This window comes from Pseudomonas sp. URMO17WK12:I7, from assembly GCF_003269045.1.
GTDB classification, from domain to species: domain Bacteria; phylum Pseudomonadota; class Gammaproteobacteria; order Pseudomonadales; family Pseudomonadaceae; genus Aquipseudomonas; species Aquipseudomonas putida_J.
In genome coordinates, this window is the sequence record NZ_QLTL01000004.1 from 56,710 (window position 1) to 114,254 (window position 57,545).

The 57,545-nt window shown below is 65.2% G+C and carries 46 protein-coding genes and 3 pseudogenes (2 of these 49 only partly in view); 20 read left to right on the forward strand and 29 right to left on the reverse strand.

Annotated features, from left to right (window positions below; translation table 11 throughout):
• A protein-coding gene (locus tag H040_RS06195) for a PAS domain-containing sensor histidine kinase (protein ID WP_027920370.1) crosses the window boundary here: on the forward strand, window positions 1-56 show its 3' portion. Its footprint begins 1,564 nt before the window's first position; 56 of the gene's 1,620 nt are visible here — the last part of the coding sequence; the start codon falls outside the window, past its left edge; it ends in the stop codon at window positions 54-56.
• A gap of 72 nt (window positions 57-128) precedes the next feature.
• Window positions 129-2,189 carry a hybrid sensor histidine kinase/response regulator gene (locus H040_RS06200; protein ID WP_027920371.1) on the forward strand — a complete coding sequence of 687 codons (2,061 nt, stop codon included), beginning with the start codon at window positions 129-131 and terminating at the stop codon, window positions 2,187-2,189.
• 10 nt (window positions 2,190-2,199) lie between these two features.
• Here the strand turns inward: H040_RS06200 and H040_RS06205 are convergent, their stop codons facing one another.
• The 6 genes from H040_RS06205 to H040_RS06230 form a co-directional block, all read right to left on the reverse strand.
• The gene (locus H040_RS06205) at window positions 2,200-2,946 is read right to left on the reverse strand and encodes an SDR family oxidoreductase (protein WP_027920372.1); all 747 of its coding nucleotides are present in this window, start codon (window positions 2,944-2,946) and stop codon (window positions 2,200-2,202) included.
• Between the two features lie 342 nt (window positions 2,947-3,288).
• Entirely contained in the window at window positions 3,289-4,824 is a 1,536-nt protein-coding gene (locus H040_RS06210; protein ID WP_027920373.1) for a DHA2 family efflux MFS transporter permease subunit, read from the reverse strand.
• The gene (locus H040_RS06215) at window positions 4,821-6,014 is read right to left on the reverse strand and encodes an HlyD family secretion protein (protein ID WP_027920374.1); all 1,194 of its coding nucleotides are present in this window, start codon (window positions 6,012-6,014) and stop codon (window positions 4,821-4,823) included. The genes H040_RS06210 and H040_RS06215 overlap by 4 nt, the downstream gene beginning before the upstream one ends.
• A gap of 30 nt (window positions 6,015-6,044) precedes the next feature.
• Window positions 6,045-6,518 carry a MarR family winged helix-turn-helix transcriptional regulator gene (locus H040_RS06220; protein WP_027920375.1) on the reverse strand — a complete coding sequence of 158 codons (474 nt, stop codon included), beginning with the start codon at window positions 6,516-6,518 and terminating at the stop codon, window positions 6,045-6,047.
• A 112-nt stretch (window positions 6,519-6,630) separates the two neighbouring features.
• Window positions 6,631-7,260: a response regulator transcription factor gene (locus H040_RS06225; protein ID WP_027920376.1), complete on the reverse strand. Its 630-nt coding sequence runs from the start codon at window positions 7,258-7,260 to the stop codon at window positions 6,631-6,633.
• 12 nt (window positions 7,261-7,272) lie between these two features.
• Window positions 7,273-8,679, reverse strand: a complete 1,407-nt coding sequence (locus H040_RS06230) for a sensor histidine kinase (RefSeq protein ID WP_027920377.1) — start codon at window positions 8,677-8,679, stop codon at window positions 7,273-7,275.
• 194 nt (window positions 8,680-8,873) lie between these two features.
• Here H040_RS06230 and H040_RS06235 point away from each other — a divergent pair, with 194 nt between their 5' ends.
• The 3 genes from H040_RS06235 to H040_RS06245 all read left to right on the forward strand — a co-directional run bounded on the left by H040_RS06235 (window position 8,874) and on the right by H040_RS06245 (window position 13,453).
• Entirely contained in the window at window positions 8,874-10,496 is a 1,623-nt protein-coding gene (locus H040_RS06235; protein ID WP_027920378.1) for an acyl-CoA synthetase, read from the forward strand.
• A gap of 18 nt (window positions 10,497-10,514) precedes the next feature.
• Window positions 10,515-12,284, forward strand: a complete 1,770-nt coding sequence (locus H040_RS06240) for an acyl-CoA dehydrogenase C-terminal domain-containing protein (RefSeq protein ID WP_027920379.1) — start codon at window positions 10,515-10,517, stop codon at window positions 12,282-12,284.
• Window positions 12,285-12,445: 161 nt separating this feature from the next.
• Window positions 12,446-13,453: a FecR family protein gene (locus H040_RS06245; protein ID WP_027920380.1), complete on the forward strand. Its 1,008-nt coding sequence runs from the start codon at window positions 12,446-12,448 to the stop codon at window positions 13,451-13,453.
• A 4-nt stretch (window positions 13,454-13,457) separates the two neighbouring features.
• Here the strand turns inward: H040_RS06245 and H040_RS06250 are convergent, their stop codons facing one another.
• Window positions 13,458-14,777 carry a Na+/H+ antiporter family protein gene (locus tag H040_RS06250; protein WP_027920381.1) on the reverse strand — a complete coding sequence of 440 codons (1,320 nt, stop codon included), beginning with the start codon at window positions 14,775-14,777 and terminating at the stop codon, window positions 13,458-13,460.
• Window positions 14,778-15,304: 527 nt separating this feature from the next.
• Here H040_RS06250 and H040_RS28050 point away from each other — a divergent pair.
• Window positions 15,305-16,372, forward strand: a pseudogene (locus H040_RS28050) (PDC sensor domain-containing protein); the annotation flags it as partial.
• Window positions 16,373-16,474: 102 nt separating this feature from the next.
• On the forward strand, window positions 16,475-17,230 hold the full coding sequence (locus H040_RS28055; protein WP_371260267.1) for a methyl-accepting chemotaxis protein: 756 nt from the start codon (window positions 16,475-16,477) through the stop codon (window positions 17,228-17,230).
• Here the strand turns inward: H040_RS28055 and H040_RS06260 are convergent.
• A complete protein-coding gene (locus H040_RS06260) occupies window positions 17,215-19,152 on the reverse strand; it encodes a S8 family serine peptidase (protein ID WP_027920383.1) in 1,938 nt (645 codons plus the stop codon). The two genes, H040_RS28055 and H040_RS06260, sit on opposite strands and share 16 nt — an antisense overlap.
• Window positions 19,153-19,321: 169 nt before the next feature.
• Here H040_RS06260 and H040_RS06265 point away from each other — a divergent pair, with 169 nt between their 5' ends.
• Both H040_RS06265 and H040_RS06270 read left to right on the forward strand, forming a co-directional pair.
• The gene (locus H040_RS06265) at window positions 19,322-20,338 is read left to right on the forward strand and encodes an ABC transporter substrate-binding protein (RefSeq protein ID WP_027920384.1); all 1,017 of its coding nucleotides are present in this window, start codon (window positions 19,322-19,324) and stop codon (window positions 20,336-20,338) included.
• The gene (locus H040_RS06270; protein ID WP_027920385.1) at window positions 20,335-21,183 is read left to right on the forward strand and encodes an ABC transporter permease; all 849 of its coding nucleotides are present in this window, start codon (window positions 20,335-20,337) and stop codon (window positions 21,181-21,183) included. Before H040_RS06265 ends, H040_RS06270 begins: the two co-directional genes overlap by 4 nt.
• A 58-nt stretch (window positions 21,184-21,241) precedes the next feature.
• Here H040_RS06270 and H040_RS06275 read toward each other — a convergent pair whose 3' ends face one another.
• Window positions 21,242-22,729: an aldehyde dehydrogenase family protein gene (locus H040_RS06275; RefSeq protein ID WP_027920386.1), complete on the reverse strand. Its 1,488-nt coding sequence runs from the start codon at window positions 22,727-22,729 to the stop codon at window positions 21,242-21,244.
• Between the two features lie 584 nt (window positions 22,730-23,313).
• Here H040_RS06275 and msuE point away from each other — a divergent pair.
• The 3 genes from msuE to sfnR are packed head-to-tail and all read left to right on the forward strand — an operon-like array spanning window position 23,314 to window position 26,178.
• The gene (gene msuE / locus H040_RS06280; RefSeq protein ID WP_027920387.1) at window positions 23,314-23,874 is read left to right on the forward strand and encodes an FMN reductase; all 561 of its coding nucleotides are present in this window, start codon (window positions 23,314-23,316) and stop codon (window positions 23,872-23,874) included.
• A 9-nt stretch (window positions 23,875-23,883) separates the two neighbouring features.
• On the forward strand, window positions 23,884-25,068 hold the full coding sequence (locus H040_RS06285) for an acyl-CoA dehydrogenase family protein (RefSeq protein ID WP_050437253.1): 1,185 nt from the start codon (window positions 23,884-23,886) through the stop codon (window positions 25,066-25,068).
• 9 nt (window positions 25,069-25,077) lie between these two features.
• Window positions 25,078-26,178, forward strand: a complete 1,101-nt coding sequence (gene sfnR / locus H040_RS06290; RefSeq protein ID WP_027920389.1) for a sigma54-dependent transcriptional activator SfnR — start codon at window positions 25,078-25,080, stop codon at window positions 26,176-26,178.
• A gap of 82 nt (window positions 26,179-26,260) precedes the next feature.
• Here the strand turns inward: sfnR and H040_RS06295 are convergent, their stop codons facing one another.
• The 13 genes from H040_RS06295 to H040_RS06360 all read right to left on the reverse strand — a co-directional run bounded on the left by H040_RS06295 (window position 26,261) and on the right by H040_RS06360 (window position 43,710).
• The gene (locus tag H040_RS06295; RefSeq protein WP_050437254.1) at window positions 26,261-27,643 is read right to left on the reverse strand and encodes an MFS transporter; all 1,383 of its coding nucleotides are present in this window, start codon (window positions 27,641-27,643) and stop codon (window positions 26,261-26,263) included.
• The gene (locus H040_RS06300) at window positions 27,640-28,851 is read right to left on the reverse strand and encodes an acyl-CoA dehydrogenase family protein (protein WP_027920391.1); all 1,212 of its coding nucleotides are present in this window, start codon (window positions 28,849-28,851) and stop codon (window positions 27,640-27,642) included. The genes H040_RS06295 and H040_RS06300 overlap by 4 nt, the downstream gene beginning before the upstream one ends.
• Before the next feature lie 166 nt (window positions 28,852-29,017).
• Entirely contained in the window at window positions 29,018-30,730 is a 1,713-nt protein-coding gene (locus tag H040_RS06310) for a dipeptide ABC transporter ATP-binding protein (RefSeq protein ID WP_027920392.1), read from the reverse strand.
• The gene (locus tag H040_RS06315) at window positions 30,727-31,590 is read right to left on the reverse strand and encodes an ABC transporter permease (RefSeq protein ID WP_027920393.1); all 864 of its coding nucleotides are present in this window, start codon (window positions 31,588-31,590) and stop codon (window positions 30,727-30,729) included. The genes H040_RS06310 and H040_RS06315 overlap by 4 nt, the downstream gene beginning before the upstream one ends.
• Entirely contained in the window at window positions 31,587-32,573 is a 987-nt protein-coding gene (locus H040_RS06320) for an ABC transporter permease (RefSeq protein ID WP_033696574.1), read from the reverse strand. Before H040_RS06320 ends, H040_RS06315 begins: the two co-directional genes overlap by 4 nt.
• Window positions 32,570-34,162, reverse strand: a complete 1,593-nt coding sequence (locus H040_RS06325) for an ABC transporter substrate-binding protein (protein WP_371260268.1) — start codon at window positions 34,160-34,162, stop codon at window positions 32,570-32,572. Before H040_RS06325 ends, H040_RS06320 begins: the two co-directional genes overlap by 4 nt.
• A 549-nt stretch (window positions 34,163-34,711) precedes the next feature.
• On the reverse strand, window positions 34,712-36,361 hold the full coding sequence (locus H040_RS06330; protein ID WP_027920396.1) for a dipeptide ABC transporter ATP-binding protein: 1,650 nt from the start codon (window positions 36,359-36,361) through the stop codon (window positions 34,712-34,714).
• Window positions 36,358-37,206, reverse strand: coding sequence for an ABC transporter permease (locus tag H040_RS06335; RefSeq protein ID WP_050437256.1), 849 nt, complete (start codon window positions 37,204-37,206; stop codon window positions 36,358-36,360). The genes H040_RS06330 and H040_RS06335 overlap by 4 nt, the downstream gene beginning before the upstream one ends.
• Window positions 37,207-37,329: 123 nt before the next feature.
• Window positions 37,330-38,385 carry an NADP(H)-dependent aldo-keto reductase gene (locus tag H040_RS06340; protein WP_027920398.1) on the reverse strand — a complete coding sequence of 352 codons (1,056 nt, stop codon included), beginning with the start codon at window positions 38,383-38,385 and terminating at the stop codon, window positions 37,330-37,332.
• A 94-nt stretch (window positions 38,386-38,479) separates the two neighbouring features.
• Window positions 38,480-39,802, reverse strand: coding sequence for an LLM class flavin-dependent oxidoreductase (locus H040_RS06345; protein ID WP_027920399.1), 1,323 nt, complete (start codon window positions 39,800-39,802; stop codon window positions 38,480-38,482).
• A 15-nt stretch (window positions 39,803-39,817) separates the two neighbouring features.
• Window positions 39,818-41,062 carry an acyl-CoA dehydrogenase family protein gene (locus H040_RS06350; RefSeq protein ID WP_027920400.1) on the reverse strand — a complete coding sequence of 415 codons (1,245 nt, stop codon included), beginning with the start codon at window positions 41,060-41,062 and terminating at the stop codon, window positions 39,818-39,820.
• Between the two features lie 21 nt (window positions 41,063-41,083).
• Window positions 41,084-42,016, reverse strand: a complete 933-nt coding sequence (locus H040_RS06355) for an ABC transporter permease (protein ID WP_027920401.1) — start codon at window positions 42,014-42,016, stop codon at window positions 41,084-41,086.
• Window positions 42,013-43,710: an ABC transporter substrate-binding protein gene (locus H040_RS06360; RefSeq protein ID WP_335740027.1), complete on the reverse strand. Its 1,698-nt coding sequence runs from the start codon at window positions 43,708-43,710 to the stop codon at window positions 42,013-42,015. The genes H040_RS06355 and H040_RS06360 overlap by 4 nt, the downstream gene beginning before the upstream one ends.
• A 499-nt stretch (window positions 43,711-44,209) precedes the next feature.
• On the opposite strand from H040_RS06360, the gene H040_RS06365 reads away from it, so the two are divergent.
• On the forward strand, window positions 44,210-46,297 hold the full coding sequence (locus H040_RS06365; RefSeq protein ID WP_033696549.1) for a TonB-dependent receptor family protein: 2,088 nt from the start codon (window positions 44,210-44,212) through the stop codon (window positions 46,295-46,297).
• An 88-nt stretch (window positions 46,298-46,385) separates the two neighbouring features.
• Here the strand turns inward: H040_RS06365 and H040_RS06370 are convergent, their stop codons facing one another.
• Entirely contained in the window at window positions 46,386-47,009 is a 624-nt protein-coding gene (locus tag H040_RS06370; RefSeq protein ID WP_027920404.1) for a glutathione S-transferase family protein, read from the reverse strand.
• A 108-nt stretch (window positions 47,010-47,117) separates the two neighbouring features.
• Here H040_RS06370 and H040_RS06375 point away from each other — a divergent pair, with 108 nt between their 5' ends.
• From H040_RS06375 to H040_RS06385, 3 genes and pseudogenes are all read left to right on the forward strand, one after another.
• Entirely contained in the window at window positions 47,118-47,657 is a 540-nt protein-coding gene (locus H040_RS06375) for a GNAT family N-acetyltransferase (RefSeq protein WP_027920405.1), read from the forward strand.
• Window positions 47,658-47,811: 154 nt separating this feature from the next.
• Window positions 47,812-48,081, forward strand: a pseudogene (locus H040_RS06380) (FAD-dependent oxidoreductase); the annotation flags it as partial.
• Window positions 48,082-48,115: 34 nt separating this feature from the next.
• Window positions 48,116-48,427 (forward strand): pyrroline-5-carboxylate reductase dimerization domain-containing protein, encoded by a 312-nt coding sequence (locus H040_RS06385; protein ID WP_371260269.1) that lies wholly within the window; start codon window positions 48,116-48,118, stop codon window positions 48,425-48,427.
• Window positions 48,428-48,772: 345 nt separating this feature from the next.
• Here the strand turns inward: H040_RS06385 and H040_RS06395 are convergent, their stop codons facing one another.
• Window positions 48,773-49,651, reverse strand: a complete 879-nt coding sequence (locus tag H040_RS06395; protein WP_027920406.1) for a DMT family transporter — start codon at window positions 49,649-49,651, stop codon at window positions 48,773-48,775.
• A gap of 225 nt (window positions 49,652-49,876) precedes the next feature.
• Between H040_RS06395 and H040_RS06400 the strand changes: the two genes are divergently transcribed.
• Window positions 49,877-50,701, forward strand: a complete 825-nt coding sequence (locus H040_RS06400) for an aldo/keto reductase (protein WP_027920407.1) — start codon at window positions 49,877-49,879, stop codon at window positions 50,699-50,701.
• A gap of 147 nt (window positions 50,702-50,848) precedes the next feature.
• Here the strand turns inward: H040_RS06400 and H040_RS06405 are convergent, their stop codons facing one another.
• The 3 genes and pseudogenes from H040_RS06405 to H040_RS27650 all read right to left on the reverse strand — a co-directional run.
• Entirely contained in the window at window positions 50,849-52,939 is a 2,091-nt protein-coding gene (locus H040_RS06405; RefSeq protein WP_027920408.1) for a sensor domain-containing protein, read from the reverse strand.
• 140 nt (window positions 52,940-53,079) lie between these two features.
• The gene (locus H040_RS06410) at window positions 53,080-53,574 is read right to left on the reverse strand and encodes a GNAT family N-acetyltransferase (RefSeq protein ID WP_027920409.1); all 495 of its coding nucleotides are present in this window, start codon (window positions 53,572-53,574) and stop codon (window positions 53,080-53,082) included.
• A 52-nt stretch (window positions 53,575-53,626) separates the two neighbouring features.
• Window positions 53,627-53,743 (reverse strand): annotated as a pseudogene (locus H040_RS27650) (RidA family protein); the annotation flags it as partial.
• A 202-nt stretch (window positions 53,744-53,945) separates the two neighbouring features.
• Between H040_RS27650 and H040_RS06420 the strand changes: the two are divergent.
• Entirely contained in the window at window positions 53,946-54,272 is a 327-nt protein-coding gene (locus tag H040_RS06420; protein WP_027920410.1) for a hypothetical protein, read from the forward strand.
• Between the two features lie 41 nt (window positions 54,273-54,313).
• On the opposite strand, the gene H040_RS06425 is transcribed toward H040_RS06420, so the two are convergent.
• Together H040_RS06425 and H040_RS06430 are read right to left on the reverse strand one after the other, a co-directional pair.
• Window positions 54,314-54,526 carry a PLDc N-terminal domain-containing protein gene (locus tag H040_RS06425; RefSeq protein WP_027920411.1) on the reverse strand — a complete coding sequence of 71 codons (213 nt, stop codon included), beginning with the start codon at window positions 54,524-54,526 and terminating at the stop codon, window positions 54,314-54,316.
• 66 nt (window positions 54,527-54,592) lie between these two features.
• A complete protein-coding gene (locus H040_RS06430; RefSeq protein WP_027920412.1) occupies window positions 54,593-55,915 on the reverse strand; it encodes a serine hydrolase domain-containing protein in 1,323 nt (440 codons plus the stop codon).
• 117 nt (window positions 55,916-56,032) lie between these two features.
• Between H040_RS06430 and H040_RS06435 the strand changes: the two genes are divergently transcribed.
• Together H040_RS06435 and H040_RS06440 are read left to right on the forward strand one after the other, a co-directional pair.
• The gene (locus H040_RS06435; protein WP_027920413.1) at window positions 56,033-56,932 is read left to right on the forward strand and encodes a LysR substrate-binding domain-containing protein; all 900 of its coding nucleotides are present in this window, start codon (window positions 56,033-56,035) and stop codon (window positions 56,930-56,932) included.
• Window positions 56,933-57,256: 324 nt separating this feature from the next.
• Window positions 57,257-57,545, forward strand: partial view of a GlxA family transcriptional regulator gene (locus H040_RS06440; protein ID WP_027920414.1) — the 5' end (the start) only. Its footprint extends 719 nt past the window's final position; 289 of the gene's 1,008 nt are visible here — the first part of the coding sequence; the start codon lies at window positions 57,257-57,259; the stop codon falls past the right edge of the window.

Here is a 57,545-nt window from a genome sequence, read left to right on the forward strand (position 1 = left end):
TCGAGCTGGCAGCCCTCAACCAGCAAGTGGTACAGCTGCTGGAAAATCGGCGCTAAGAGCTGTAGGCCGCTATGCGGCTGCGTTGCGGACAGGTAAAGTCTGGCCATTCATTTCTGTCGGACGTCGCCATGCCCCGCCGCGACCTGCTCGCACTGCGCCAGGAAATCGAAACCCTGCGCCAACGTAACGCACAGCTGGAGTCCAAGCTGCTGCAACACGCAGACCAGGACCAGAACATCTATCGCTTTCTGTTCGACACCATGGACGAAGGCTTCTGCATCATCGAATTCTTCGACGGCCCCCACGGCCCGCTCAGCGACTACATCCACGTGCTGGCCAACGCGGCCTACGCCAAGCATGCAGGAATCCCAAATGTGGTCGGGCAGAAGCTGCGAGAAATGGTGCCCAACGAAGCCGACGACTGGGTGGCCCGCTACGGCGAGGTGTTGCGTACCGGCGAGCCAATGCATTTCGAACAGGAGCTGGTCGCCACTGGCCATGTACTATCGGTGACCACCTTCCGCGTGGAGCCGGCAGAGCGCCGCCAGGTCGCGGTGCTGTTCAAGGATGTCACCGAGCGGCGCAGGGCCGAGCAGGCACTGCAGCAACTGAACGAAGAGCTTGAGCAGCGGGTCGGTGCAGCATTGGCCGAGCGCCGCCTGTTCGCCGAGCTGGTCGACCATAGCGTGGTCAACTTGCATGTGGTTGATACCGGCATGCACTGGCTGGCGGTCAACCGTCAGGCCAGGCACGATTTCCATGCCTTGTACGGGCGCACGCCTGAGGTCGGCGACTATCTGCCAGCATTGATGGAAAACGCCCCCACGGACCGCGATCTGATCATACCCATGTGGCAACGGGCGCTGGCAGGCGAACAGTTCATCGAGATTGGTGCTTTCGGACAACGCCACTACGAGCTGCGTTTCAACGCCTTGCGCAACCACGATGACAGCGTGCTAGGTGCCTATCTATTCGCCTTTGACATCACCGAGCGAGTGCAGGAGCAGCAGCGCCTGGCCAAGGCCGAACAGGCGCTGCGCCAAGCGCAGAAGATGGAAGCCGTGGGGCAACTCAGCGGCGGCATCGCTCACGATTTCAACAACCTGCTGGGCGGCATCATCAATGCCCAGGAGTTGATGAAAAAGCGCCTGGGCCAGCAGCGCTACGAAGAGTTGGGGCCTTTGCTCCAACTCTCCAGCCACTCGGCGCAACGGGCGTCAGCACTGGTGCACCGGTTGCTGGCCTTTTCACGCCAGCAGACCTTGCAACCGCGTTCGACCGGGGTCGCGGCACTGGTCAACGACATGGAAGAGCTGATCCACCGCAGCATAGGCCCGTCCATCACCTTGCGCAGCCACTTCAACGCCCGGTTGTGGCCGACGTTCATCGACCCACCGCAACTGGAAAGCGCCCTGCTCAACCTGTGTATCAATGCGCGTGACGCCATGCCCGATGGTGGCGCGATCGATATCGAGGGCGACAACATCAGCCTCGGCAGCGAGCAGGCACGCCCGCTCGAACTGGCCGCCGGGGACTATGTACGGCTCAGCGTGGCCGACACTGGTTGCGGCATGAGCGCAGCGGTGGCGGCACGGGCAATCGACCCGTTCTTCTCCACCAAACCCATGGGCCAAGGCACCGGCCTGGGGTTATCGATGACGTATGGTTTCGTGCGCCAGTCGGGCGGCCAGCTGCGCCTGCTCTCCACGCCTGGTAAAGGCACACGGGTCGAGCTGTACTTGCCGCGCCATCACGAACAGCCTGTTGTGGCCACTGCGCCACCGGCGAGCAAAGGGTTGGCCAGCAGCTCGGGCGGGCAACGCATCGTACTGGTGGAAGACCAGGCGGCGCTGCGCCTGGTGGTCGGCGAAGTGCTGGAAGAGCTGGGCTATCAGGTCGAGGCCTTCGAAAATGGCCCTGCCGCGCTGGCGCACCTGCAGCAGTGCGAGCAACCTGACCTGCTGCTGAGCGATATCGGCCTGCCCCACGGCCTCAGTGGCCGCCAGTTGGCTGAGCAGTGCCGGCAACGGTATCCGCACCTGAAAGTGCTGTTCATTACCGGCTACGACGAGAGTGCGGCGCTCAGCGACGGCCAGTTGCTGCAGGGTACCAGCGTGCTGACCAAGCCTTTCGAGCTTGAGGCACTGGCCGAGCGGGTACGCCAGTTGCTGGCGGATGAGCTGCCCTGACGGGCAGCGCTCAACGCCCGCCGCCCAGTTCGATGAAGCTGCCGGTGGAGTACGAGGCCTTGTCCGACAGCAGCCAGAGAATCGCCTCTGCCACTTCTTCGGCGCGCCCGCCCCGGCCCATGGGCAGGCCAGATTCAAGCTTGGTCACGCGATCAGGGTCACCGGAAAGGGCATGGAAACCGGTGTGGATGTAACCCGGGCGCACGCCGTTGACCCGCACGCCCTCACCCGCCACTTCCTTGGCCAGGCCGATGGTGAAGGTGTCCAGCGCACCTTTGGAGGCGGCGTAGTCGACGTACTCGTTGGGTGAGCCGAGGCGTGCGGCAAGCGAGGACACATTGACGATCGCGCCACCATGCCCGCCATGACGGCGGGCCATGCGCAGCAAGGCGTGCTTGGCGCAGAGCATGGGGCCGACGACATTGGTCTTCATCACCTTGAGCAGGCGGAACTCGGACATGTCCTCGACACGGCTCTGCTGGCCAATGGTACCGGCGTTGTTGACCAGCGCAGTGACCGGGCCGAGTTCCTGGTCGACGCGGTGGAACAACTGGATCACCTCGTCTTCGACACTGGCGTCGGCGCGCACGCTGATGGCGTCGGCACCCAAGGCGCGAACCTGGGCGAGGATGCTGTCGGCGGCCTGGTCGTCGGCGTGGTAGTTGATGCAGATGCGGTAGCCCTCACGGGCGGCCTGCAAGGCGGTGGCGGCGCCGATGCCACGGCTGGCACCGGTGATGACAATGACTTTCTCCATGGGACTGCCGATGGTTTGGGGAGGGAGCGGTGACGATAGGGGATAAGATCGTGTGAGGGCAAGGGGGTGTACGCCACAGCATTTTCGGCGCCATTGAGGCCGAGCGCCGCCCGCGCGGCGCATCGCGGATAAATCCGCTCCTACATTCGTTGCAACGTGGCCATGCCTGACAGGCCATGGTTGTCAGCTTTGTTTACACGGCTCAAGACATGCACCAAGGCTGGCAACCATGGCGTAACAGGTTCGGCACGTTGCAACAAATGTAGGAGCGGATTTATCCGCGATGCGCCGCGCGGGCGGCGCTCGGTTTCAATGGCGCTGAAGAGCTTAAGGCAAACAATCTCAATGCCCCGCCGAAGCCGGCCCTGCCTTCGCCGTAAACGGCGGCTTGGCCAGCCACACCAGCAGGATCAACCCGGCAAACACCCAAGTCATCAAGGTGAAGTAGTCCACCGTCGACATCATGTACGCCTGCGCATTCACAATCTGTTCCAGCTTCGCATAATTCTGCGAACTCGCCCCGCCCAGCTGCTCCAGCGTGTGCCGCGTGGCCGGGTCGAACGGGCTGATGTGCTCGCTCAGGTAGGCATGATGCTGGTCCGCCCGGCGAATCCAGATCCATGTAGTCAACGAAGCCGCAAAGCTCCCCCCCAGCGTGCGCAGGAAGGTCGCCAGCCCCGAGCCATCGGCAATCTGGTGCGGCGGCAGGTCCGACAGCAGGATGCTCAAGGTCGGCATGAAGAACAGCGCCACGCCGATGCCCATGAACAACTGCACCAGGGCGATGTGCTGGAAGTCCACCTCGCTGGTGAACCCCGCGCGCATGAAGCAGCTGGTGCCAATCGCCAGAAACGCCAGCCCCGCCAGCACCCGCAGGTCGAAGCGGTGCGCGTACTTGCCCACGAACGGCGACATGATCACCGGCAGCAAACCGATCGGCGCCACCGCCAGGCCCGCCCAGGTGGCGGTGTAGCCCATCTGCGTCTGCAACCACTGCGGCAGGATCAGGTTGATGCCGAAGAACCCGGCATAACCACCGACCAGCACAATGGTGCCGACGCGGAAATTGCGGTGCACGAACAGCCGCAGGTTGACCACCGGGTGGCGGTCGGTGAGTTCCCAGATGATGAAGATCGCCAGGAACACCACCGAGATCAGGCTGCCGATGATGATGAACGACGATTCGAACCAGTCCAGGTCATTGCCCTTGTCCAGCACCACCTGCAATGCGCCCACACCAACGATCAGCGTCAGCAGGCCAATGTAGTCCATCGGCTGGCGGCTGGTGACGACCGGCCGCGTGCGCATCTGCTGGCGCACCACGGCGGCGGCGAACAGGCCGATCGGCACGTTGATGAAGAAAATCCACGGCCAGCTGTAACTGTCGGTGATCCAACCACCCAATATCGGCCCGGCAATCGGCGCCACCACCGTGACCATCGCCAGCAAGGCCAGGGCCATGCCGCGTTTGGCCGGCGGGTAGACGGCGATCAGCAAGGTCTGGGTCATCGGGTACAGCGGCCCGGCCACCACACCCTGCAGCACACGAAAGCCGACCAGCTCCGGCATCGACTGGGCGACACCGCACAGGAACGACGCCAGCACGAACAGCAGCGTGGCCCAGATGAACAGCTTCACCTCGCCAAAGCGCCGGCTCAACCAGCCGGTCAACGGCAAGGCGATGGCGTTGCTCACCGCGAACGAGGTGATCACCCAGGTGCCCTGCTCGTAGCTCACCCCCAGGTTGCCGGAAATGGTCGGCAGCGCCACGTTGGCGATGGTGGTGTCGAGCACCTGCATGAAGGTCGCCAGCGACAGGCCGATGGTGGTCAGCAACAGGCTCGGCGGGGTGAACTGGGCCGGGGCATTGTTGCTCATCGCTGCGCCGTCTTGCCGGTGGCGCTGTTTTCGTGGATCAGCCGGGCGATCAGCTGGTCCGCCTCGCCCAGCTGGCGGTCATACACCTGGGTGGTGTAGCTGGCCTGCTGCGGTGGCTGCTGGGCCAGGGTCGGGCCGCTCTGGTCGTGAAGGTCGACTTCGACCACGGTGGACAGGCCGATGCGCAACGGGTGGTCCTTTAGCTGGTCAGGGCTCAGGTGAATACGCACCGGCACGCGCTGGACGATCTTGATCCAGTTACCGGTGGCGTTCTGCGCAGGCAGCAGGGCGAAGGCGCTGCCGGTACCGGCACCGAGGCTGTCGACCGTGCCGCTGTACTTGACCTCGCTGCCATACAGGTCGGCGCTGATTTCCACCGGCTGGCCGATGCGCATGTCGCGCAACTGGGTTTCCTTGAAGTTGGCGTCGATCCACACTTCATTGAGCGGGATCACGGCCATGGTCGCAGTGCCGGGCTGCAGGCGCTGGCCGAGCTGCACGGTGCGCTTGGCAACATAGCCGGTCACCGGCGCCAGCAAGGTAGTGCGGGCGTGATCGAGGTAGGCCTGGCGCAGGTCGGCCGCGGCCGCCATCACCTCGGGGTGCGAGGACACCACGGTGTCGTCGACCAGTGCGGTGCTGGTGTTCAGCTGCTGGCGTGCGCTGTTGACGGCGGCCTGGGCCACGGTCAGGTCGTCACGGGCATGGGAGATTTCTTCCGCTGCAATCGCACCGCTGTCAGCCAGCACCTTGCGCCGGTTGTAGTTCTGCTGGGCTTTCTGCAGTTCGGCCTGGCGGGTTTCCAGCTGGGCCTTGAGCGAATCGACGTTGCTGTAAAGCCCGCGCACCTGGCGCACGGTGCGCGCCAGCTTCGCTTCGGCAGACTGCAGGGCCACTTCGCTGTCGGACGGGTCGAACTGCAACAGCACCTGGCCGGCATGCACCAGGTCGCCGTCATCGGCGCCGATACTGGTGACGGTACCGGTCACCAGCGGGGTGATTTCCACCACGTTGCCATTGACGTAGGCGTCGTCAGTGCTTTCGTGCCAGCGCCCGACCAGGCTGTACCAGGCCCAGGTGCCCGCGCCGACGAGCAGCACCAGCAACAACAGGCCGAGCAGCCAGGCCTTGCGCTTGCCCGGCGCTGGGGCGTCGGCGGAGGGAGTTGAGGTGTCTGTGGGAGTGGCCATGACAATACCTTGGAATATGCGTAACAGGGATCAACGATCGCCGAAGCGGCGGATCGTCAGAGGGTCGCCGGCACCAAGCAGGACCTTGGCCAGCAGGCCTTCGAGGGTCTTCAGCTCGTCTGGCTGCAACACGCCGACCAGTTCGTTCATCGCCGCCGCGCCGATCTCTGGCAGGCGGTCGGCCAGGCGCTGGCCATCGTCACTCAGCGCCAGGCGCACCTGGCGGCGGTCATCGGCGCAGCGGTTGCGCAGGATCAGGCCCTTCTGCTCGAGGCGGTCGAGCATGCGGGTCATCGAACCGCTGTCCAGGCCCAGGTAGCGGCACAGTTCGGCCGGGGTATCCACCTGGTACTGGGTGACGATGATCAGCACCTTGAACTGTGCGGCGGTGACGCCCTCTGATTCGAGGTGCCAGTCGAGAATGCGGTCCTTGAGGATCGCCGCACGCCCCAGCAGCATGCCGATGGCGCAGGTCTGGAAATTTTCCGGGGTGAAATGGGACATCGGGCTCTGCTCGGGCAATTGTTTAAAAATATTACTGCCTAGGCAGTGAATGTCAAAGCTTTGATTAGGGGGCTATGCAAATATTCATGAAACGGCCGTTGCCGGCGACGTTTCAGCGCGCGCGCAAACCCAGCGCCTCTACCGCTCCACAGGCGATCGCCATGCCTACCAGCTCGGCCAGGCTTTGCGCCTGCAGGCGCTTCATCACCCGCCCCCGGTACAGGTCCACGGTCTTCACGCTGATGCCCAGGCGCTCGGCAATCTCGCGGTTGCTCAAGCCTTGGGCCAGTGGCACGAACACATCGCGCTCACGGGGCGTCAGCGCATCCAGGCGCGCCTGCACCGCAGCAAGCACCAGGTCGTCCTGGCGCGCTTGCCCTGCCCGCTCCAACGCCGCCTGCACACTGTCGAGCAGCAGCTGGTCGCTGTAGGGTTTTTCGATAAAGTCGCTCGCCCCGGCCTTGAACGCCCGCACCACGATAGGCACATCGGCATGGCCGCTGACGAAGATCACCGGGATCTGCAGGCCACGTTCGCGCAAGGCCTGCTGCACCGCCATGCCGCCCAGCCCGGGCATGCGCACATCCAGCAGCACACAGGCCGGCCCATCGTCCACACAGGCATCGAGAAACGCCTGGCCGCTGGCAAACGGCACGCCCTGCAGGCCCACCGATTCCAGCAACCACACCGTCGAATCACGCATGCCCTGATCGTCATCGACCACATAAACCTTCGCTTGCACCCTGCCCTCTCCTTATCCCCGGCTCACTGCCAGCCGACAGCACAACACCAACCCACCCGCCTCACCCGCACGCGCCCACAGGCTGCCACCAAAGCCTTCGATCAGGCTGCGGCTCATGCTCAGGCCCAGGCCAAGCCCATCGGCCTTGGTGGTGCCGAACGGGGTGAAGATCTGATCCAGGCGCTCGGCGGCCACGCCCGGCCCCTGGTCGACGACCTCGATCAGCACCCCGTCACCCTCGCGCACGGCGCCGAGCAGAATACGGGAAGGCTGCGCGCCATGCTGCTCGCGGTTGGCCTCGATGGCATTGCGCAGCAGGTTGAGCAGCACTTGCTCAAGCAATACCCGGTCGGCGAACACCGCAGGCAGTTGCACGCTGATGCGCAGTTCGACAGCGACCTGATCACGCGCCGCTTCCCAGGCGCACAGGCGCATGGCTTCGGCCGCCACTTCTGCCACCTCCACCGCCTGCAGGCGCCGCGGCCCCTTGCGCAGGAACGCACGCAGGCGGCGAATCACCTCGGCGGCGTGGGTCGCCTGTTCGGTGATACGCTGCAGGCCCTGGCCAACCCGTTCACGCGCCTGCGGGTCACGCTCCAGGCCTTGCAGGTATCGCTGGCTGGCATTGGCATAGTTGACCACCGCCGCCAGCGGCTGATTCATCTCGTGGGCAATCCCCGACGCCAGTTCGCCCAGGGTAGCGAGCCGGGCACTGTGGGCCAGGTTCTCCTGGGCCTCGATGCGCAGGGTGATGTCGCGCGACACGCTGACCACCTCCACCACGGCGCCGGTGTAAGTCTCGCGGATCGCCCGGCTGGCGATCTCGAACCAGCGATAAGCACCGCTGGCATGCCGCACGCGACAGGTCATGGTGTGGTAACCATCCTGGTCCAGCGCCGCAGCGGCCTGGCGCAACGCCTGGCGCCGTTCGCGCGGGTGCAGCAAGGCCTGCACCGGCATGCCGCGCAGCTGCTCCGGCCACAGGCCGAGCAAGCGGTAAGCGGCCGGCGAGGCGTCAAGGAAGCGGCCGTCCGGGCTGTGCCGGGATATGAGGTCGGTGGTGTTCTCGATGATCAGCCGGTACAGGCGCCGCGCACGGCTGGCTTCGCGGATGCCGTGGCGCTCCTCGCTGGCATCGCGGCAACGTGCCAGCACCCGCTGGCCCTGGTCATCGGGGATGAACGTCCACAGCAGAATGCGTTCGCCGAACTGTGTTTCGACGTCTGCGATCGCCCGGTGCTGGCGCAGGCAGGCGCGCACCAGCGCCGCACAGTTGCCCGGCAGCCAGTCGGCCAGCGAGGCGCCGACCCCGATCAGTGCCTGCAAGGCCGGGTTGCTTGCCAGGGCACTGGCATCGGCAGCCAGCAGCACGCTGGGTTGTGGGTCCTTGGCGAGCAAGGGTGAAAGGGTCTGATTCACGGTCGGTGCTCGTTCTTATAGTAGTTTTACTATATTGCTATAGTCGATATTCCATCTACGATAGCGGTTCGCGTAAAACTGCGACAGGGGCAAGCCGCCATCGGCGCGCTGCCCGCACCCTGATCAGAGCTAACAATCAGCCACCGGGGGGCCACACGCACAGGCTGCGTCTGTCTCCCCTACAGGATTACCGTATGTCGATCTTCGCCCAGGGCCTGATGCCCGCTGCCGTCAACCACGTTGCCCTCACCCCGCTGAGCTTCATCGAACGCACCGCCGCCGTCTACGGCAGCTACCCGGCCGTGATCCACGGTGCCATTCGCCGCGACTGGCGCCAGACCTACCAGCGTTGCCGGCGCCTGGCCAGCGCCCTGGCCGGGCGCGGCGTGGGCCGTGGCGACACGGTGGCGGTGATGCTGCCGAACATTCCGGCGATGCTCGAAGCGCACTTTGGCGTACCCATGATCGGCGCCGTGCTCAACACCCTCAACGTACGCCTGGACGCCGAGGCCATCGCCTTCATGCTCCAGCACGGCGAGGCCAAGGTGCTGATCACCGACCGCGAGTTTCACACTGTGATCGCCGCCGCCCTGGCCTTGCTCGAACACCCACCGCTGGTGGTCGATGTGGATGACCCCGAGTACGGCGAAGGCTGTGCCGTCAGCGACCTCGACTATGAAGCGCTGCTGGCCGAAGGCGACCCGGATTTCGCCTGGGAATGGCCCGAAGACGAATGGCAGGCGATTTCGCTGAACTACACCTCGGGCACCACCGGCAACCCCAAGGGCGTGGTCTACCACCACCGCGGCGCCTACCTGAACGCCATCGGCAACCAGATGACCTGGGCCATGGGCCATCGCCCGGTGTACCTGTGGACCTTGCCGATGTTCCACTGCAACGGCTGGTGCTACCCCTGGACCATCACCGCGCTGGCCGGCACCCATGTGTTCCTGCGCCGGGTCGACCCACAGAAGATCCTCACCCTGATCCGCGAACATCGGGTCAGCCACCTGTGCGGCGCGCCGATCGTGCTCAACGCCCTGGTTAACATGCCAGACGCCGCCAAGGCTGCCATCGAGCACCCGGTGCAGGCCATGGTTGCCGGTGCCGCCCCGCCGGCCAAGGTCATCGGCGCGGTCGAGCAGATGGGCATTCGGGTCACCCACACCTATGGCCTGACCGAAGTCTACGGGCCAGTCACCGTCTGCGCCTGGCATGAAGAATGGGACGACCTGCCGCTGGAAGAGCGGGCGCGGATCAAGTCGCGCCAGGGCGTGCGCTACCCCACCCTCGACGGCCTGATGGTCGCTGACCCGCAAACTTTGCAACCCGTACCGCAAGACGGCAGCACCCTGGGCGAAATCTTCATGCGTGGCAACACGGTGATGAAGGGCTACCTGAAAAACCCTGAGGCCACCGCCGAGGCCTTCCGTGGCGGCTGGTTCCACACCGGCGACCTGGCGGTCTGGCACGCCGACGGCTATGTCGAGATCAAGGACCGGCTCAAGGACATCATCATTTCCGGTGGCGAGAACATCTCGACCATCGAAGTCGAAGACACCCTGTACAAGCACAACGCCGTGCTCGAAGCCGCCGTGGTCGCCCGTGCCGACGACAAGTGGGGCGAGACGCCCTGCGCCTTCGTCGCCCTCAAGCCCGGCCACGAGCACACCCGCGAGAGCGACATCATCAGTTGGTGCCGCGAGCACCTGGCCGGGTTCAAGGTGCCAAAGACCGTGGTCTTCGGCGAGTTGCCCAAGACCTCAACCGGCAAGATCCAGAAATACGTCCTGCGCGACCGCGCCAAGGCCCTGTGAACCGTTATCGAGCCTGACATGACCGACTACACCGCCCCACTGCGCGACATGCGCTTCATCCTCCATGACGTGTTTCAGGGCCCTGCCCTGTGGGCGCGCCTGCCTGCCCTGGCCGAGCGCGTCGACGGCGAAACCGCCGATGCCATTCTTGAAGAAGCCGCCAAGGTCACCGGCCAGTTGATCGCCCCGCTCAGCCGTAACGGCGACGAACAAGGCGTGCGCTTCGACGCCGGCCAAGTCACCACCCCGGACGGTTTTCGCGAGGCCTGGCGGACCTACCGTGAAGGCGGCTGGGTCGGCTTGGGTGGCAACCCCGAATATGGCGGCATGGGCATGCCGAAAATGCTCGGCGTGCTGTTCGAAGAAATGCTCTACGCCGCCGACTGCAGCTTCAGCCTGTATTCAGCGCTTAGCGCCGGCAGTTGCCTGGCCATCGATGCCCATGCCAGCGCAGCGCTGAAGGCGACCTACCTGCCGCCACTCTACGAAGGCCGCTGGGCCGGCACCATGTGCCTGACAGAGCCGCACGCCGGTACCGACCTTGGGCTGATCCGCACCCGCGCCGAACCACAGGCCGACGGCAGCTACCTGATCAGCGGCAGCAAGATCTTCATCACCGGCGGCGAACAGGACCTGACCGAGAACATCGTCCACCTGGTGCTGGCCAAACTGCCAGACGCCCCCGCCGGGGCCAAGGGCATCTCGCTGTTCCTGGTGCCCAAATACCGGGTCGAGGCCGACGGCAGCCTTGGCCCGCGCAACGCCGCCCACTGTGGCTCGATCGAGCACAAGATGGGTATCAAGGCTTCGGCCACCTGCGTAATGAACTTCGACGGCGCCATGGGTTACCTGGTCGGTGAGCCGAACAAAGGCCTGGCGGCGATGTTCACCATGATGAACTACGAGCGCCTGTCCATCGGCATCCAGGGCATCGGCTGCGCCGAAGCGTCGTACCAGAGCGCTGCACGCTACGCCAACGAGCGCCTGCAGAGCCGCGCCGCCAGTGGCCCGCAGCGGCCAGAACGGGTCGCCGACCCGATCATCGAACATGGCGATGTGCGGCGCATGCTGCTGACCATGCGCGCCTTCACCGAAGGCGGCCGTGCCTTCGCCGCCTATGTCGGCCAGCAGCTGGACCTGGCGCGCTACGCCGAAGATGCCGGTGAACGCGAGCATGCCCAGCGCCTGGTGGCCCTGCTGACCCCGGTGGCCAAGGCGTTCTTCACCGACAATGGCCTGGAAAGCTGCGTGCTAGGCCAACAGGTGTATGGCGGCCATGGTTACATCCGCGAGTGGGGCCAGGAGCAACGTGTGCGCGACGTGCGCATTGCGCAGATCTACGAAGGCACCAACGGCATCCAGGCCCTCGACCTGCTGGGGCGCAAGGTGCTGGCCGATGGTGGCCAGGCCCTGGCGTGCTTTGCCGCTGAGGTTCGGTCCTTCAGTGCCGGTGCAGCGCTGCACCGCGAAGCCTTGCAAGCCAGCCTGGCGCGCCTGGAGGCCACCAGCGAATGGCTGCGGGCACGGGCGCGCGAGGACGCCAACCTGGTCAATGCCGTGGCAGTGGAATACCTGCACCTGTTCGGCCTGACCGCCTATGCCTACATGTGGGCGCGCATGGCTGCCGTGGCCCAGGCCCGGCACGCTGAAGACCCGGCCTTCCATGGTGCCAAGCTGGCCTGCGCGGCGTTTTTCTTCCAGCGCCTGCTGCCGCGCAGCCTGGCCCTGGATGCCAGCATCCGCGCCGGTAGTGCCAGCCTGTACGCGATGACGGCCGAGCAGTTCTGAGCCGGCAAGGGAGCGCTTCGCGCTTGCCGCGAAGCGTTCTCAAACGCTGGAAATCCCTTGCGAAACCGACGAAAAACACACATAACTGATAGTCATTCGCCATTACCTCGGTTCTCGGGAGCCCCTTTGCAGGGGTAGAATGCGCAAAACCCGGAGCCACGATGAACCAAGACCGCCTCAATCCCAGCCCAGACGATGCCATCACCGACGCCGCCGCGCACTGGTGCATGCGCCTGCACGCCGACGATTGCTCGCGGGTCGAACGTGAAGCCTTCGCCCGCTGGCTGGCGGCCGACCCGCGTCACGCGGAGGAATACCAGGCGATGCTGGAAATCTGGCAAACCGCCGACCAGCTGCCCCGCACTGCCACGGTCATCGACTTCAACCCGCCAGCGCGGCACGTACCACGGGCTCGCCACTGGCGGCCACTGGCTTCGGCTGCGGCGCTGGCCCTGCTGGTACTGCCGCTGGCCGGTTGGGTGGGCTGGGAGCAAGGCTGGCTGCCCAACCATTACCAGCATTTCGAAGCCGGCAACGACATGCAGACCGTGCAGTTGAGCGACGGCAGCACGGTCGAGCTCAACCTGCACACCGAACTGACCTACCTCAACTACAAGGACCAGCGTCAGGTCACGCTCAAGCGTGGCGAAGCCTTCTTCAAGGTGCAGCACGACAGCAGCCACCCGTTCATCGTCCGCGCCGGGCGCGGCCAGACCCGCGTCACCGGTACCCAGTTCAATGTCTGGAAGTACCAGGACCAGGTCAAGGTCACGCTGGTGCAGGGATCGGTACTGGTCAGCAGCGATGGCAGCGCTGGCGGCTACCGCCTTGGCCCTGGCATGCAGGCCAGCTATCACACCGGCGACTTCGAGCCACAACTGGCCGACAACAACGATTACGACAACAGCCTGGCCTGGCGCAACGGCAAGCTGGTGCTCGACAACCTGAGCCTGGAGCAGGCCCTGCCGGTAATCAACCGCTACCTCGACGCCCCGCTGCTGCTGGCCGACCCCGGCACCGGGCGCATACGCATCAGCGGCATCTACAACACCCGCGAGGTTGGGCGGCTGGTGGACAACCTGCCCAAGGTGCTGCCTATCTACCTGACCCGCAGCAAGGACGGCAGCACCGTCCTCAACAGCATCTCCCCGCCACCCGGCAAAGGCTGACGCCCTACAGCGTCATCGCCGCCAGCCAGCCGAACGCCAGCAACGGCAGGTTGTAGTGGATGAAGGTGGGGACCACGGTGTCCCAGATGTGGTGATGCTGGCCATCTACGTTCAGCCCCGAAGTCGGGCCGAGGGTCGAGTCCGAAGCCGGCGAGCCGGCATCGCCCAGGGCACCTGCGGTACCGACGATGCACACCGTGGCCAGCGGGTCGAAGCCCAGTTGCACGCACAGCGGCACGAAGATCGCCGCCAGGATGGGGACGGTCGAGAACGACGAACCGATGCCCATGGTCACCAGCAACCCCACCAGCAGCATCAGCAACGCACCAATGCCCTTGCTGTGGTCGATCCACTGCGCTGAAGTCGCGACCAGGCTGTTGACCTCGCCAGTGGCCTTCATCACATCGGCAAAACCGGAAGCGGCGATCATGATGAAGCCGATCATGGCCATCATCTTCATGCCTTCGGTGAACAGGTCGTCGGTTTCCTTCCAGCGCACGATCCCCGACAGCGAGAAGATCAGGAAGCCGACCATGGCGCCGATGATCATCGAGTCCAGCCACAGTTGCACGACGAACGCCGCAGCGATCGCCAGCCCCGCCACCAACAGGGTCAGCGGGTTGTACTGCACACTGACCTGCTCGACCTGCTCGATGCGCGCCAGGTCGTAGTCACGCTTCTTGCGGTAGCTGATGAACACCGCCAGCAGCAGGCCGGCGAACATGCCGGCCGCCGGGATGGCCATGGCATGAGTGACATTGACCCCGCTGACATCGACCCCGGCCCGGGCGACGTTGGCCAGCAGGATCTGGTTGAGGAAAATGTTGCCAAAGCCCACCGGCAGGAACATGTACGGCGTGATCAGGCCGAAGGTGATCACGCAGGCGATCAGCCGGCGGTCGATGCGCAGGCGAATCAGCACGTACAAAAGTGGCGGCACCAGCAGCGGGATGAAGGCGATGTGGATGGGCAGGATGTTCTGCGACGACACCGCCACCACCAGCATCAGGCCGATCAGCAGCCATTTGACCTTGCCGCCATGGGCATGGCCCTGGCGGTCGATCATGCTCAGGGCGCGGTCGGCCAAGGCATGGGCCAGGCCCGATTTGGCGATGGCCACGGCGAAGGCGCCGAGCAAGGCGTAGGACAGTGCCACCGTGGCGCCGCCACCCAAGCCTCCGTTGAAGGCCTTGAGCGTGCCTTCGACCCCAAGGCCGCCGACCAGGCCACCGACCAGTGCGCCGATGATCAGGGCGATGACCACGTGCACGCGGGACAGGCTGAGTATCAGCATGATGCCGACCGCGGCGATCACTGCATTCATGGTTGGGGGTTCCTCATTAGTGGCAGACAAAAAAGCGCGCACTCTGAAGGAGTGGGCGTGATATGTCAAAAGCGCCATATTGCGGCGTATTTCGCTGTCATTTTAAATTGAATGTTTGAATAAAGAAAAAATGGGCAGGGCCGATATAGGGGGGATGCTGAAAGGTCCCTACCTTGAGGTTTGCAGCGCCTGTGAGACCGAGCGCCGCGCGGGCGGCGCTCGGTCTCACAGGCGCTGCAAACCTCAAGACAAACACCTCCCAGCCCCAACACCAAAACCCTTACCGCCAGAAAAAGGGATTCGCCCCCATGCCTTTGCGACAACTTTCCATCCAGTGGAAAATCACCCTGCTCGCCGGTCTCTGCCTCGCCGGCATCGTCACCCTGCTGGTCGGCCTCTCGCTGTACCGCATGGACCACAGCTCGGACCTGGTCAAGGCCAGCAGCATGCAGATGCTCACCGAAGCCGCGCAGGCGCGCATTGAATCGCAAGGCGAAGTGCAGGCCCTGAACATCCGCCGTCAGTTCATGGACGCCTACCAGTACGGCGCCGGTTTCTCGCGCCAGGTGCTGTTCCTGCGTGAACAGGCGGAAAAACGCTTCCTCGACGCCTTCGACCTGCGCGAAGACCTGACCCGCCAGGTGCGCGCCGCGCTGCAGGCCAACCCTGACCTGCTTGGCCTGTCACTGGTGTTCGAGCCCAATGCGCTGGACAACAAGGACAGCCTGTTCGCCGGTAAACCCGAGCTGGGCAGCAACGAGACCGGGCGCTTCGCCCTGTACTGGTCGCAGCCGCGCGCCGGCCAGCTGACCGCCATGGCCCTGCCCGAACACGACATGGCCAACACCGAGATCGGCCCCAGCGGCCAGCCGGCAAACACCTGGTGGAGCTGCCCGCGCAGCACCGGCAAAGTCTGCGTGGTGGAGCCGTACTTCTATGACATCGACGGCCAGCGCGTGCTGATGACCAGCATCGTCTTCCCGCTGGCGGTCAACGGCAAGATCATTGCCACCCTGTCCATCGACATCAACCTCAACAGCCTGCAGGCCCTTAGCCAGGACGCCAGCCGCAGCCTCTACGAGGGCCGCACCACGGTCGGCATCCTCAGCCCGGTCGGCCTGTTGGCCGGCTACAGTGCCGACGCCAGCAAGCTGGCCCAGCGCTTTGACCAGGTCGACCCGCGCCAAGGCGCCGAACTGGTGCGCAAACTGGCCAATGGCAAGCTCAGCATCCTCCATGACCAGGCACGCCTGAAAGTGCTGGCAGCCTTCGAACCGATCCCCGGCGCCCAGCCCTGGGGCGTGCTGCTGGATGTGCCGGAAAATGCCCTGACCGGCCCCGCCGAAGCGCTCAAGCAAGAGCTGGACACCCTGAACACCAGCGGCACCCTCCTGGAGCTGGGCCTGGGCCTGGCTGCCGCGATCGCCGGCCTGCTGCTGGTGTGGCTGATGGCCCGGGGCGTGACCAGGCCGATCCTCGGCGTGGCGGCGATGCTCAAGGACATCGCCAGCGGCGAAGGCGACCTGACCCGCCGTCTGACCTATGACAAGCGCGATGAACTCGGCGAGCTGGCCGGCTGGTTCAACCGCTTCCTCGACAAACTGCAACCGACCATCGCCGAGGTCAAACGCTCGGTGCAGGCCGCCCGCGGCACCGCCGACCAGTCCTCGGCCATCGCCACTGAAACCAGTGCCGGCATGGAGCAGCAGTACCGCCAGGTCGACCAGGTGGCCACTGCCTCCCACGAAATGAGCGCCACCGCCCAGGACGTCGCCCGCAGCGCCGCACAAGCCGCACAAGCTGCGCGCGAGGCTGACCAGGCCACCCGCGAAGGCCTGGCGGTGATCGACCGCACCACCACCAGCATCGATGCCCTGGCCGCCAACATGAGCGCGGCCATGACCGAAGTCGAAGGCCTGGCGCAGAACAGCGAGAAGATCGGCTCGGTGCTGGAGGTGATCCGTTCGATCGCCGAACAGACCAACCTGCTGGCGCTCAACGCCGCCATCGAGGCGGCCCGTGCCGGTGAGGCCGGGCGTGGCTTTGCCGTGGTCGCCGACGAAGTGCGCAACCTGGCCCAGCGCACCCAGGAGTCGGTGGAAGAAACCCGCCAGGTGATCGAAGCCCTGCAAGCCGGCACCCGCGATGTGGTCGGCAGCATGGACCACAGCCACCGCCAGGCCCAGGGCGGTGTCGAGCAGGTCGGCCAGGCCGTGACCGCGCTGCAGCGCATCGGCCAGGCGGTGAGCGTGATCACCGACATGAACCTGCAGATCGCCTCGGCCGCCGAGGAGCAGAGCGCGGTGGCCGAGGAGATCAACAGCAACGTGGCGACCATCCGCGATGTCACCGAGTCGCTGTCGGGGCAGGCCAACGAATCAGCGCGGGTCAGCCAGTCGCTGAACAGCCTGGCCAACCAGCAGCAGGCGTTGATGGATCAGTTCCGGGTCTGACCCTGCGGCGCGCAGTCGTCGCCGCAGAAACCATCATCCGGTAGGTGAAACCTGCCGGCCTGCAGGATCTGATCGAGCAACACCAAGGCGCCCAGCACGTTTGGCCGGGCGCCCATCGGCAACTTGTCGCTAGCAGGCAACGTGGCATCCTTGTAGCCAGACTGCATCACCAGCAGGTGCATCTGGTTGGCGTTCAGGTACAGGTGGTGCTGTTCAATGGCGTAGGACTGGATCAACGCCAGTGCGCCAGCCACCAGCGGCGTGGCGCTGGAGGTGCCGCCATAGTTGTCGGTGTAGTCGCGGTCGTGTCCGTCCTTGTTTTGCAGAACGCCATAACCCAGCGTCGCGACACTGTCGCCCCAGGCATTGAGCATCCGGTAGCGGTAGTTGTAATTGGAGTACTGATGGGGTTTGCCATCCCAGGAATGGCAGGCGCCCACCAGAATCGCGTCGGCGTCGCCGTGGTCGTCGAAGTAACGCCACTGCTCCAGGTCCACCCCATAGCCTGCGGTCGTGCCAGCGCGGTCATCGGCCACACTCGTGCCGTTGCACGCGGCATTCAGTACCACCGCGCCACGCTGGCTCAACGCCTGCATGACATCCCACCAGGTCTTGTCGTGCAGCGATGGCAGGAAAGTACCCAAAACGTTGAGGTTGGCCGTCTGCCGGTTGACCGCAACGATATCTCCAGCCCTTGTATAAGCCAGCAGTTTCTTCAGCGTCTGTGAGTAACCGCGCGCATCGTGGGCACGATTGTCATACAGATACAGTTCGGCCGCATGGCAGACACCGGTCATGCCGAATCCGTTATCCCGCGCCAGCAGCACACCGACCGATGCAGTACCGTGGTCTGGATCTTTGTTGACTGATGGCGGGATGACCTTCAACTTCGGGTTGCCACGCAGATCTTCATGGTTGGCATGCAGGCCGCCATCGGAAAAATGCACCCGTGCACCTTTACCCTTCACCCCGGCCTCCCAGGCCTTGCGAACGTTCAAACCTTGGTACCTGGCATCGGGGGCGTCCAGGTAATGCTGCAAGGCTTCAAAGTCCGGGGTAGGCTGCGCCTGCTCAAAGGCATTGGTGCCGGCGACATATGCAGCGCCCGTGAGCAGCGTCGCAATGACGCCGGCAGCTCCAAGCAGCACATTGCCCGGCTCGACCTGTGGAGGCACAAAGGCCGTGGCCTCGACGTAATCCAGTGCCTCCAGGGTCTGGATCAACGCGACAAACGTGTCGTTGAGCATGCTATGGGGCTGCTCGATCCAGTAATGATTGGCAAGCACGTGAAAGCGCTCATCTTCCCGCTCCTGCTGGTCCAGAAACGGTTGCACATCAAGCAGCTCCCGCAGCTCTGGCCAATACCTCGCCAATATCGAGGTGGCATCAGGCTCCAGATCGGCCATGAGCTGCGCGTACCCTCCTTCGCCAAACACCACGATCAACGCCGGGTAACGCTGGCCCTGCGGACGATGCGCGAATGCAGGTGCTGCCTGCACAGACCGCTTGCGCCGCGTGGCGGCTGAAGGCAGCGGCACGCTGTCGAGGATGCGCCGGGTCGGCTCGCCTTGGCCGATGTCAATGGCCAGAGGCTCAGGACGCAGTGTGGCATCGGCGTCGGCACCGAGGTTCAGCTTGAGGATTTCACTGTCCACCAATGTAATCTGCGGCCTGATCCTGTAGCTGCCCGCCACCGCCTCGCAGTTCAAGGTGGCCGGGCAACCATGGTTGGCAACCTTGCCGCTAGTCACCTGCGAAGCCACCGTAATGCCGTCGAGGTGGACCACACCTTCGGCTTCGATGCGCTCCAGCAGGTAATGAATGGACTTGACCTTGTGCAGGTCGTCACCGCTGCAACGCACATGAAAATGCCCATCGAAGGTGAAATTCCGGTAATACACGAAGTCCAGATTCAAGCTCATCTCTTACTCCTGTCGTCGCTACCGCCCTGCGAATGCGGGCATGGGGGCGAAGCCTTGCAGCCACTACCATTCATTGACAGACAGAAGCTGTTCCGCAGTTGGTGCCAAGGTGCCTTGAGCGGTGGACTACACTTGCCCGGCACAAGGAGCGACAACCTTCGAGGTCCTGATGAAAAAAGTTACAACGCTGCTGGCCGGCCTGTTGCTTGCAGTAGGCCTGGCCAGCACCGACAGCGCCGCCTCGGCAGAAGCCCGCGCGCCCATCCACTTCGGCGCCATCAATTGGGAAAGCGGCGCGCTGACCACCGAGATCCTGCGCCTGATTGTCGAGCGCGGCTACGGCTACCCCACCGACACCCTCCCCGGCAGCACTGTGAGCATGGAAGTGGCGCTGGCGCGCAACGACCTGCAGGTAATCGCCGAAGAATGGGCCGGGCGCAGCCCCGCCTGGGTCAAGGCCGAGCAGGCCGGCCAGGTGTTCGCGTTGGGCGACACGGTGAAAAACGCCGAAGAAGGCTGGTGGGTGCCGGCCTATGTGATCAAGGGCGACCCGGCTCGCGGGCTGAAGCCGCTGGCACCAGAACTGCGCAGCGTTGAGGACCTCAAACGCTACCCGCAGGTGTTCCGCGATCCCGAGATGCCCGACAAGGGCCGCTTCCTCAACAGCCCCAGCGGCTGGACCTCCGAAACCGTCAACAGCCAGAAGCTCAAGGCCTATGGGCTCGACGGCCTGTACAACAACTTCCGCAGCGGCTCGGGCGCCGCGCTGGACGCCGAAATCGGCTCGGCCATCCGCCGCGGCCAGCCGGTGCTGTTCTATTACTGGAGCCCCACTCCACTGATTGGCCGCTACGACCTGGTGCGGCTGCAGGAGCCAGCATTCGATGCCGCGGCCTGGGCCACCCTGACCGACGCGAAAAACCCCAACCCCAAAGGCAGCCAGTCGTTGCCGGCAAAGCTGTCGGTCGGTGTGTCCAAAGCTTTTCGCGATGGCTACCCAGAACTGGTAGCGGTGTTCGAGAAGGTCGACCTGCCCATCGACCGGCTCAACAAGGCCCTGGCCGAGATGAACGAAAAGCGCCAGCAGCCCGCCGATGCCGCCAAGGCCTTCCTGCGCGCCAACCCGGATGTATGGAAGGCCTGGCTACCCGCTGACGTGGCCAGCAAGGTCGAGGCCAGCCTGTGAGTGGTGGCTTCCCCGCTGCCCTGCAAGTGTCATTCGCCGACGCGATCAACCGCCTGGTCGACTGGCTCGTGCTGCACTACGGCGACCACCTGCGCAGCGTCTCCGACCAACTGCTGCAACTGCTGGTGGGCCTGGAGAACCTGCTGCGCCTGATGCCCTGGTGGCTGTTGCTGCTATTGGTCGGCCTGCTCGCCTGGCACGCCAGCCGCAGCCTGCTGCGCAGCGTGGTGCTGGTTGCGCTGCTGGCGTTCATCGGCATGCTCGGGCTGTGGGACAAACTGCTGCAGACCCTGGCCCTGGTGCTGGTCAGTACCGGCCTGTGCGTGCTGGTCGGTGTGCCGCTGGGCATTCTCCTGGCCACCCGCCCGCTGGCCCGGCGCATGCTGATGCCGGTGCTGGACGTGATGCAGACGCTGCCGGCCTTCGTCTACCTGATTCCGGTGCTGATGCTGTTTGGGCTGGGCAAGGTACCGGCGGTGTTCGCCACCGTCATCTACGCCCTGCCGCCGTTGGTAAGGCTGACCGAGCTGGGCCTGAGCCAGATCGACCCCTCGTTGCTGCAGGCCGCCCACGGCCTGGGTGCCGGCCGCTGGCAACGGCTGCGGCGCGTCGCCCTGCCGCTGGCGTTGCCAAGCATCATGGCCGGGCTCAACCAGTCGGTGATGATGGCCTTGTCGATGGTGGTGGTGGCGTCGATGATCGGTGCCCGTGGGTTGGGTGAGGATGTACTGGCGGGGATCCAGACGCTCAATGTCGGCCAAGGGGTGGAAGCGGGGTTGGCCATCGTCGCACTGGCGATGGTGATCGACCGCATCAGCCAGGCCTATGGGCGCAGCACCCGCTAAACGCGATTGTTTGTAGGAGCGGCCTTGCTGGGGCGCTCCTACAGGAGTGCGCGTCAGTTCAGTACCTGATCATCACCGACTTCAACTCGGTGTAATCCTCGATGAATGCACTGCCGAACTCACGCCCCACCCCCGAGGCCTTGGTCCCGCCAAACGGCACCGCCGGGTCGAGGAAGGTGTGCATGTTGACCCACACCGTGCCAGCCTCGATCTGCGGAATCAGCCGCAGTGCCTTGGACAGGTCGTTGGTCCACAGGCTGGCGGTCAGGCCGTACGGGCTGTCGTTCATCAGCTCGATCAATTCTTGCTCATTGTCGAACGGCAACACACAGACGATCGGCCCAAAGGTTTCCTCATGCAGCAACGGGTCGTTGGCACCCTTGGCCAGCACTACCGTCGGTTCGACGAAGTACCCCGGCCGGTCAACCGCCCTGGCACCACAGATCACCGTGTTGTTGGCCCGCGCTCGCTCGAAGAAGCCAAGAATCTTCTGCAGGTGCGCGGCATTGGCCAGCGGCCCGAACTGCGCCTCAGGGTCCAGTGCCGAGCCGATCTTCATCTGCCCCAGCGCCGCGCCCAGCTTGCAGGTGAATTCCTCGACCTTGCTATGGTGCACATAAAGGCGCTCGGGCGATGCGCACACCTGCCCCTGGTGCACGTAGGCCGTTTGCACGATACCGGCCACCGCGCCGTCGACATCGACATCGGCCAGCAGTGCAGCGGCATTCTTGCCGCCCAGTTCCAGGGTGGCGCGGGTCAGGTTGGCCGCCATGGCCGCCTTGCCCACGGCAATGCCGGTCGGCACGGAACCTGTGAAGGCCACCTTGGCCACGTCCGGGTGCTCGATCAGCCGCTGCCCGGCCTGGCCACGGCCATTGAGCACGTTGAACGCGCCCGCCGGCACACCGGCTTCGATGGCCAGTTCAGCGATACGCAGCAGCGTCAGCGGGGTGAACTCGCTGGGCTTGATGACAATGGTGCAACCGGTGACCAGCGCCGAGGCGATCTTCCAGATGCCGATCATCACCGAGAAATTCCACGGCACGATCCCGGCCACCACCCCTACCGGCTCGCGCAGGGTGAACGCGGTGTAGCGTTCGCCGGCGAACGACGGGATCGACGGCGTCATGGTCTGCCCGGTGATCTTGCTCGCCCAACCGGCGAAGTAGCGCAGGAACACCACGCTCTGGGCGATCTCAAGGCCGCGGGTGAGGTTGATCGACTTGCCCGAGCACAGGGTTTCCAGCTGCGCGAGCTCTTCGGCATTGGCCTCGAACAGATCGGCCAGGCGGTTCAGCACCACACCTTTCTGATAGGGCGAAGTTTCGGCCCAGGCGCCCTTGAAGGCTTGCCGCGCACTGCGCACCGCCCGTTCGATCTCGGCATTGGTGGCCTCTGCCACCCGGCCGATGACCGCTGCGCTGGACGGGTCATGGATATCGATCGACGGCCCCGCCTCACCCGCCAGGTACTGGCCCTCGATGAAGTGGCCATGGGGCCTGTCGAGGAACTCGACCACGGCAGGTAACAGCTGGATATCGCTCATGACATGACTCCTGGAGGCAGTGCAAAAAAAGTGTGCCGGCCGATCTTCAAACGCCCGCCTACCCGCCTGCCAGCCCCGTATGGCGTTTTGTCAGGCAGCCTCAAGAGAATGTCACGCTGGCCAAATCGCCGCGCCAGACGGCTCGGCACACTGCGTTCACTGAATCACGCAAGCGTTGTTCCTTTCAGCCCGCTCGGTCAGCGGGCTTTTTTTTGCCTTGAGGTCCTCTGTGCCTGTGAGATCGAGCGCCGCCGGCGCTCGATCTCATAAGCGCAGAACATCTAAAGGCAGGCACCTGTGTGCCCCCGACACCCTCCCGCGACGAACCTGAAAAAATCGCATAAGAATATGAATTCTTATTCTTTTTTATTAAAAAACAATTCCGCTATAACTCTCCCAACTGTACAGCCGCCAACATCAGGCCAACTGTCTGCAGCGCAACACCTGATCAACAAACAACGCCCACAAGGCAACACCGGTGGCGCTCTTAAATACGCAACCTGTTGATCTACAACGAATTAATAACTCGGCACGACGATTGCTCAAGCAAAGTCCCCCGCTCAACAAGAACCGGAGACCTGCCCATGAGCACCCCACTGAACGTCGTTGCCCTTTCAGGTGGCACTGCCCGCCCATCTCGCACCCTGACCCTGACCGAGGCCATCGTCACCGAACTGGGCCAGCACCTGCATATCAAGCCGCACCTGATCGAACTGGGTGACATCGCCCGGCCATTGGGCGCCGCGCTGTGGCGCAGCGAACTGCCCGATGCCGTGGAGCAGCAGCTGCGCCTGGTGGAAAAGGCCGACTTGCTGGTGGTGGCCGCGCCGGTCTACCGCGGCAGCTTCCCAGGCCACTTCAAGCACCTGTTCGACCTGATCGGCCAGGACGCACTGGTCGACACCCCAGTGCTGCTCGCCGCGACCGGTGGCAGCGAACGCCACGCACTGGTGCTCGATCACCAACTGCGCCCGCTGTTCAGCTTCCTGCAGGCCCTGACCCTGCCGATCGGCGTCTACGCCAGCCAGGCCGAGCTCGCCGATTACCGGGTTTCCAGCGATGCCCTTGATGCGCGCATCCGCCTGGCCGCCGAACGCGCCGTGCCGTTGTTCGGCGCCCATCACGCACTCCGTCAAAGCGCCTGAGGAGCCGCCATGAATGCACCCTTGCATGCGGCCCGCCCGGCACTGGCAGTAGCGCGGGAACTGGCCATGCAGTTCGCCCAGACCGCGGTGGAGCGCGACGAGCGCGGTGGCACGCCCAAGGCCGAACGCGATGCCCTGCGCAGCAGCGGTTTGCTGTCGCTGGTGATTCCACAGGCGTTCGGCGGCCAGGGTGCGAACTGGCATGACACCTTCGAGGTGGTACGCGAGTTCGCCCGGGTCGACAGTTCGCTTGCCCATGTGTTCGGCTTCCACCACCTGATGCTGGCCACCGTTCGCCTGTTCTCGCGCCCGGACCAGTGGCAACCCTGGTTCGAGCAGACCGCGCGCAAGCACTGGTTCTGGGGCAACGCACTCAACCCGCTGGACACCCGCACCGTGGTCAAGCATTTCGACGGCTGGTGCGAGTTCTCTGGCAAGAAGAGCTTCTGCTCCGGCGCCAGCGACTCGGAGATGCTGATCGCCTCGGCGGTGGACGAGCGTGCCGGCGGCAAGCTGCTGATCGCCGCCATCCCCAGCGGGCGCACCGGCATCACCCTGCACAACGACTGGAACAACATCGGCCAGCGCCAGACCGACAGTGGCAGCGCCACCTTCGAACGGGTACGCGTCGAACACGGCGAACTGCTGCTCGACCCCGGCCCGTTGAGCACACCGTTCGCCGCCCTGCGCCCGCTGATCGCCCAGTTGCACTTCGCCAACCTGTTCCTTGGCATTGCCGAAGGTGCCTTCGAAGAAGCACGCCAATACAGCCTCAAGGAAAGCCGGCCGTGGTTCCGCTCAACAGCTGCCAGCAGCGCCGAAGACCCTTACGTGCTGCGCCACTACGGTGAGTTCTGGGTGGGCCTTGAGAGCGTGCGCCTGCTGATTGCCCGCGCCGCCCGCCAGCTCGACAACGCCTGGGCCAAGGAGCAGGCGCTCTGCGCCGAGGAACGCGGCGACCTGGCCCTGGCCATCGGCACTGCCAAGGTCGCGGCCACGCGCCACGGCCTGGACATCTGCAACCGCCTGTTCGAGGTCACAGGCGCCCGCGCCACCCACGCTTCACTGCGCTTCGACCGACACTGGCGCAACCTGAGGACGCAAACCCTGCACGACCCGGTGGATTACCGTATCCACGAGCTCGGCGAGTGGGCCCTCGGCGGCAAGCGCCCCGCCCCATCCTTCTATTCCTAAGGATCGCTCATGCAACTGCTGACCCTCCCCCCGTCACCGACACTGGCTACCTCGATCAGGGCGACCGCACAGGTCTTCGAAGACCCAAGGTCGCAGGCGCTGCTCGCCCACCTGCAACAGGTCGCTCCCAGCGAGGCCAGCGTCCTGATCATTGGCGAAACCGGCACGGGCAAGGAGCTGGTCGCGCGCCACATCCACAACCTCAGCGGCCGGCGCAACGGCCCGTTCATCGCGGTCAACTGCGGTGCGTTCTCCGAGTCGCTGGTCGAGGCCGAGCTGTTCGGCCATGAAAAAGGCGCCTTCACCGGCGCCCTGGCGGCCAAGGCCGGCTGGTTCGAAGAGGCCAATGGCGGCACGCTGTTCCTCGACGAGATCGGTGACCTGCCGCTGCCAATCCAGGTCAAGCTGCTGCGCGTGTTGCAGGAGCGCGAAGTGGTACGCCTGGGTTCGCGCAAGAGCATCCCGATCAATGTGCGGGTGCTGGCGGCGACCAACGTGCAACTGGAGAAAGCGATCAATGCCGGGCACTTCCGTGAAGACCTGTACTACCGGCTGAATGTGGTGACCTTGCAGCTGCATCCACTGCGTGACCGGCCGGGGGACATCCTGCCATTGGCCCGGCACTTCATCCGCAGCTACAGCGAGCGGCTGGGCTACGGGCCGGTGGAGCTGAGCCCCAAGGCCCAGGCCAAGCTGGTCGAATACAGCTGGCCAGGCAATATTCGTGAGCTGGAGAACGTCATCCACCACAGCCTGCTGACCTGCGGCGACGGGCTGGTGCAAGCCCAGGACCTGCGTTTGTCCAACCTGCGCCTGGAGCGCCAGGAGGATGAACTTGCCAGCCATGGCGTGGAGGATCTGCTGCAACAGGCGTTCAGCCGGTTGTATGAAGAACAGCCCGGGGACTTGTACGAGAAGGTCGAAAATGCCCTGCTGCGTTCGGCGTACCACTTCTGTCATTACAACCAGGTGCATACCGCGCAGTTGCTGGGGTTGTCGCGCAACGTCACACGCACGCGGCTGATTGCGATCGGGGAACTGGTGGTGAACAAGCGCCGGGCGCAGGAAGAGCCGGTGCTGGATGCTCGGGTGGTGCAGTTGTCGATCTGAAAAGGTGGATGTCTATGCCGTCCTCTCGCGGATAAATCCGCTCCTACACCAATCCTGTAGGCGCGGATTTATCCGCGAACCGTCAGCCCGCCAGTCGTCGGAACACCAGCGCCGACGATCCGCACATTGCTGCGCACAGCAGCATCACCGTGGCGATATCCGTCACTGAAGTTTCACTGCGCCCATCAACGCCGGCCAGTACACCCAACAGCACCCCGGCCAGGCTCACCGACATGGCCATGGTCAGCTGCACCGACATCGCCGACAGCGAACTGGCCGCCGCCGAGCGCTCACCGGGTACGTCCTGATAACTGGCAGCACCCAAGGTCGAGAACTGCAGTGAGCGCACCAACCCCGCCGCGAACAGCACCACAGCCATCAGCCAGACCGCGGTATCGCGATCAAAGCCGGCACACAGGGCAATCCCCGCAGCGCTGGCCACGGCATTGCAGCTGAGCACCCGTCGGTAGCCATAGCGCCGCACCAACGGTACCGCCAACAGCTTCATCAGCAGCGCCCCCAGGCCACCGCTGACCACCAGCCAACCGGCCGCCAGCGGGCTCATGCCCAGGCAGTGCTGCAACAACAGCACGATCAGGAACGGCTGCGCCGCCGAGCCGAGGCGAAACAGCCCGCCGCCGGCCTGGGCCACGCCAAAACTGCGCAAGCGCAACAGCGAAAGATCGACCAGTGGGCTGGGGTGGCGCCGCGCATGCAGCAGGTAGCCCAGGGTGCAGGCCAGGCCAGCGGCAACCAGCGCCAAGGCCCAGGCCCGTGGCAATTGCCCCAGCCCCAGCGACTCCAGGCCGAACACCAGCATGGCCAGGGCGCCACCACTGAGCAACAGCCCGCGCACATCCAGCGGCGGCACCGGCCGTGCCGGGTAGTCCGGCACATGGCGCAGTATCAGCCAACAGCCGACCAGGCAGATCGGCAGGTTGATCAGGAAGATCCAGTGCCACGACAGCACCGTCACCAGCAAGCCGCCAAGCAGCGGCCCGATCAGGGGCCCGACCAAGGCCGGCAAGGCCAGCCACGACATGGCCTGCAGCAACTGTTCACGGCTCGACCAGCGCAGGATGATCACCTGCCCCACCGGCGTCATCAACGCCCCCGCCGCGCCCTGCAGCATGCGCCCCAGGCACAGCTGCCAGAGCGTTTCTGCCAGGGCGCAGGCCAGCGAGGCAGCGGTGAACAAGCCCATCGCCAGCAACATCACCTGGCGCGGGCGAAAGCGTTCGGCGGCCCAACCGCTGACCGGCACGCACAGCGCCAGGGCAAGCATGTACAGCGATACCACCAGGTTCATGCGCAGCCCCGGTTCACCGAAGTCGGCGGCCATCTGCGGCAAGGCGGTCATCACCGCCGTGCTGTCGAGCAGTTCCATGAACAGCGCGGCGCCGATGATCACCGGCACCTTGGGGCTTTGCAGATGGCCGGCCAGCAACGCCGGCTGGGCGGTCAAAACAGCCCCGAGACGGGCGGGCGGGTGCCCTTGAGCTGCCAGGCACCGACTACCGCCGCCTTCCACTGGCGCGGGTTGTGGTTGGCCACGGTGCGGGCGTTGCGCCAATGCCGGTCAAGGTTGTGCTGGCGGCCAGTGGTTGAGGCACCGCCCACATCGAACAGGGTTTCGCCCGCCTTGAGCGCCAGCTCGGCCACCAGGTACTGGGCCTGGGCGACCTCGATGGCGGCCTGTTCGACAGCAGCCTCATCCAGCTGCGCGGCCCAGGCCTTGTCGATGCTTGCCGCAGCCTTGCGCACCAGGGCCTCGGCGCCGTAGGCACGGGCGGCGATATCGCCTACCGACAGTTCCACGTAGGGGTCATCCACCGAACGGCTGGCCGTGCTGTGCTTGATCGGCCGGGCATGCTCGCGGGCAAAGCGCGTGGCGTCTTCCAGCGCGTTGCGGGCGATGCCGGCCAGCACGGTACCGAGGAACAGCTGCAGGAACGGTGTGACGACAGTGCGCTTGCCCTCCTCGACGGTACGCGTGCGGATCTCGCTGGCCTCGACCCGCACGTTGCGCAGGTGCGTGGTACCGCTGGCGGTGAGGCGCTGGCCCATGGCGTCGAAGTCGTCGACCAGCTCCAGGCCCTCGCGGTCACGCGGCAGGATGAACGACACCGGCTGCTCGTTCTCGTCCAGGGCCACGGCACTGACGTAATCAGCGAACAAGGCGCCGGTGCTGTAGAACTTGCTGCCGTTGGCGCGGTAGTACTCGCCCTCGCGTACCAGCCGTGCCGCGATGGAGCCGTTGGCACCGCCCAGTTCCCAGCCGGCATTGCCGATCACCGCGCCTTGCAGGTATCGCGCAAACCAGCGCTCGCGCTCTTGCTCGGCGCCTTCGCCCTGCGCGGCCAACAGGCCTTCGACGAAGGCAAAGCCCGGGCGCAGGGCCTGGGCGACGTTGGAGTCGACTGCAGCGACCTGCAGCAGCAGTTCGATCACATCGCTGACACTGCCGCCAGGGCCGCCGTACTGGGTCGGGATACGCACGGTGTAAAGCCCGGCAGCCGCCAGTTGGGCGATGGCTTCGTGGGGCAGCTGGCGTTCGCGCTCGCGTTGTGCGGCGCCTGCGCCGATGGCTGGCAACAAGGCGACGATGCGGGCCTTCAGTTCTGCGATGTGGGCGGCAGGAGCCTGGGCTGGGAAACGTTGAAATGTGGTCATGGTTCAGTCCTTTAAATGCAGCTTTCAAAAATGAGACGCCCGCCCTTGTGGGAGCGGGTTTACCCGCGAACACCGGCGAAGCCGGTGCCATGCACCGCGTTGCCTGCTTCGCGGGTAAACCCGCTCCCACAGGGGATCGCACCAGCGCTGGGAAATTGAGCAGTCATCAGATCGCGATTTTCCAGAGGCGGGTTTCGTCGAACAGGTCGAAGGCTTCGTGTTCCAGGTCCAGCGGTGGCACCACCAGGGCGGCGCCGCTGCCGGGCAGGCGTGGTACCGCGCCAAGCAGCCGTCGGGTGTATGCGTGGGCCGGGCGCTCGAACAACTGCTCGACCGGTGCCTGCTCCACCACCTGGCCGTGGCGCATCACCAGCACGTCGTCGCTGACATGGCGGATCACCCCCAGGTCGTGGGAAATGAACAGGTAGGCCAGGCCCAGCTCGTCCTGCAGATCAGCCAGCAGATCGAGCACCTGGGCCTGCACCGACACGTCCAGGGCCGAAACCGGTTCATCGCAGATGATCACCTTCGGCTCGCTGGCAATCGCCCGGGCGATCGCCACTCGCTGACGCTGGCCGCCGGACAGTTGCAATGGCCGGCGCTGGGCCAGCTCAGCCGGCAAGCGCACCTGGCCCAGCAGCACGGCAATCCGCGCCGGCCGCTCCGCCGCTTCGATACCGGCCACCTGCAAGGCATCATCAAGAATGTGCGCCACGCTCCAGCGCGGGTCGAACGAGCCCAGTGGGTCTTGGTAGATCACGCTGATCTCGCGGCGCAACGGCCGGCGCACGGCTTCGCTTACGGCATTGGCCGGGCGGTTCCACGGCTGGCCGCGGTACAGCACTTCACCCTGGTCCGGCTGCAACAGGCCGAGGGCAATGCGCGCCACCGTGGTCTTGCCCGAACCGGATTCGCCGACGATGCCCAAGGTGCGCCCGGCGCGCAGGGTGAAGTCGACACCTTGCAGCACCTGGCGAACCAGCCCGTCCGGGCCAAGATAGCGCTTGCCCAGGCCACGCCCTTCCAGCAGCACATCACAGTGAGCGCGCGCACGCGGCTCACGGCGCACGCCTGCCCGCTCCGGTGAAAGCCGGCTGCCACGCGGGTGTTCGGCGGGCACCGCGGCCAGCAGAGCCCGGGTGTAGGGGTGGCGCGGCTGGCGCAGCACCTGCTGCATCGGCCCCTGCTCCACCACGTCGCCGTGGCGCAGCACCACCACGTCGTCGGCCAGTTGCGCAACCACCGCCAGGTCGTGGCTGATGATCAGCAGCGAGGCGCCGCGGGCCTTGATCTGCTGGAACACCTCGAGGATCTGCGCCTGCACCGTGGCGTCCAGTGCAGTGGTCGGCTCATCGGCGATCACCAGCGCAGGGTCCAGGGCCAGGGCACTGGCGATCAATGCGCGCTGACGCAGGCCACCGGACAATTGCCCGGGCCGCTGGCGAGCGCGCAGCTCGACGTCGGGCACACCTACCCGCTCAAGCAACTCGTGCACCCGCGCAGCACGCAACTGACGGTCGCCGTAGCGGTGAGTCTGCAGCACTTCGAGCACTTCCTTGCCTACCGGCCGCAACGGATCGAGCGAAACCAGCGCATCCTGCAGCACGAAGCCGATGTCCTTGCCGCGTACCTCGCGCCACTGGCGCTCGCCTAGGTCGAGCAGGTCATGCCCGGCAAAACTCAGCTGACGGGCGCTCACCTGCGCCTTGGCGCCGGCCAGGCCAACCAGGCTGCGGGCACTGACGCTCTTGCCCGAACCGGACTCGCCGACCAACGCCACGCAGCGCCCCGCCGGCAAGGTGAAGGACAGGTCGCGCACCACACTGTGGCCCGCGAAGGCCACGTTCAAGCCTTCGACGATCAGGGTCTTGTCGTTCATGGCTGGCGGCCCTCCAGGCGTTGTTGGATGTAGCGGCCAGTCACTGTCGTGGCCAAGGTGGTGAGGACGATGAACAGGCCTGGGAAAAAGGTCAGCCACCAGGCATTGGCGATGAAGTCGCGGCCCATGGACAACATGGTCCCCCACTCCGGCGCAGGGGGCCTGGCGCCCAAGCCGAGGAAACTCAACGCCGAAGCCCAGACGATGGCTTGACCCACGCCCATGGTCAGCGTCACCACCAGTGGCCGCATCGCGTTTGGCAGCAACTGGCGCAGGACGATGCGCGAGGTCGGGTGCCCCAATGCCCGCGCCGCCTCGATGTAACCGGCGTTGCGCACTGCCAGCACCTGGCCGCGCACCATGCGCGCATAGCCCGGCGCCCCCCCCAGCCCGGTGGCGACGATCAGCGGGCCGACGCCGCTGCCGAACACCGCCACGAACAACAGCGCCAGCACCAGGCTGGGGAAGGCGAACAGCACTTCCAGCAACCAGCCCAGCGCGCGGTCCACCCGCGCGCCGCCAAGGCCGCTGAGCAAACCGAGGGTGATGGCGATGGCCATGGCAATGGCGGTGGCCGCCACGCCGATCAGCAGGCTTTGCCGCGCGCCGTGAATGATCCGCGCAAAGATGTCCCGGCCCGACTGGTCGGTACCCAGCCAGTGCACCCAGCTGGGCGGCTGGAACGCGTCACGGGGGACGATGGCCAACGGGTCGATGCGGGTGAACAGCCCGGGGGCCAGCGCGGCCAGGATCAACGCCGACAGAAACAGGATCGCCAGGCTGGCGCCCAGTGGCGGCAGCTTCCACTGGCGCTGGCGACGCAATGGCGCAAGGGTTCGTTCAAGTGTCAGGTCAGTCATGCTGCAGCCTCCTGTTGCCGTGGGTCGATCCACTGGTACAGCAGGTCGACCAGAATGTTCGCCAGTACGTAACCGGCCGCCACCACCAGGCTGATGCCGATCACCAGGGGCATGTCCTGGGCCTGCACCGCCTGGTACAGCTGCCGGCCAATGCCCTTGCGCGAGAAGATCACCTCGCACACCACTGCGCCGCTGATCAACGCGCCGATGGCCCAGCCCGACAGCGAAACGCCAGGCAGCAAGGCATGGCGCAGGGCATGGCGAAAACGCACGGCCAGGTCGCTGAGCCCCCGTGTGCGAGCCGTGAGCACGAAGGGTTGTTCAAGGGTCAGCTCAAGGGATTCGCGAGTGACCTGGGCAATGAAGCCGGCCAACGGAATCGCCAGCGAGAACGCCGGCAGCACCAGGCTGGCAATGCTGTCGCTACCGGCGGGCGGGAACCAGCGCAGGCCGAAGGCGAACACGGCCAGCAGCACCACGCCAAGCCAGAAGTGCGGCAAGGCCGCGCTGAGGGTTTCGGCCAGCGACGCGATGCCGCCCACCACCCGGCCACGCCCGGCAGTGACCACCGTCAGCAGCAGGACCAGCAGCCAGGCCAGTACCAACGCGGCGATGGTCAGCTCAAGCGTTGCCCCGCCCTGTTCGAGCAGCACGCGGGTGACCGGCAAGTGCTGCGAGTAGGACACACCCAGGTCACCGTGCAGCAGGCGCCCAAGGTAGAACAGGTATTGCACCGCCAATGGCTGGTCGAGGCCGAACTCGACGCGGGCGGCCTCGATCGCTTCCGGCGTCGGGTTGGCGCTGGGGCCACCGAGAATCGCCAGCACCGGGTCACCTGGCATCAGGCGCAGGGCAAAGAACGTCAGGGTCGCCACTGCCCACAGCACCAGCACGCCGCCGCCCAGCCGGACGGCAGCGCGCCGGCCCAGGGCGGCCAGGCGTTCGCGGCGCGGGTCGCTTATCGCCAGTGTCGTCGTACTCATTTGTTCACCCATGCGTCATAGAGGTAGGTCACCGCCAGCGAAGGCTCCAGGCGCACACCGTGGGCGGTCTTGTAGATGCCCAGGCGCGTGCTCTGCGGGTAGGTGGTGAGTTGCAGGTAGCGCGCGGCGGCCTGTTGCTGCGCCTTGAAGTAGTGCTGGCGGCGCTGGTCGGCGTCCTGGGTGGCCAGGGCGCTGTCAAGCAACGCGTCGTAGCCGGGGTCGGCGTAGCCGGAGGAGTTCTGGTGGTAGCCGCCGACCCCGGCCGGTTGCACGAATGCGCTGGTGAAGATGATGCGCAGCACGTCGGGGGTGTTGGTGTTCCAGTAGCCGATGCGGATGTCGTAGTCCCAGGCGGCCTGGCGAGCGGTGACCTGGGCGTCGCTCATCTGGTCGAGCACCAGCTCCAGGCCAGCCTGGCGGGTGGTGGCCTGCACCTGTTCCCACAGGGTCAGCTCCGACGGCGGCGTGCGCGCACCGATCAGCACGACGGCGCGCAGCCGCTGGCCGTTCTTTGTGCGGTAGCCCTCGTTGTCGCGGCCGGTCCAGCCGGCTTCGTCGAGCAGCTTGGCGGCGCGGGCCGGGTCGTAGTCCTGGCTGTGCTCGAAGTCGCCACTGTAGAACGGCGTGGCCATGCTCAGCGGGCCACCGGCGCGGGGGAACTCGCCGAAGTAGACACTTTTGAGCGCACCCTCGACATCGGCGCTACGCACGAAGGCCTCACGCACGCGGCTGTCGTCGAACGGCGCCCGGCGCAGGTTGAAGGTACCGTTGGTGGGGTTGCCCGGGCGCTGGGCGATGATCAGGTCGACGTCGGGGTTGCGCCGTGCCGCCTCGTGGGACTCTGGCGGCAGCGCTTCGATCACGTCGACCTCACCGGCCTGCAGCGAGGCGAAGCGCACCGAGGGTTCCTGGATGAACTTCCAGACGATGCGTTCGAGGTAGGCCGGGCCTTGATGCTGCGCCGTCGGCGGCGCCCAGTTGTAGTCCGGGTTGCGCACCAGTTCCACCTGGTTCTGCCGGTCCCAGCGCACCACCTTGAACGGCCCGCTGCCTACCGGGCTTTCGCAGTTCTCGTCGCGGCTGCGCAACAGCGCGGTGGGTGACTGGATGCCGAGGAAGCCCTGGGCGAGGACTTCGAGGAACGCGGCGTATGGCGTCGCCAAGGTGACCTCGGCGGTGTAGGGATCAAGGACCTTGGTGCCGCGGTACTGGCGGATGTACCCCCCTGCGGTACTGGACTGGGTCTTGGGGTTGGCCATGTGGTCGAGGTTGGCCTTGACCGCGTCGGCATTGAAGGGGGTGCCGTCGGTGAAGTGCACGTCGCGGCGCAGGTGGAAGGTGTAACGCAGGCCGTCTGGGGAGACTTCCCAGCGGCTGGCAAGCCAGGGGCCGATCTGGCCTTGGCTGTCCATCGAAACCAGCGAGTCGAGGTACTGCTGGGCCACGAACACCTGGGGCATGTCGCCGGCCACGTGGGGGTCCAGGCAGGTGGGCTCGCGGTCGGTCGCGTAGACCAGGGTGCCGCCCTGCTGTGGCGTTGTGCTTTGCGCGGTGTGCTGCCCGGCTTTTTCGCAGCCGAGCAAGGCCAGTGCGGCGCAGAGCGGTATCACGGGAAGGATGGGTGTGTTCAAGGGCGCTCCTGCGGGGACTGGGCTGTGAAAGGCCTGTTGCAGGAGTTGTGCCGGGTTCAAGGGGTTGATTTTGCTGGGGTTTGGGGGCGATTTGATGCTGGGGCGGGGGCAAAATGTCTGGGGGGTGTTTGGGGGGCAACAGTGTTCGTCGATAGCGAGGTGGCGCCTATGAGATCGAGCGCCGCCCGCGCGGCGCATCGCGGATGAATCCGCTCCTACATTTGTTGCAACGTGGCCATGCCTGTGAGGTCATGGTTGTCAGCCGGTTTGTACGGCTTAAGTCATGCGCCAAGGCGGACAACCATGGCGTAACAGGTTCGGCACGTTGCAACAAATGTAGGAGCGGATTCATCCGCGATGCGCCGCGCGGGCGGCGCTCGTTCTCACAGGCGCAGCAACCCTCCCGGCGCACACGTGGTGGCCCTGATGCGCCTTCAAACCTGGCGGGCCTCATCGCGGATGAATCCGCTCCTACAGACCGGAGTGAGCAAATGGGCCCGCACAGGTTTATACCGCAATCCGTTCAAACCACCGAGGCCGCGCCGCCGGCAGATGCGGCACCGCATCGAGCAAGGCTCGGGTGTAGGGATGACGTGGCTGCCCGAGCACCTGCGCCACCGACCCTTGTTCCACCACCCTGCCCCCATGCATCACCAGCACCTGATCACTCACCTGCTCCACCACGCCAAGGTCATGGGAAATGAACAGGCACGCCAGGTTCAGCTCCGCCTTGAGCTCCGCCAGCAATGCCAGGATCCGCGCCTGCACCGACACGTCCAGCGCCGAAACCGGCTCATCCAGCACCAATACCTTGGGTTTCATGGCCAGCGCCCGGGCAATCGCGATGCGCTGGCGTTGCCCGCCAGACAACTCCAGCGGGCGCCGGTCCAGCAGCCCCACCGGTAACTGCACCCGCTCCAGCAACGCAGCCGCCTCGGTACGCTGCAAACCACGCGGTACACCAGCCTGGGCCAGCGCTTCGGCCAGCACACGCAACACGGTATAACGCGGGTCGAACGAGGCCAGCGGGTCTTGGAACACCACCTGAATCCCCTTCCGGGCCTGGCGCTGCTGTGCGGCGGAAAGCGCCAGCCAGTCCTGCCCGGCCAACTGCACACTGCCCTGCTCCGGTCGCTCCAGGCCCAGCAGGATGCGGCCCAGCGTGCTCTTGCCAGAGCCAGACTCGCCGACCACGCCAAGGGTCTGCCCGGCGCGCAGCTGCAGGGACACATCGCTCAACACCTCACGCGGCTTGCCGTCCGGCCCGACGAACGCCTTGCTCAGGCCGCGTGCTTCCAGCACCAAGGGTTGCTCGTCCACGGTGTCCTCCACCAGCGCCAGCGCCGGCACCAGCGGGCGCTGAAAGTGCACCGCCCGCGCTGCGCTCAGCAGGCGTTGGGTATAAGGGTCCTGCGGGTCCTGCAGGATCTGCTCGACACTGCCCTGCTCCACCACCACGCCATGGCGCATCACCGCCACCCAATCGGCCAGGCGCGCAACCACCGCCAGGTCGTGGCTGACCATCAGCAGGCTGTTGTCGCGCGCGCGCAATTGCTCCAGCAGGTCAAGGATCTGCGCCTGAACCGTGGCATCAAGCGCGGTGGTGGGCTCGTCGGCGATCAGCAGGCGCGGCTGGCAGGCGATGGCCGAGGCAATCAGCGCGCGCTGGCGCAGGCCGCCGGACAACTGCCACGGGTATTGCCGGGCACGGAGTTCGGGCGCCGGCACGCCGACCTGGCGCAGCAGTTCGAGCACCCGCAAGCGGCGTTGCTCGGCAGCCAGGTCGGTGTGCAACAGCAGAGGTTCTTCGATCTCGGCACCCACGCGCCGCAGCGGATCAAGCGAGCCCAGCGCATCCTGCATGACGAAGCCGATACGCCCACCGCGCAAACGCTGCCAGGCGTTTTCGCCGAGGTGGCGCAAGTCCTGCCCGGCAAAGGCCAGGCACTGTGCCTGCACTTGAGCGCCACGCCCGGTGAGGCCGACCAGGGTACGCGCCGTGACGCTCTTGCCCGAACCCGATTCGCCCACCAGCGCCAGGCATTGCCCGGCATGCAGTTGCAGGTCGACGCCGTGCACCACCGGCACACCGTTGAAGCTCACGCGCAGGCCGCGGATGTCCACCAAGGGTGCCGGGTGCTTTTCGAAGATGCTCATGGGGTTCTGCCCTCGCTACGGCGCAGCCAATCGCGGCCGATGACGGTGATGGAAATGACAGTCAGGGTGATTGCCAATGCCGGCCAGGCCATCAGCCAGGGCGCATTGGCCATGAAGTTGCGCGCCACCGCCATCATCGCGCCCCATTCAGGCGCTGGCGGTGGTGCGCCGAAGCCGAGGAAGCTCAGCGCGGCGGCAGCGGTGATGGCGCCGCCCAGGCCGATGCAGGCCAGGATCAGCACAGGTTGCAAGGCGTTGGGCAGTACGTGGGCCAGCACCACAGCCGAGCGTTTGCGGCCCAGCGTCACGGCGGCTTCGACGAAGCCGGCGTGGCGGATGGTCAGGGCCTGGGCGCGGACCAGGCGGGCGTAGCGTGGGACCGAGGCGATGCCGACGGCGAGGATCAGGTTGCTGGTGCCCTGGCCAAACAGGGTGATGATGACCAGCGCCAGCAGCAGGTCGGGGATGGCCAGCAGGACATCGACGGCGCGCATCAGCAGATTGTCCAGCCAGGACGGGGCCAGGCCAGCGACCAGGCCAAGCGAAGTGCCCAAACCGAGGCCGACCAAGGTGGCGGCCAGGCCGATGGAGAGCGATGGACGGGCGCCGTGGATCAGCCGGCTAAGGACGTCGCGGCCGTTTTCGTCGGTGCCGAGCCAGAAGTGGGTATTGGGCGGGAGGTAGGCCAGGCGGGCATCGGCGGCCAAGGGGTCGGTTGGGGAGAGCCAATCAGGGAAGGCTACGGCCAGCAGGAGCAGGGCCAGGATGGACCAGGCCAGCGTCAAGCCGGGGCGAACCTGCCACCGCCTGGTCACTGTGGTCGGTGTCAATGCAATCGCGTTCATGTCTGTCCTTTCTTGATCGCCTGTGCTGGCCTCTTCGCGGCTAAAGCCGCTCCTACAGGGGCTGCACAAAACCTGTAGGAGCGGCTTTAGCCGCGAACAAGGGCGAAGCCCTTGCCATGCGGGCTACGGCGCCGGGTTGGGAATACGGCGGTGCACGGCCTGGATCTCAGCCAGCACTTCGTCGCTGAGCTGCACCTCCAAAGCACCGAGGTTCTCCTGCAACTGCAGCAAGGTGGTCTGCCCGGTGATCGCACTGGCCACGAACGGCTGACGGATCACGAAGGCCAAGGCCAACTGCGCCGGCGTCAGCCCATGCTCCCGGGCAATCTGCACATAGCTGCCAATGGCACTGTTGGCCTCGTCACTGCCATAGCGGTTGAACGTGCGATACACCGACGACAACCGCGAACCCTGCGGCCTGGCCCCGTTCAGGTACTTGCCGGTCAACGCCCCGAATGCCAGCGGTGAATAGGCCAGCAGGCTGACGCCGTCGCGGTGGCTGAACTCTGACAGCCCGTTCTCGTACAGGCGGTTGAGCAGACTGTACGGGTTCTGGATGCTGGCAATACGCGCCAGGCCCTGGTCTTCGCTGTGCCGCAGAAACTGCGCCACCCCCCATGGGGTTTCGTTGGACACGCCGATATGGCGCACCTTGCCGGCCTTGACCTGCTCGTCGAGCACCGCAAGGGTTTCTGCAATGGCGGCGGTTTGCGGGTGGTCATCGACGTAGGGGTATTCGCGGATGCCGAAGAAGTTGCTGCTGCGGTCGGGCCAATGCAGCTGGTAAAGGTCCAGGTAGTCGGTGTTCAGCCGGCGCAGGCTGCCTTCCAGGGCGGCGACGATGTTCTTGCGGTCGTGGTGCGACAGGCCATCGCGGATGTGCACCTGGCCACCCGGGTCACGGGCCGGGCCGGCGATCTTGCTGGCGAGGATGAACGTGTCGCGGTTGCTGCGGGCTTTGATCCAGCTGCCGATGAAGCGCTCGGTGGTGGTCCATGTTTCGGCGCGGGTGGGCGTGGGGTACATCTCGGCGGTGTCGATGAAATTGATGCCGGCAGCGATGGCAGCGTCCAGTTGCTGGTGGGCGTCCTGTTCGGTGTTCTGGTGGCCCCAGGTCATGGTGCCGAGGCTGAGCAGGCTGACCTTAAGGTCGGTGTGGCCGAGTGGGCGGTAGCGCATGGGTGCATCCTGATGAATGGGTCTTGGGTTTGAGGTCCTGGGGCTGCTCTGCTACCCATCGCCGGCAAGCCAGCGATGGGTGCGCAAAGCGCCCCTAGGCAGCGAACTGGTTGTGGGCCTTGGGCAAGCCCAGGTGCTCGCGCAGGGTGGTGCTTGTGTATTCGGTGCGGAACAGCCCACGTTTTTGCAGCAACGGCACCACCTCCTCGACGAACACCCGTGCACCGGACGGGAACATGTCGGGCATGATGTTGAAGCCATCCCCCGCCCCCGCCAGGAACCACTCGGCCAGGGTGTCGGCGACCTGCTCCGGTGTGCCGACGGCCAACCGATGCCCCACCAGAATCCGCCGCGACAGCTGGCGGATGGTCAGGTTCTCGCTGCGCGCCAGGTTCAACTGGGCTTCGAGAAAACCATGGGACCCCCGCTCGAAGTCCGCCACCGCGCCAATCCGTTCCCAGGGCAACGGCGCGTCCGGGTCCAGCTCGCTGGCATCGATGCCGATGCGCCCCGCCACCTGCTGCAGCAGGCCATGCTCGCCATGCCAGGCATTGAGCTGGTCAAAACGTGCATGGGCCTCGGCCTCGGTACTGCCGATCACGGTCGACAGGCCCGGCATGATCTTCAGGTGCTGCGGGTCACGCCCCCAGGCCTTGGCGCGGGCTTTCATCTCCTGGTAGAACGCCTGGCCGTCGGCCAAGGTGGTCTGGGTGGTGAAGATTGCGTCGGCATAGCGTGAACCCAGTGCCTTGCCGCCTTCGGAGGAGCCGGCCTGCACCAGCACCGGCCGCCCTTGGGGCGAGCGCGGCAGGTTCAGCGGGCCCTTGACCTGAAAGTGCTTGCCCTGGAAGTCCAGGGTATGAACCTTGCGCGGGTCGGCGAAGCGGCCGGCGGCGCGGTCGCCGATGACCGCGTCATCTTCCCAGCTGTCCCACAGTTTCAGGGTCACATCGACGAACTCCTCGGCACGCCCATAACGGTCGACATGCAGCGGCGCGCCCGCCAGGCCGAAGTTCTGCGCCGCTGCGTCACCGGCATTGGTGACCACGTTCCAGGCTGCACGGCCGCCGCTGATATGGTCCAGCGAGGCGATGCGCCGGGCCAGGTTGAACGGCTCGTTGTAGGTGCTGGAACAGGTGGCGATCACGCCGATGCGCTCGGTGGCGGCGGCCACGGCGGTGAGCAGCACAGTCGGTTCCAGGCGCCCGCCGGGTTGGGCGGACACATCCGGCGGCAACGCCGGGCCATCGGCAAGGAAGATCGCGTCCAGGCAACCGCGCTCGGAAATGCGCGCGATGTCGCGGTAGTAGTTGACGTCGATATAGGCATCGAGCGCCGCCTCGCCCTGGCGCCAGGCGCCGGAGTGCGAGCCAAAGCCCAGGATGTTCATGCCCAGGCTCATCTGTTTGGTGGTCATTGGGGGTTCTCCTGTTCAGACCGCGCTGGCTTCGTCGCCGCTGCCTTGCCCTTGGCTGGCGGCAGCATGGCGGGCGCGCCAGGCCTGGGCCGGGCTGATGCCGTTGAGGTAGTAGTCGCCCAGCGCCTGCTCGCGGTAGATCGCCGGGTTGTGCGAGGCCAGGGTGCGCGCGTTGCGCCAGTGGCGGTCGAGGCGACGGGCATTGCTGGTGGCCGAGGCGCCGCCGACCTCGAACAGCAAGGTGCACGCTTGCAGCACCTGCGGCAGGACGATCTGCTGAGCCTGGAACGCCTGGATTTCGGCCTCGGTGTAAAGCTGCTCAGGCACCTCGCCTTGCTGCCCCGCTTCAAACACCGCTTGCAGGCTCTGGCCCACGGCAGTCACCTGGGCCTCGGCGGCGAACGCCAGGCTCGACAGCCGGCCGATCACCGCCTGCACCAGCGGGTCGGCGGCCGGCTGTGACTGCCCCGGCACACCAAAGGCGCGGGTGCGGCCCTGGACGAAGGCCACGGCATCGGCCAGCACCGCACGGCTGATGCCCGCCAGCGTTGCCAGGTGCACCGCCTGGTAGAACGCCGTGAGGTACGATTCGGCGCGCAATTCGCCCTTGGCGAAACGCCGCAGCAGATGCTGCGGTTGCACCTTCACCTGGGTGAAGCGCGTGGTACCGCTGCCGGTCAGGCGCTGGCCGAAGCCGTCCCAGTCATCGACCCGCTCCACGCCCTGCGCACGGGTCGGCACCGCCAGGCTGACGAAGTCGTCGCCGTGGTTGGCCACGGCCGCGACCCAGTCGGCGTAGAGGGTGCCAGTGCAATAGTACTTCTCACCCTCCAGTCGGTAACCGCCCTCGCCCTCAATGAGCTGCACGGTATTGCCGGTGCTGTCGGTGCGCTCGGCCATGGCCGCGCCCCACAGCTCACCGGCGACCACGCGGGCGAACCAGTAGTCCTGGGACGCAGCATCATTGGACGACAGGCGCCCTTCGACAAAGCCGAAGTGGGCGCGAAAAATCTGCGGCAGGTTGGAATCGGCCTGGCCCAGGCGCACCAGTTGGCGCAGCAGCTGCGCCAAGGTCACGCCAAGGCCGCCATGGCTGCGCGGCACACGCAGGGCGCCAAGGCCGGCTTCGCGCAGCCAGGCCACCGGTTCATGGGCCAAGGTACGCTGCTGCTCGCGGGCTACCGCGCCTTCGGCGATGCGCGCGTACAACGGCGCAAAGCGCTCATCCAGTTCGGCATCGGTAATCGGGGTTTGACTCATGACGGTTCCTTTCTCGTGAATTCAGGGGCGCGCGGTGCGCGGGTCGATGGCGTGGGTCGCCAGGTCCACCAGCAGGTTGACCAGCACGTAGATAGCCGCTGCCAGCAGGGTCACACCGAGCACCAGCGGCACATCCTTGGTGGCGGTGGCGTCGAACATCAGGCGGCCGATGCCTTGCCGGCCAAACAGCAGTTCCAGCACCACGGCCCCGCCGAGCAGGCTGGCGAACACGTAGCCGGCCAGGGTCACCAGTGGCACCAGGGCGTGGCGCAAGGCATGGCGCAGGCGCACCGCGGTATCGCCCATGCCGCGGGCGCGGGCCTGGGTAATGAAGGGTTGCTCCAGCACCTGCTCCAGCGACTGGCGCAGCACCTGGGCCAGAACCGCCGCGATCGGCAGCGCCAGGGCCAGGCTGGGCAGCAGCAGCGAGCGCCAGCCGCTCGAACCGGACGGCGGCAAAACATGAAAGTAGAAGGCGAAAGCCAGCAGCAGCACCGTGCCGATCACGAAGTTGGGCGCCGAGGACAGCACCAGTTCGATGCCCGATACCAGCGCCCGCAGGCGTCGCCCACGGTTGGCGGTGAGCAGCGCCGAGGCCAGCGCCAGCAGCACCGCCAACACGGCCGCACTGCTGGCCAGGGCCAGCGTCGCGCCGGCCTGCTCGGCAATCGCCTGGCCAACCGGAATGCGCAGCCGGTACGACTCGCCCAGCTCACCTTGGGCCAGGCGCAGCAGGTAATGGCCGTACTGCACCCACAGCGGCTGATCGAGGCCATATTCGGCGCGCACCTGGGCCAGCATCGCTGCGCTCGGCATGGCGTCCGGGCCACCGAGAATGGCCAGGGCGGTGTCGCCACCGCTGTGCTGCATGCCGAGGAAGGTCAGACTCGCCGCCGCCCACAACACGATCACGCCGTCGCGCAGGCGACGCAACAAGGTCAGTAGCAGGTTCATGGTTGCTCCTTTTGCTGGGCTCGAGCGTCCAGCCACACGCTGGTGAACAGCGGAACGTTGTGCGAGCCGTCGAACAGCACGCCGCCAAGCACATTGCGGTAGGCCAGCAGCATCTGGCTTTCCACCGAGGGCACCGCCGGCACGGTCTCACCCAGGCGTTGCTGGGCCTGGCGATACAGCGTGCGGCGTTGTGCGGGGTCAGTGCTGCGGCGGGCTTCGCCGAGCAACTGGTCGAGGCTGACGTCACGGAAGTGGCCAACGTTCTGGCCGATCATCCTCGCGCTGGGGATCGACTGGCTGTGATAAAGGATGTACAGGCCGTCGGCGGTGTTGGTGTGCCAGTAGCCGCCGCCCAGGGCATCGAAGTTGCCGAGGTAGCGCAGCTCCATGACCTTGCTGATCGGCAGCAGCTCGATGCGCAGGTCGAAGCCGACCTTGCGCAGGTCCGCCTGGGCCGCCACCGAGACATTGGCCGGGAACGCCGGGTTGTCGTAGGTCAGCAAGGTCGCCCCGAGGCGCTGGCCGTTGCGCGTGCGATAGCCTTCGGCATCACGCCCGCTCCAGCCGGCGGCATCGAACAGGCGCGCCGCTGCGGCGGGGTCGAAGGCCAGCGCATCGCGCGCCACCGGGTCGTAGCCGGGGGTGTTCACGGCAAGAAAGTCGCCCTTGGCCAGGTACTCGCCGAAACCGGAGATCCACGCCAGGCCGTCGCGGTCGATGGCCTTGGCCACCGCCTGGCGCACCCGCACGTCATCGAACGGCACGCGCTCGACATTGAAGGTGATGCTGCGCGCCGGGTTGCCTTTGCGGATGCGGTTGCGCAAGGTCAGCTGCGGGTTGGCGCGGATCGCCGTTGCGTTCTGTGCCGGGGCGTCCAGGGCCATGTCGTTGTCGCCGGCTTCCAGCGAGGTATAGCGGATCATCGCTTCGGGCACGTAGCTCAGCTCGATGCCGTCGAGGTAGGCCTCGCCTTGATGGTTGATCGCCGCTGGCGCCCAGTTGTAGCCCGGGCGGCGGGTGAAACTGGCGCGCTGGTCACGCACCCAGCCGGTCAACACGAATGGCCCGGTACCGATCGGCTGGTTGGCGATGGTCGCGGGCGCCTCTTTGATCTGCCGCGGCGAGATCATCCCCAGCCAGGCTTGCGAGAGTACATCGAGAAACGGCGCGTAGGGCGCGCTCAAGGTGGCCTCGAAGGTGAAAGCATCGACCACCCTGCCGCGCAGGTAGGGTGCGATGTAGGCAGCGGCCAGCGGCGACTTGGTCTTCGGGTCGCGCATGTGTTCGAGGTTGACCCGGACCGCTTCGGCGTCGAAGCGCTCGCCGTCGCTGAAGGTGACGTCGTCACGCAGGTGGAAGGTGTAGGTCAGGCCGTCAGCGCTGATCGCCCAGCTTTTGGCCAGCCAAGGCGTCAGGGTGCCATCCTCGGCCTGGTAGACCAGGCAGTCGAAGAGAATGCGGCCCATCCACTGCATGTTGCCGTTGGACAACGCATGGATATCGAAGCTGCCGGCGTCAGCCGCAGCCGACACGCGCAAGGTGCCGCCGCGCTGGCCGGCCTGCTGCTCGACGAAGTCGCTGGCCGGGTAGCGCATCACGCCATTCACTTCGCTGACCGCTTCGCCCTTCAGGGTGCCCTGGGTGGGTGGTGGCGTGGCGGGTGAACAGGCGGCAACTAACAGCGCACTGGCCAACAGGCATGACTTTAATAATCGGACATTTGGCTGCACAGCAGGCCCTTTATATAGACGGCTACATAAAGTGTTGTTGCAGTTGTCGTGCCAGCCTTTTACGTGCGTATTTACTGGGGATTGGTAAATAACCAAATTTGCCAGGCAAACAAACTGCCCGCTCGCTGTTGGAATACCAACAGCCAGGCGGCTCAAGCTCTGTGGGAGCGGGTTTACCCGCGAATACGGCGGTGGGCTTACTGCCGCATTCGCGGGTAAACCCACTCCCACACGGCTCTCCGATTAATTTGGATATTTGTATATAACCAGCGCTGTTCGAAACACAACACAGGCACAACAAAACTTACTGTTTCGTTCACCACCACACACTTCACAACCCGACAAACGCCCAACTTTCCGGCCTTTTGCCAGCTGGCACAGAAACTGCTCTCACCTGTTTTGACAGGCCTGACTATTCCCATAGAACGCCGAGGACCTACGATGACTTTCAAGGAATACAATGATGCGTGCGATTCAACTCCCTCCACTGCGCCTGGCCGTGGCCACGGCCCTGCTGGCCCCGGCCACGGTACTGGCCGCTGACCCGACCCTGGGCACGGTGACCGTGCAGGCCGCCAAGCAGACTGAAGTGCAACAGGCCGCCAGCGCCCTCGCCGAAGTGCCTGGCGGCACCAGCGTGGTCGACAGCGAAGAGGTCGCCAAAGGCCGTACTGCCACCCTGCAGGATACCCTCGCCTACCAGCCCGGCGTGTTCGTACAGTCCACCGGCGGTAACGACGCGGCTAAAATCTCGATCCGTGGCTCTGGTGCCAACACCTCGCCCGGCTACTTTCGCGAAGGCATCAAGTTCCTCTTCGACGGCCTGCCGCTGACCGGCCCCGGCGGCACTCCGTATGAATTCCTCAACGCCAGCGGCGTCAACTACACCGAGATCCTGCGCGGCGCCAATGCCTTCCAGTACGGCGCGCTGACCCTCGGTGGCGCGGTCAACTTCGTCAACCACAGCGGCTACAGCGCCCCCGGCCTGCGCGTGCGCGCCGAGGCCGGCAGCTACCACTACCAGAAGCAGAGCATCAGCTACGGCGGCGTCGAAGGCGACCTGGACTACTACCTGCAGGCCGACAACTACCGCAACGACGGTTACCGCGACTACAGCCTGTCGAAAAGCTCCGGCATCGTCGCCAACGCCGGCTACCGCTTCAGCCCGAAGCTGGAAACCCGCCTGCTGCTGCGCTACCGCGACGAAACCCACAACGACCCCAGCGCCACCACCCTCGACAACGCCCTGCACCACCCGCGCCGGGCCAGCGCTACCGCCGAAAGCAGTGGCGCCGGTGCGCGCCGCCCGGGCAGCATCTGGGTGGGCAGCAAGACCACCTACACCTTCGACGACGATGCACGCCTGACCTTCGGCCTGTCGTACCACGACTACCGCCACACCAACAGCCCGCGCAGCCCGAGCAACCCCAGCTACTGGGACTGGCACGACCTCGGCCTGCTGCTGGGCTATGACCGCGTCGACTACCTGTTCGGCCACGAGAGCCGCAGCAACATCGCCTTCACTTCGACCCAGCACCTGCGCGGTGGGGTGGATTCGGCCAACGGCAACAAAACGTCGCTCAAGCAGGTCAACTACAAGGACTCGTTCGACCGGGTAATCGCCCTGGGCAACGACATCAACCTGGTCGACAACCTGTGGCTCACCAGTGGCGTGTCATTCATCAACGTACGGCGCAAGGTCAATATCGACTACGCGGTGAACCCCAACACCACCCCCTTCCCGCAGCACGTCGACTACGACAACTGGAGCGTCGCCCCGCGTATCGGCTTGCGCTACGAGTTCAGCCCCGACCTGCAGGTGTTCACCAACTTCAGCCGCAGCATCGACCCACCCGCTTCATGGGAGTACTCCGGCTCCGGCCCGACCCTGCCCTACATCCGCCCGCTGGTGGAACAGAAGGCCAACACCTTCGAGGTCGGCATCAAGGGTTCGCACGGCATCTTCGACGGCAGCCTGGCGCTGTACCGTTCGTGGATCCACGACGAGCTGCTGAACGTGCAGCTCATCCCCGCCACCTCTACCGCGGCGGCCGTTACCGGCGCGTTCAATGCCTCGCCGACCATCCACCAGGGTGTCGAGGCCGGGCTCAACACGCGCCTGTGGGACAACCCCCAGGGCGACCTGGTGCGCTGGCGCCAGTCGTACACCTACAACGATTTCTACTACCGGCATGACGACACCTTCGGCGACAACCAACTGCCGGGTGTGCCCAAGCATATCTACCAGGGCGAGTTGCAGTACCAGGACCACAGCGGCTGGTACACCGGGGTGAATGTTCAATCAGCGTCGCGCACGGCGGTGGACTATGCCAACAGCCTGTATGCGCCGTCGTACACGATCTGGGGGGCGAACCTGGGGTATGAGGCGCCGAAGGGCAACTGGAAGGTGTCGCTGGACCTGAAGAACCTGGCGAACAAGGCGTACGTGACGGCTGTGACGCCGGTGTACAACGCGCGGGGGCTGGATACCGCGTCGTTCTGGCCGGGGGATGGGATCGGGGCTTATGTGGGGGTTGAGGTTCGTTACTGATTTTTCCTGTGACAGCCTATCGCGGATAAATCCGCTCCTACACCGGCCTTGTAGGAGCGGATTTATCCGCGAAGAGGCCAGTACAGGCTTACGCCGTCCGCGGCATCAGCTCATAGGGGTGCTTCCACCCCGGCATTGCCTGAATTCGCTGTTTCCAAGCCTCGATATGGCTGAACTCGGTCAACACGATCCCGGTATCCTCCGGCATGAACACATACCCCGCCAGCGACAGGTCGGCAATGGTCAGCCGGTCACCCACCATGAACGGCGTCTTCGCCAGGTGCGCATCGACAACCCGGTACGCCGCCGTGGCGCGTTCACGCAGGAAGCCCGTCACCTCGGTCTCGCCAGTCTTCTTCAGGCACAACAGGAAACGCAGCGCAGCGTAGTAGCTGGTGAACTTGTGGTTGTCGAACAGCATCCAGCGCCAGATCTCGCGTTTCTCGTTGTCGTCACCCGGGCCAAACTGGCCGGTGCGCTCGGCCAGGTATTCGAGAATCAGCGCCGACTGGGTCAGCCGCTGCCCGGCGTGCTCAAGCACAGGCACTTCGCCTTGCTCGTTGACCTCGTCGCGCCATTGCGGCTCGCGGGTCTGGCCGTTGAAGAAATCGACGAACACCGGTTGCCAGTCCTGGCCGGTGAGTTCAAGCATCAGCGCAGCCTTGTAGGCGTTGCCGGATTCGGCGAAGCAATGCAGCTTGTAATCGGACATAAGGTGACCTTCAGTTTCCATTGAATGATCGGCTGGACCACGCGGGGTCAACACAGACTACACAAAAGTATGCTTACATGCGCCGATCAACTCGCCAGGAAGGCCACCATGCCCTACCCCACGCTGCCCCGTACGTTGTCCACTCCACGCACCTTGCTGGTCCGCCCCACCCCGGCCTTCGCCCAGCAGCTGCAACAGGCGCTGATCGACAGCTACCCCCTGCATCAACCCTTCCTGGCCTGGGCCAAGCCTGATTGGACCTTGAGTGAAGTGCGCGACAGCCTGCAACTGAGCGCCGAGGAGTTCCTCGACCCGGCCAAGGAAAAGCGCTATTTCGTGCTGGCCGCAGGCAGCGGCGACGTGATCGGCTGCATCGGCCTGCGCCCCGGCAATGACGAGTATGAAGTGGGCTATTGGGCGAACCGTGCCAGCAGTGGCCAGGGCCTGATGCGCGAAGCGCTGACCTGCCTGCTGGACGCCGTGGATGCCCCGGTGTGGCTGACCACCGACATCGACAACCACGCCAGCCAGCGCCTGGCCGAGCGTGCCGGGTTCGTACCGGCAGGCAGCAAGCTGACCGAGCTCGACCCCAGTACCCCACGGCCGCTCTATCGCCGCCCAGCGGCCGGGCGCATGGGCAGTGCGTAACCCGCCACAGGTTCCGAAGACCGTGCAGTGCGTGTGGGAGCTGGCTTGCTGGCGATGAGGCCATGAGCCAAAACATCCCAACTCCCGTCCCTCGCGTTATATGCCCTTCGCCTACCCTGGTGCGAGAGTGGAGAAAACAACACGAATACCCCCCATGTACAGAAACACCTCTACCCCCGCGGACGACTAGGGTTGCGGCTGGTTCCACCTCAGCCCAAAGCGCCAGCCACGAGCCGCGCACCGGGGGCGGAGCGAGGCGCGCTGGGTGGTGCTCGGCGCGGGCTTCACCGGCCTTGCCGCGGCGCGGCAACTGGCGCTTCACCACCCTGACGACGAAATCATCCTGGTCGAGGCGCAGGAAGTCGGCTTCGGCGCCTCGGGGCGCAACTCCGGCTTTGCCATCGGCCTGCCCCAACCTGGTGGTGGTGCAGGATGAGCCGGCATTCGAGCTGGCCACGGTGGCAGCGTGCATGAATGGCTGGTTCTACTTCCTGTTGCATGACCTGCAGCAGTGGCTGACCGACAAGGGCCTGCCGACGGCTGAGGCGCGTGCTTTGGTACTGGGCAACATGCAGGACTGCGTGACCTGCGCGCAGCACCAGCCGGCGTCCACCTTGAAGGCCCTGGGGCAGGCGATCGCCACGCCCGGGACCTTTACTGCCGATGGCTTGGCAGTGCTGATGCATCAGCCGGCGAGTGCCAGCTGGGGGGCGGCTTGCGAGGTGGTGCTGGATGCCTTGCTGACCCGTTCGGGGTTACCAGGGCGATAGCGTTTAGCTGTTCTGGCCCTATCGCGGATAAATCCGCTCCTACAAGGGTTATGCGATCCCTGTAGGAGCGGATTTATCCGCGATGAGGCCTGCAGCCTTGATGCATCTCTAGCGCTGGCGATACACCCGCGCAGTGTCCTCTTCAAAGTGCTTCAGCTCCTCCTGCCGCCGCGTCTCAGACCAATCCATCGCCGCCGCACGGTGCGACAACTGCTCCAGCCGCTCGCGCCTCAGGTGAGGGTCGAGCCCCCACGGCAAACGCCGACGCAGGCCTTGCCGGGGCGCCGGACCGGTCGGAACGGGGCGCAACGCGCCCCCGGCACTTTCAAACCCAGCAGATGCCCTTCACTTCTTGCGCTGCATCCAGGCCGCGCCCAGACCACTCAGGCAGATGATGGCGATGCCCAGCAGGCTCGCGCTGTCGGGCACCTGGCGATAGATCAGCAACCCCAGCAACCCGGCAAACACGATCTGACAGTAACTGAACGGTGCCAGCAACGCAGGTGCTGCATGGCGAAACGCCTGGGTCAGCAGCAGGTGCGCACTCATGCCGAAACCGCCCAGGGCCAGCATCAGCAACCCGTGGTCCCAGCGCGGCACTTCCCAGAAGAACGGCACCAGCGCACTCATCACCAAGGTGTTGCACAACCCGGCGTAGAAATTGCTGGTAGTCGGGCTGTCGTAAGCCGCCAGGATGCGCGTGAGCAGCTGGTAAAAGCAGAAGCCCAGCGCCGAACCGAACGGGTACAGGATGGCCGGCGTGAACATCGCGCCACCGGGGTGCACCACCACGAGCACACCGATGAACCCCAGCACCACCGCCACCCACTGCCCTGCTGTCACCCGCTCCTTGAGCAAGGGCGCCGACAACGCGGTCACCAGTACCGGCGCAAGGAAGTTGACCGAGGTCGCTTCGGCCAGCGGCAGGTATTGCAGGCCGGTGGTGAACAGCAGGCTGGTGCTCAGCAGGCTCAGCGCGCGCAAGGTCTGCAACACCGGGCGCCGCGTACGCAGCACATTCAGGCCGGCCTTGGGCAGAAAAATGCCAGCCATCAGCAACGTGTGCACCACATAACGAGCCCACACCACCATGACGATCGGGTACAGCCCACCGAGGAACTTGGACAAGGCATCGTGGCTGGCGAACAGCAGCGTCGCCACCACCACCAGGGCGATGCCGCGCAGGGGTTGGTTGACTCCGGACAGCGGTGTGCTGGAACTCATGGCGTTCTCGACGGCGGCGCGGCTTCATGCTGCGCCAGGGGAAGGTGTGACAGCACGGATTCTAGAAGAGATACGACAACTTAAGGAAGTTCATTTCCACGCTTTGCGTGGGACGTTTGCCATTCCGTTCGCTTATCGACCACTTTCCACTTCACCCGCATGGCCCGTGCCGGGTAATACGCGCACCATCGGCGATGGACCCTCGACCTTGAACAAGGAGTTTTCATGCAACGGCTCACCACCCGCAACGGCCTCGACCTGCCCTGCATCGGCCTGGGCACCTGGCCGATGACAGGCGACGCGTGCACCCACGCTGTGCACCAGGCACTGGAGCTGGGCTACCGGCATATCGACACCGCCACCGCCTACGGCAACGAGGCCGCCGTCGGCCAGGCCCTGCGCGACAGCAGCGTGCCGCGCGAGCAGATCCACCTGACCACCAAGGTCTGGTGGGACCGGCTGGAGCCCAAGGCCATGCGCCAGTCGCTGGAAGACAGCCTGCGCGCGCTGGGCACCGAGCACGTCGACCTGTTCCACATCCACTGGCCCGGCAAGGACTGGGACCTGGCCCGCAGCATCGAAACCCTGGTAGCCCTGCGCGACGAGGGCAAGGCGCGCAGCATTGGTGTGGCCAACTTCCCGCTCGGCCTGCTGCGCCGGGTGATCGAGGAACTCGGCGCGCCGCTGTCGGCGATCCAGGTCGAGTACCACGTGCTGCTCAGCCAGCAACCGCTGCTCGACTACGCCCGCCAACATGACCTGCTGCTGACCGCCTACACCCCGCTGGCCCGCGGCCGTGCGGCCGAGCAGGCGGTGATCCGCGAGATCGCGCACAAGCATGGCGTGCTGCCGAGCCAGGTGGCGTTGAAGTGGCTGCTGGATCAGGATGGGGTGGCGGTGATTCCCAAGGCCAGCAGCCGGGAAAACCAGCTGGCCAACCTGGCGGCGCAGGAGGTGCGGCTGAATGAGGCGGACCGGGCACTGATTGCCGGGTTGCCGAAGGATCAGCGGGTGGTCAGCCCGGACTTTGCGCCGGACTGGAATAGCTGAGGCCTGCAATGGCCTCTATGCGGGTAAACCCGCTCCCACAGGGACTGCGCAAGCCTTGAAGGCTGTGGTGACCCTGTGGGAGCGGGTTCATCGAGGCGTCGAACCGCCGCGAATGGGCTGCAACGCAGCCCCAGGGCCCTGAGCCGACTACACAGAGACCTGCTTCAACCGCTCACTGGCCGGTGCCGGCCGCCCATACAGATAGCCCTGCAAGTGCGAGCACCCTTCCGCCCGCAGCCGCCGCATCTGCTCCTCCGACTCCACCCCTTCTGCCGTGGTCTTGATCATCAGGCTGTTGGACAGCTCGGTAATCGCGCGGATGATCGACATCGCTTCGCGGCTGTCGCACATGTCATGCACGAACGACTTGTCGATCTTGATGCGGTCGAACGGGAACGAACGCAGGTACCCCAACGACGAGTAGCCAGTACCAAAGTCATCCAGCGAAATCGACACACCCAGGTCTTTCAGGGCGCGCAAGGTGCGCACGTTCTCTTCGCTGTTGCCCAGCAGCACCGACTCAGTGATCTCCAGCTCCAGGCGCTGCGGCGCCAACCCCGAATCGGCCAGGGCCAGGGTCACGGTGTGGACCAGGTTGGCATTCTTGAACTGCACCGGCGACAGGTTCACCGATACGGTCTGCTCAGTCCCCCAGCTGGCCGCCTCCTGGCACGCCAGGTTCAACGCGCGGGTGCCGAGTTCGTGGATCAGCCCGGTTTCCTCGGCGATGGGGATGAAGTCCATGGGCATGACCATGCCCCGGGTCGGGTGCTCCCAGCGCAACAACGCTTCGTAGCCGGTCACGCTGCTGGTCAACTGATCCACCACTGGCTGGTAGTGCAGGTGCAATTGCCCCAGGTGCAGGGCGGTGCGCAGGTCGGTTTCCACCAGGCGCCGCTGGCGGGCGGCGACATCCAGTTCGAGGTGGAAGCACTCATAGCGGTTGCGGCCGTTGCGCTTGGCCTCGTACAAGGCCATGTCGGCGTAACCGAGCAGTTGCTCGGCCTGGTCGTTGTCTTCGGGCGCTATGGCGATGCCGATGCTTACGCCCACCGAAAACTGGTGGCCCTCGATCAGGAACGGCGGGCAGATCGCTTCGATCAGGCGCTTGGCGGTATTGCAGGCAGCTTCGCGGCTGTCCAGGTGGGTCAGCACCACGGCGAACTCATCACCGCCCAGCCGGGCCAGGGTGTCGTGCTCACGCAGCTCGCGGCGCAGGCGCTTGCCGAGCGCGCGCAGCAGCTTGTCGCCAAAGGCGTGGCCGAGGGAGTCGTTGATGTTCTTGAAATTGTCCAGGTCCAGGCACAGCGCGGCAGTGAGCTTTTCACCTTCGTGGCCGCGCACCAGGGCCTGCTTGAGGCGCTCGTGGAACAAGGTGCGGTTGGGCAGCCCGGTGAGCGCGTCATGGTGGGCCATGTGGTGGATCTGCGCATGGGCGGCCAGTTCTTCGGTGGCGTCTTCGGCCACGAACAGCACGTAATCCGCCTGGCCCTCGCACTGCTGGCTGAGCAATGCGCGGCTGCGCAAGGTGCGCGGGCCACAGGCGGTATCGACCCGGGTTTCGGCGGAAAAACCCTTGCTGCTGCGCGCGCCACGGCCGAGCTGGGTCTCCAGGTATTGCGCCGCAGCAGGTGCCAGGCACTCCCCGGGCGTGTGGCCGATCATGGGCTTGCCACGGCCACCGAACAGGCGCTCGGCCTGCTGGTTGGCGAGCAGAATACGCTGGCTTTCCAGGTCCTGAACGATGACGCTGGCGGGGATGTTGGCGATCACCGAGTCGAGGAACTGCGACAGGTTGGCCATTTCCTGGCTGTACTGCTCGGCCAGTTCCTTGGCCTGCAAAAGCTCAAGCTCCTGCTGGCGGCGCTCGGAAATGTCGCGGGTGACCTTGGCGAAGCCAACCAGCTGGCCGTGGTCGTCACGAACCGCCTCGATCACCACATGGGCGTGGAAGGCCGTGCCGTCCTTGCGCAGGCGGGCACCGATCTCTTCGAAACGGCCGGTGCTGCGGGCCTGCTCCAGGTTTTGTTCGGGCAACCCGGCGGCACGCTCGGTTTCGCTGTAGAACAGCGAGTAGTGCTGGCCGACGATTTCCTCGGCGCGATAGCCTTTGGCCCGCTGGGCGCCGGGGTTCCAGTTGGCGACAATACCGTCGGGGGTGAGCAGGTAGATGGCATAGTCCACCACGCTCTGGATCAACAGCCGGTACATGATGTCGGGGCTTGCGACTAGCGACATGAAATTTACCTGAACCTGCGACGTGCACGAAAGGAACCCCCAGCCAGAGCTGGACGGGTCTTGTAAAGCAGTGCTGGCATTATGCCTTGCGAGTCAGCTTTGTGAAGTGGGTCACAGAATTTTGCTGTATCAACCAGCACTCAGTGGAGGACCGAAGTCACCTGGTAGGTCAGCAGGTCCGGCTCATCGTCGGGGAAAATCTGTTGTACCGGCCGGTGCAGGTCGGCCACCACAGCCTTGCAGAACGCGACGGCGATCGGGTCCAGGGCATAGCAGCGCAGCAGCCAGTCACCTGGGCTGGCGAGGAACTGGTTGGCCACGGCGCGGCCGATGCCTTGGCGCCGATAGCGCTTGAGGATGAACAGGTCAGCCAGCTCCAGCGCCTCGATGCCGGGCAATTCGCTGCGCTCGACCAGCACGAAGCCGGCGATGTAACCGTCCGCCAGCACCAGGCTGGCGCTCCAGCCTGGAGACTGCCAGTAGCGTTGCAGATGCTCTTCGTGGATGTAGAAGCGGCCGTCCACCTCGACGTCTTCCTGCTCCCAGTCGGAGGACTCATAGGCGTAGAACTGATAGAGGTTGCGGATCAGTTCGGCCTGGTTGGGGGTGGTGGGCAGCAGTTCGATGGGCAACATGGCAGGCGGGGCTCGGGTAAAAGGCCATTCTAAGGCTTTTGCATTGCCTGCACTGGCCCGCGATAAACAGCAGGCGGCTACCAGCGCTGACCTCGGCAACGTGGGAATAGGCATTGGCGCTGGGGTGGTACAAGCCTTGGGGATTGGACAGCTGGAATGCGTGGGTCATGGAACGCTCCTTCGTGTGAATGAGCGTCCGAGTCTGTTGGCTCAAGTGAGGTAGAGGTCAAGCAGGTATAGGATTTTTCTTTATTGCGCTAAAGAAGCTCAACACCGCGTATGTAGGATTACGCCCCGCAGTTCGCTAGATTGAAGCTCCCGGCACGGAGGCCAGAGCCGCGGCGCAGCGCCGCTTCACTGAAGGAAAAGCCATGAGCAAGCCCTACGCGTTCCAACTCGCCTATACCATCAGCCCAATCAACAGTGACCACGAGGCTGATGCCGCAGCAGCGCGCACTCACCTGCGTGAAGAAATGGGCTGGAAGACCTCCGGCAAGGTCGAAACGACGCTACACGGTGAACTGGTCCTGGCCCCAGGTACCCCTGAAGAAAAACGCAAGGAGGCCGGCAAGTCGATCCGTGCCCGCATCCGTGACGCGTTCAAGGCGCTGGAGGTGCAGGACACGGTCGGCTTCGCCGGCAGCCTGATGGTCAGCGGCCTCGACCCGGCCATCAAGATCGGCATCAGCCCCGACTGAAACCACCGGTATCAGGCGCTGCGCGCCTGATACCGGTGCGGTCATTTTTCCTGCAGCACCGCCCTGCCCTTCACCGCCCGCGGCCCACGCCAGGCCCAGAACAGCAACCCAGGGAACGGTGCATAGACCACGAATACGACCCACAGCATCTTGCGTTCCGCGCGCCGATCGCTGCCGATGATTTGCCAGATGGCGAAGATCTCCAGCAGGATGACCAAGGCCGCGACAATGATCCAGATCGTTCCGATTTCCATGAGCACTCTCCCGTTGGCATGTAAGGTGTTGGGTTACTGCCGGCGGCGAGGGTTCATTCCGATTTGCTATTGGCGCAAGGCCTGGGACACCGCGTTGACGAAAACCGCCTGCTCGTCATAGAGGGAACTCGGCGTTTCGGCGTTCTTCCAGGTCGACCACTGCACCATCACCAGCTTCTCGGCCGGGTTGATCGCGATGGTCTGGCCGTAGATGCCCAGCGCCCAGAAGGTCTGGTCACTGGTCGTGGTCTTCTTCGGCTCAAGGTTGGCATCGGCAGCCGGTGCGTTGTACCACCACTGGTAACCGTACTGCCCATTCGGGGCCGCCGCCGTCACCGAGCCCTTGGCCTGGGTCCAGTGGGTGGAGCGGGCGATCCAGTCATCCGGCAACAGTTTTTCGCCGCCGGGCAACTGCCCGCCACTCATCACAAACTGGCCGAAGCGGCCCCAGTCCCGCAGCGTGGCGTTGAAACCATGCCCGCCCATGTCGACCTTGCCCGGCACCAATGCATGCCAGACGCCGTCCTGCTGCATGCCGTAGCGGCTCCAGACCTGCGCTTCGAGGTTCTTGGCCAGTGTCTGGCCGGTGGCATTTTCCAGAACCCGGCCAACCAGCCAGGCGCCGCCGGTGTTGTACGACCACACTTCACCGGGTTTCACGCCTGGCTTGCGCTTCACCGACTTCACCAGGTTGAACACGCAGGTGTAAGGGTCTGGCGTCGCTTCGCATTGCGTCATGTGGGAGAAGTCGGAATCCTTCGAGGCGTAGTTTTCGTCCCAGACCACGCCCGAGGTGTGCTGCAGCAACTGATGCAGGGTCACGTCCTGCCAGGCGGTGCCTTCGAGCTCGGGGATGTAGCGGGTGATCTTGTCGTCCACCGAGTGGATCTTGCCCTGCTTGATGGCTACCCCGACCAGCACACTGACCACCGATTTGGCCACCGAGCGAGAGGTCCACAGGGTCTGCGGGGTATTGCCCTGTGCGTAGTGCTCGTAGGCGATCTTGCCGTCCTTGACGATCAGCAGGCCGGTAACGCTCTGGTTGCGCTCATAGTCGGCGATGCCTTGTGGCTTGCCGTCCAGGGTGTAGCGCACCGCGTCCAGCTTGTGGGCCGCTTCGGGCAGCGGGAACGGCTTGGCGCCCTGGGTGCTGAACACATCGCCGCCATACAGGCGGTAGGTATTACGGAAGCCGACCACCCGGGTGGCCTGGTCCCAGTTGAGCATGTCCTTGGCCGCAGGCAATGTCTTGTCGAAGGGGTGCGGGCAGGTTTTCAACCCCGGCACGCCGCAGGGCCCCTTGTCTTCTGCAGCATGGGCCACGCCACTCATGGCTGCTACGACGGCCAAGGCAGTCAGGGATGTTCTTATTGTTGGAAATGCCGGCATGGGCCGCTCCTCGCAAGGTGTGGAAGTACGCCCAGCGAGTCTGGACAAGTTGCCAGGGACGGAAAAGCACAATAAATTTGCAGTCACTATTAAAAAAACTAACAAGTCAGGTTGCCCATGCCCCTCGACCGGCTCCCTCCCCTGAACGCCGTGCGCGCCTTTGAGGCCGCTGCGCGCCTGGGCAGCTACGTCGCCGCCGCCCAGGCATTGCATGTGACCCAGCCCGCCATCGGCCGGCATGTGAAGATTCTCGAAGACTGGCTGGGCGTGCGCCTGCTCGACCGCTCGCCGCGGGGCGTGAGCCTGACCCCGGAAGGCGCCTATTACTACCAATCCGTCTCGGAGGCCTTGAAGATGCTGGCCCATGCCGGCCAGGTGGTGGGCCGCCGGGTAACCGAGCGCTGGCTGCGGATCCTGTGCGTGCCGGCCTTCGCCTCGCGCTGGCTGACCCCGCGTATCGAAGCGCTCAAGGCCCTGCGCCCGGAGCTGAAGATCGCCATCGAACCCAACGCCACCTTCACCAGCGTCGATGCCCGCCAGGCGGACCTGGCCATCGCCTATGGCTTGCCAGGGGAATTGTCGGGGGTGCACGAAGTGCTGATCCGCCCGGAGGTGTTTGCCGTCTGCTCACCCGCTTTCAGGGCGACGCTGCCCTTGGCGCTGGCGGTGGCCGACCTGCCCAGGTGCAAACTGATCCATGTCGACAGTGGCAGCTGGTGGAGCAGCTGGTTCGCCGCCCAAGGCATACGGCAATGCGTCAAGGCCGACACCTCCCATGTGAGCAACGACATTGTGCTGAACCTGGCCAAGGCGGGGCACGGCATTGCCTTGGCCACCGAAGTGCTGGTGGCACAAGAGCTGGCCGACGGCAGCCTGGTACGCTGCGTGGCCCAAGGGGTGGCACTGGAAAGTTACCAGGTGCTGAGCCCGACACCCACGCCCGGTGAGGATGCGCTGTGGTTCATGGCCTGGCTGCGGGAGAACCTGCGCGGCAGCTTCCCGAACGCCGCGTGCTGAAGCCGGCGTTCGTGCGGGAACAGGGCAAGGCGTTCGCCAACTGCCCAGCCTGAGCAAAGCTTGCAGCAGACGCCACCCTTTGTTGGAGCGGCCTTGTGTCGCCAAAGGGCCGCAAAGCGGCCCCAATCTCAGCCACACCGCCGGGATCGCCGGGGCCGCGCTGCGGCCCTTTCGCGACACAAGGCCGCTCCAACAAGGGCTTCGCTTGCTGGCATGGCCCACTTGCCTCAACACGACCTGCAATACGACACGTGCCCGCTGGCGATTGTCTTTCCCGCACGCTGCCGCCACACTCTGCTGGCCAGCCAGGAAGCGGAGTCCAGAGTGCCCACCCCACGCCAGTTCAGCAAGAAGACCAGCACCAGCAACATGCTGCGGCTCAAGGCCAGCGCCGCAAGCCCCGAGGCCCCCTACCGCGTCGACTTCATCCTGCTCGAACATTTTTCGATGGCCAGCTTCACCGTGGCCTTGGACGTGCTGGTCACCGCCAACCTGCTGCGCGCCGACAGCTTCCGCTTCACCCCGCTGTCACTCAAGGGTGATCGGGTGCTGAGCGACCTGGGCCTGGAACTGGTCGCCAGCGAGCTGTCCGCCAACGCACTCAAGGAACTCG

What these genes read in the sequence shown, in the direction of transcription:
- H040_RS06200 (WP_027920371.1), top strand. Translation starts at nt 129, where the DNA reads ATGCCCCGCCGCGACCTGCTCGCACTGCGCCAGGAAATCGAAACCCTG.
- H040_RS06310 (WP_027920392.1), bottom strand. Translation starts at nt 30,730, where the DNA reads ATGAACGACAAGACCCTGATCGTCGAAGGCTTGAACGTGGCCTTCGCG.
- msuE (WP_027920387.1), top strand. Translation starts at nt 23,314, where the DNA reads ATGAGCACCCCACTGAACGTCGTTGCCCTTTCAGGTGGCACTGCCCGC.
- H040_RS06410 (WP_027920409.1), bottom strand. Translation starts at nt 53,574, where the DNA reads ATGTTGCCCATCGAACTGCTGCCCACCACCCCCAACCAGGCCGAACTG.
- H040_RS06315 (WP_027920393.1), bottom strand. Translation starts at nt 31,590, where the DNA reads ATGACTGACCTGACACTTGAACGAACCCTTGCGCCATTGCGTCGCCAG.
- H040_RS06330 (WP_027920396.1), bottom strand. Translation starts at nt 36,361, where the DNA reads ATGAGCATCTTCGAAAAGCACCCGGCACCCTTGGTGGACATCCGCGGC.
- H040_RS06265 (WP_027920384.1), top strand. Translation starts at nt 19,322, where the DNA reads ATGAAAAAAGTTACAACGCTGCTGGCCGGCCTGTTGCTTGCAGTAGGC.
- H040_RS06240 (WP_027920379.1), top strand. Translation starts at nt 10,515, where the DNA reads ATGACCGACTACACCGCCCCACTGCGCGACATGCGCTTCATCCTCCAT.
- H040_RS06245 (WP_027920380.1), top strand. Translation starts at nt 12,446, where the DNA reads ATGAACCAAGACCGCCTCAATCCCAGCCCAGACGATGCCATCACCGAC.
- H040_RS06400 (WP_027920407.1), top strand. Translation starts at nt 49,877, where the DNA reads ATGCAACGGCTCACCACCCGCAACGGCCTCGACCTGCCCTGCATCGGC.
- H040_RS06210 (WP_027920373.1), bottom strand. Translation starts at nt 4,824, where the DNA reads ATGAGCAACAATGCCCCGGCCCAGTTCACCCCGCCGAGCCTGTTGCTG.
- H040_RS06250 (WP_027920381.1), bottom strand. Translation starts at nt 14,777, where the DNA reads ATGAATGCAGTGATCGCCGCGGTCGGCATCATGCTGATACTCAGCCTG.
- H040_RS06395 (WP_027920406.1), bottom strand. Translation starts at nt 49,651, where the DNA reads ATGAGTTCCAGCACACCGCTGTCCGGAGTCAACCAACCCCTGCGCGGC.
- H040_RS06355 (WP_027920401.1), bottom strand. Translation starts at nt 42,016, where the DNA reads ATGAACCTGCTACTGACCTTGTTGCGTCGCCTGCGCGACGGCGTGATC.
- H040_RS06215 (WP_027920374.1), bottom strand. Translation starts at nt 6,014, where the DNA reads ATGGCCACTCCCACAGACACCTCAACTCCCTCCGCCGACGCCCCAGCG.
- H040_RS06235 (WP_027920378.1), top strand. Translation starts at nt 8,874, where the DNA reads ATGTCGATCTTCGCCCAGGGCCTGATGCCCGCTGCCGTCAACCACGTT.
- H040_RS06430 (WP_027920412.1), bottom strand. Translation starts at nt 55,915, where the DNA reads ATGCCGGCATTTCCAACAATAAGAACATCCCTGACTGCCTTGGCCGTC.
- H040_RS06435 (WP_027920413.1), top strand. Translation starts at nt 56,033, where the DNA reads ATGCCCCTCGACCGGCTCCCTCCCCTGAACGCCGTGCGCGCCTTTGAG.
- H040_RS06220 (WP_027920375.1), bottom strand. Translation starts at nt 6,518, where the DNA reads ATGTCCCATTTCACCCCGGAAAATTTCCAGACCTGCGCCATCGGCATG.
- H040_RS06420 (WP_027920410.1), top strand. Translation starts at nt 53,946, where the DNA reads ATGAGCAAGCCCTACGCGTTCCAACTCGCCTATACCATCAGCCCAATC.
- H040_RS06285 (WP_050437253.1), top strand. Translation starts at nt 23,884, where the DNA reads ATGAATGCACCCTTGCATGCGGCCCGCCCGGCACTGGCAGTAGCGCGG.
- H040_RS06375 (WP_027920405.1), top strand. Translation starts at nt 47,118, where the DNA reads ATGCCCTACCCCACGCTGCCCCGTACGTTGTCCACTCCACGCACCTTG.
- sfnR (WP_027920389.1), top strand. Translation starts at nt 25,078, where the DNA reads ATGCAACTGCTGACCCTCCCCCCGTCACCGACACTGGCTACCTCGATC.
- H040_RS06345 (WP_027920399.1), bottom strand. Translation starts at nt 39,802, where the DNA reads ATGACCACCAAACAGATGAGCCTGGGCATGAACATCCTGGGCTTTGGC.
- H040_RS28055 (WP_371260267.1), top strand. Translation starts at nt 16,475, where the DNA reads ATGGAGCAGCAGTACCGCCAGGTCGACCAGGTGGCCACTGCCTCCCAC.
- H040_RS06275 (WP_027920386.1), bottom strand. Translation starts at nt 22,729, where the DNA reads ATGAGCGATATCCAGCTGTTACCTGCCGTGGTCGAGTTCCTCGACAGG.
- H040_RS06320 (WP_033696574.1), bottom strand. Translation starts at nt 32,573, where the DNA reads ATGAGTACGACGACACTGGCGATAAGCGACCCGCGCCGCGAACGCCTG.
- H040_RS06405 (WP_027920408.1), bottom strand. Translation starts at nt 52,939, where the DNA reads ATGTCGCTAGTCGCAAGCCCCGACATCATGTACCGGCTGTTGATCCAG.
- H040_RS06425 (WP_027920411.1), bottom strand. Translation starts at nt 54,526, where the DNA reads ATGGAAATCGGAACGATCTGGATCATTGTCGCGGCCTTGGTCATCCTG.
- H040_RS06350 (WP_027920400.1), bottom strand. Translation starts at nt 41,062, where the DNA reads ATGAGTCAAACCCCGATTACCGATGCCGAACTGGATGAGCGCTTTGCG.
- H040_RS06340 (WP_027920398.1), bottom strand. Translation starts at nt 38,385, where the DNA reads ATGCGCTACCGCCCACTCGGCCACACCGACCTTAAGGTCAGCCTGCTC.
- H040_RS06365 (WP_033696549.1), top strand. Translation starts at nt 44,210, where the DNA reads ATGCGTGCGATTCAACTCCCTCCACTGCGCCTGGCCGTGGCCACGGCC.
- H040_RS06335 (WP_050437256.1), bottom strand. Translation starts at nt 37,206, where the DNA reads ATGAACGCGATTGCATTGACACCGACCACAGTGACCAGGCGGTGGCAG.
- H040_RS06260 (WP_027920383.1), bottom strand. Translation starts at nt 19,152, where the DNA reads ATGAGCTTGAATCTGGACTTCGTGTATTACCGGAATTTCACCTTCGAT.
- H040_RS06300 (WP_027920391.1), bottom strand. Translation starts at nt 28,851, where the DNA reads ATGACCACATTTCAACGTTTCCCAGCCCAGGCTCCTGCCGCCCACATC.
- H040_RS06370 (WP_027920404.1), bottom strand. Translation starts at nt 47,009, where the DNA reads ATGTCCGATTACAAGCTGCATTGCTTCGCCGAATCCGGCAACGCCTAC.
- H040_RS06205 (WP_027920372.1), bottom strand. Translation starts at nt 2,946, where the DNA reads ATGGAGAAAGTCATTGTCATCACCGGTGCCAGCCGTGGCATCGGCGCC.